The organism is Pseudoflavitalea rhizosphaerae, from assembly GCF_003991355.1.
GTDB classification, from domain to species: Bacteria; Bacteroidota; Bacteroidia; order Chitinophagales; family Chitinophagaceae; genus Pseudobacter; species Pseudobacter rhizosphaerae.
On sequence record NZ_RCSU01000007.1, the window covers coordinates 115,343 to 173,013 of the forward strand.

Annotated in this window: 48 protein-coding genes (2 of these 48 running past the window's edge); 33 read left to right on the forward strand and 15 right to left on the reverse strand. The window is 46.7% G+C overall.

Annotation, left to right across the window (positions count from 1 at the left end; genetic code table 11):
- The 4 genes from gldD to D9Y29_RS13750 form a co-directional block, all read left to right on the forward strand.
- On the forward strand, positions 1–528 hold the 3' portion of the coding sequence (gene gldD / locus D9Y29_RS13735; RefSeq protein ID WP_127129068.1) for a gliding motility lipoprotein GldD. It extends 57 nt beyond the left edge of the window; only the last 528 of its 585 coding nucleotides appear in the window; its start codon lies off the left edge, out of view; it ends in the stop codon at positions 526–528.
- A 223-nt stretch (positions 529–751) separates the two neighbouring features.
- Positions 752–1,345 (forward strand): DUF3109 family protein, encoded by a 594-nt coding sequence (locus tag D9Y29_RS13740; protein WP_127129070.1) that lies wholly within the window; start codon positions 752–754, stop codon positions 1,343–1,345.
- A gap of 12 nt (positions 1,346–1,357) precedes the next feature.
- Positions 1,358–2,743, forward strand: coding sequence for a LutB/LldF family L-lactate oxidation iron-sulfur protein (locus D9Y29_RS13745; protein WP_127129072.1), 1,386 nt, complete (start codon positions 1,358–1,360; stop codon positions 2,741–2,743).
- 216 nt (positions 2,744–2,959) lie between these two features.
- The gene (locus D9Y29_RS13750) at positions 2,960–4,282 is read left to right on the forward strand and encodes a DUF7033 domain-containing protein (RefSeq protein WP_127129074.1); all 1,323 of its coding nucleotides are present in this window, start codon (positions 2,960–2,962) and stop codon (positions 4,280–4,282) included.
- On the opposite strand, the gene D9Y29_RS13755 is transcribed toward D9Y29_RS13750, so the two are convergent.
- The 3 genes from D9Y29_RS13755 to D9Y29_RS13765 form a co-directional block, all read right to left on the reverse strand.
- On the reverse strand, positions 4,270–5,250 hold the full coding sequence (locus D9Y29_RS13755; RefSeq protein ID WP_206513778.1) for a DMT family transporter: 981 nt from the start codon (positions 5,248–5,250) through the stop codon (positions 4,270–4,272). The two genes, D9Y29_RS13750 and D9Y29_RS13755, sit on opposite strands and share 13 nt — an antisense overlap.
- A gap of 3 nt (positions 5,251–5,253) precedes the next feature.
- Positions 5,254–6,774: a bifunctional phosphoribosylaminoimidazolecarboxamide formyltransferase/IMP cyclohydrolase gene (gene purH / locus D9Y29_RS13760; protein WP_127129076.1), complete on the reverse strand. Its 1,521-nt coding sequence runs from the start codon at positions 6,772–6,774 to the stop codon at positions 5,254–5,256.
- 125 nt (positions 6,775–6,899) lie between these two features.
- Complete coding sequence (locus D9Y29_RS13765; protein WP_127129078.1) at positions 6,900–8,999, reverse strand: ComEC/Rec2 family competence protein; 2,100 nt, start codon at positions 8,997–8,999, stop codon at positions 6,900–6,902.
- A 690-nt stretch (positions 9,000–9,689) separates the two neighbouring features.
- On the opposite strand from D9Y29_RS13765, the gene D9Y29_RS13770 reads away from it, so the two are divergent.
- The 3 genes from D9Y29_RS13770 to D9Y29_RS13780 all read left to right on the forward strand — a co-directional run bounded on the left by D9Y29_RS13770 (position 9,690) and on the right by D9Y29_RS13780 (position 13,383).
- Positions 9,690–10,193 (forward strand): hypothetical protein, encoded by a 504-nt coding sequence (locus D9Y29_RS13770; protein WP_127129080.1) that lies wholly within the window; start codon positions 9,690–9,692, stop codon positions 10,191–10,193.
- 1,713 nt (positions 10,194–11,906) lie between these two features.
- Positions 11,907–12,737 carry a sensor histidine kinase gene (locus D9Y29_RS13775; protein WP_127129082.1) on the forward strand — a complete coding sequence of 277 codons (831 nt, stop codon included), beginning with the start codon at positions 11,907–11,909 and terminating at the stop codon, positions 12,735–12,737.
- Positions 12,727–13,383, forward strand: coding sequence for a response regulator transcription factor (locus tag D9Y29_RS13780; RefSeq protein ID WP_127129084.1), 657 nt, complete (start codon positions 12,727–12,729; stop codon positions 13,381–13,383). Before D9Y29_RS13775 ends, D9Y29_RS13780 begins: the two co-directional genes overlap by 11 nt.
- Before the next feature lie 78 nt (positions 13,384–13,461).
- Here D9Y29_RS13780 and carB read toward each other — a convergent pair whose 3' ends face one another.
- Complete coding sequence (gene carB, locus D9Y29_RS13785) at positions 13,462–16,284, reverse strand: carbamoyl-phosphate synthase large subunit (RefSeq protein WP_127129086.1); 2,823 nt, start codon at positions 16,282–16,284, stop codon at positions 13,462–13,464.
- A gap of 198 nt (positions 16,285–16,482) precedes the next feature.
- A complete protein-coding gene (locus tag D9Y29_RS13790) occupies positions 16,483–16,698 on the reverse strand; it encodes a hypothetical protein (RefSeq protein ID WP_127129088.1) in 216 nt (71 codons plus the stop codon).
- 457 nt (positions 16,699–17,155) lie between these two features.
- Here D9Y29_RS13790 and D9Y29_RS13795 point away from each other — a divergent pair, with 457 nt between their 5' ends.
- The 6 genes from D9Y29_RS13795 (at position 17,156) to D9Y29_RS13820 (ending at position 21,900) form a co-directional block, all read left to right on the forward strand.
- The gene (locus D9Y29_RS13795; RefSeq protein ID WP_164735404.1) at positions 17,156–18,715 is read left to right on the forward strand and encodes a M23 family metallopeptidase; all 1,560 of its coding nucleotides are present in this window, start codon (positions 17,156–17,158) and stop codon (positions 18,713–18,715) included.
- 149 nt (positions 18,716–18,864) lie between these two features.
- A complete protein-coding gene (gene bcp, locus D9Y29_RS13800; protein ID WP_127129092.1) occupies positions 18,865–19,332 on the forward strand; it encodes a thioredoxin-dependent thiol peroxidase in 468 nt (155 codons plus the stop codon).
- A gap of 220 nt (positions 19,333–19,552) precedes the next feature.
- Complete coding sequence (locus D9Y29_RS13805; protein WP_127129094.1) at positions 19,553–19,924, forward strand: c-type cytochrome; 372 nt, start codon at positions 19,553–19,555, stop codon at positions 19,922–19,924.
- Positions 19,925–19,929: 5 nt separating this feature from the next.
- Complete coding sequence (locus tag D9Y29_RS13810; protein WP_127129096.1) at positions 19,930–20,382, forward strand: OB-fold protein; 453 nt, start codon at positions 19,930–19,932, stop codon at positions 20,380–20,382.
- A gap of 24 nt (positions 20,383–20,406) precedes the next feature.
- Positions 20,407–20,958, forward strand: coding sequence for a YceI family protein (locus tag D9Y29_RS13815; protein ID WP_127129098.1), 552 nt, complete (start codon positions 20,407–20,409; stop codon positions 20,956–20,958).
- 57 nt (positions 20,959–21,015) lie between these two features.
- Entirely contained in the window at positions 21,016–21,900 is an 885-nt protein-coding gene (locus D9Y29_RS13820; RefSeq protein ID WP_127129100.1) for a DUF5777 family beta-barrel protein, read from the forward strand.
- Here D9Y29_RS13820 and D9Y29_RS13825 read toward each other — a convergent pair whose 3' ends face one another.
- Both D9Y29_RS13825 and D9Y29_RS13830 read right to left on the reverse strand, forming a co-directional pair.
- Positions 21,901–22,233 carry a hypothetical protein gene (locus D9Y29_RS13825; protein ID WP_127129102.1) on the reverse strand — a complete coding sequence of 111 codons (333 nt, stop codon included), beginning with the start codon at positions 22,231–22,233 and terminating at the stop codon, positions 21,901–21,903.
- Between the two features lie 139 nt (positions 22,234–22,372).
- Positions 22,373–23,146 (reverse strand): biotin--[acetyl-CoA-carboxylase] ligase, encoded by a 774-nt coding sequence (locus tag D9Y29_RS13830; protein WP_241237928.1) that lies wholly within the window; start codon positions 23,144–23,146, stop codon positions 22,373–22,375.
- A gap of 126 nt (positions 23,147–23,272) precedes the next feature.
- On the opposite strand from D9Y29_RS13830, the gene rsfS reads away from it, so the two are divergent.
- The 8 genes from rsfS (at position 23,273) to D9Y29_RS13870 (ending at position 30,911) form a co-directional block, all read left to right on the forward strand.
- Positions 23,273–23,662 carry a ribosome silencing factor gene (gene rsfS / locus D9Y29_RS13835; RefSeq protein ID WP_241237929.1) on the forward strand — a complete coding sequence of 130 codons (390 nt, stop codon included), beginning with the start codon at positions 23,273–23,275 and terminating at the stop codon, positions 23,660–23,662.
- 128 nt (positions 23,663–23,790) lie between these two features.
- The gene (ftsH, locus tag D9Y29_RS13840; RefSeq protein ID WP_206513779.1) at positions 23,791–25,884 is read left to right on the forward strand and encodes an ATP-dependent zinc metalloprotease FtsH; all 2,094 of its coding nucleotides are present in this window, start codon (positions 23,791–23,793) and stop codon (positions 25,882–25,884) included.
- Between the two features lie 47 nt (positions 25,885–25,931).
- The gene (locus D9Y29_RS13845; protein ID WP_241237930.1) at positions 25,932–26,516 is read left to right on the forward strand and encodes a LutC/YkgG family protein; all 585 of its coding nucleotides are present in this window, start codon (positions 25,932–25,934) and stop codon (positions 26,514–26,516) included.
- Positions 26,517–26,532: 16 nt separating this feature from the next.
- Entirely contained in the window at positions 26,533–26,955 is a 423-nt protein-coding gene (locus tag D9Y29_RS13850; RefSeq protein ID WP_127129110.1) for a gamma-glutamylcyclotransferase family protein, read from the forward strand.
- A gap of 27 nt (positions 26,956–26,982) precedes the next feature.
- Positions 26,983–27,771 carry a UDP-2,3-diacylglucosamine diphosphatase gene (locus D9Y29_RS13855; protein WP_127129112.1) on the forward strand — a complete coding sequence of 263 codons (789 nt, stop codon included), beginning with the start codon at positions 26,983–26,985 and terminating at the stop codon, positions 27,769–27,771.
- Between the two features lie 5 nt (positions 27,772–27,776).
- Positions 27,777–28,613 (forward strand): hypothetical protein, encoded by an 837-nt coding sequence (locus tag D9Y29_RS13860; RefSeq protein ID WP_127129114.1) that lies wholly within the window; start codon positions 27,777–27,779, stop codon positions 28,611–28,613.
- Between the two features lie 31 nt (positions 28,614–28,644).
- Complete coding sequence (locus D9Y29_RS13865) at positions 28,645–29,739, forward strand: mechanosensitive ion channel family protein (RefSeq protein WP_127129116.1); 1,095 nt, start codon at positions 28,645–28,647, stop codon at positions 29,737–29,739.
- A 65-nt stretch (positions 29,740–29,804) separates the two neighbouring features.
- Positions 29,805–30,911, forward strand: a complete 1,107-nt coding sequence (locus tag D9Y29_RS13870; protein ID WP_127129118.1) for a hypothetical protein — start codon at positions 29,805–29,807, stop codon at positions 30,909–30,911.
- A gap of 276 nt (positions 30,912–31,187) precedes the next feature.
- Here D9Y29_RS13870 and D9Y29_RS26765 read toward each other — a convergent pair whose 3' ends face one another.
- Positions 31,188–32,450 (reverse strand): MerR family transcriptional regulator, encoded by a 1,263-nt coding sequence (locus D9Y29_RS26765; RefSeq protein ID WP_241237931.1) that lies wholly within the window; start codon positions 32,448–32,450, stop codon positions 31,188–31,190.
- 394 nt (positions 32,451–32,844) lie between these two features.
- Here D9Y29_RS26765 and gyrB point away from each other — a divergent pair, with 394 nt between their 5' ends.
- Positions 32,845–34,824 (forward strand): DNA topoisomerase (ATP-hydrolyzing) subunit B, encoded by a 1,980-nt coding sequence (gene gyrB / locus D9Y29_RS13880; protein ID WP_127129120.1) that lies wholly within the window; start codon positions 32,845–32,847, stop codon positions 34,822–34,824.
- A 151-nt stretch (positions 34,825–34,975) separates the two neighbouring features.
- Here gyrB and D9Y29_RS13885 read toward each other — a convergent pair whose 3' ends face one another.
- A complete protein-coding gene (locus D9Y29_RS13885; RefSeq protein ID WP_127129122.1) occupies positions 34,976–37,228 on the reverse strand; it encodes a hypothetical protein in 2,253 nt (750 codons plus the stop codon).
- Positions 37,229–37,434: 206 nt separating this feature from the next.
- On the opposite strand from D9Y29_RS13885, the gene D9Y29_RS13890 reads away from it, so the two are divergent.
- Positions 37,435–37,638 carry a hypothetical protein gene (locus D9Y29_RS13890; RefSeq protein ID WP_127129124.1) on the forward strand — a complete coding sequence of 68 codons (204 nt, stop codon included), beginning with the start codon at positions 37,435–37,437 and terminating at the stop codon, positions 37,636–37,638.
- A 278-nt stretch (positions 37,639–37,916) separates the two neighbouring features.
- Here D9Y29_RS13890 and D9Y29_RS13895 read toward each other — a convergent pair whose 3' ends face one another.
- The 3 genes from D9Y29_RS13895 to serS form a co-directional block, all read right to left on the reverse strand.
- Positions 37,917–39,116 (reverse strand): DUF1501 domain-containing protein, encoded by a 1,200-nt coding sequence (locus D9Y29_RS13895; RefSeq protein WP_127129126.1) that lies wholly within the window; start codon positions 39,114–39,116, stop codon positions 37,917–37,919.
- 20 nt (positions 39,117–39,136) lie between these two features.
- Complete coding sequence (locus D9Y29_RS13900; RefSeq protein WP_127129128.1) at positions 39,137–40,606, reverse strand: DUF1800 domain-containing protein; 1,470 nt, start codon at positions 40,604–40,606, stop codon at positions 39,137–39,139.
- 181 nt (positions 40,607–40,787) lie between these two features.
- Entirely contained in the window at positions 40,788–42,056 is a 1,269-nt protein-coding gene (gene serS / locus D9Y29_RS13905) for a serine--tRNA ligase (protein ID WP_127129130.1), read from the reverse strand.
- Positions 42,057–42,145: 89 nt separating this feature from the next.
- Between serS and D9Y29_RS13910 the strand changes: the two genes are divergently transcribed.
- From D9Y29_RS13910 to D9Y29_RS13940, 7 genes are all read left to right on the forward strand, one after another.
- Positions 42,146–42,541, forward strand: coding sequence for a hypothetical protein (locus D9Y29_RS13910; RefSeq protein ID WP_241237932.1), 396 nt, complete (start codon positions 42,146–42,148; stop codon positions 42,539–42,541).
- A gap of 22 nt (positions 42,542–42,563) precedes the next feature.
- Positions 42,564–43,262 (forward strand): peptidylprolyl isomerase, encoded by a 699-nt coding sequence (locus D9Y29_RS13915; protein WP_127129133.1) that lies wholly within the window; start codon positions 42,564–42,566, stop codon positions 43,260–43,262.
- A 13-nt stretch (positions 43,263–43,275) separates the two neighbouring features.
- Complete coding sequence (locus D9Y29_RS13920; RefSeq protein WP_241237933.1) at positions 43,276–45,021, forward strand: DUF885 family protein; 1,746 nt, start codon at positions 43,276–43,278, stop codon at positions 45,019–45,021.
- Positions 45,022–45,060: 39 nt separating this feature from the next.
- Positions 45,061–45,441, forward strand: a complete 381-nt coding sequence (gene gcvH, locus D9Y29_RS13925) for a glycine cleavage system protein GcvH (RefSeq protein ID WP_127129135.1) — start codon at positions 45,061–45,063, stop codon at positions 45,439–45,441.
- Between the two features lie 135 nt (positions 45,442–45,576).
- A complete protein-coding gene (locus D9Y29_RS13930; protein ID WP_241237934.1) occupies positions 45,577–46,083 on the forward strand; it encodes an RNA polymerase sigma factor in 507 nt (168 codons plus the stop codon).
- Positions 46,080–46,886, forward strand: coding sequence for an anti-sigma factor (locus D9Y29_RS13935; protein ID WP_127129139.1), 807 nt, complete (start codon positions 46,080–46,082; stop codon positions 46,884–46,886). Before D9Y29_RS13930 ends, D9Y29_RS13935 begins: the two co-directional genes overlap by 4 nt.
- A gap of 133 nt (positions 46,887–47,019) precedes the next feature.
- Entirely contained in the window at positions 47,020–47,406 is a 387-nt protein-coding gene (locus tag D9Y29_RS13940) for a VanZ family protein (protein WP_241237945.1), read from the forward strand.
- Positions 47,407–47,891: 485 nt separating this feature from the next.
- Here the strand turns inward: D9Y29_RS13940 and prfA are convergent, their stop codons facing one another.
- On the reverse strand, positions 47,892–48,956 hold the full coding sequence (gene prfA, locus D9Y29_RS13945; RefSeq protein WP_127129143.1) for a peptide chain release factor 1: 1,065 nt from the start codon (positions 48,954–48,956) through the stop codon (positions 47,892–47,894).
- Between the two features lie 77 nt (positions 48,957–49,033).
- On the opposite strand from prfA, the gene D9Y29_RS13950 reads away from it, so the two are divergent.
- Complete coding sequence (locus D9Y29_RS13950; protein WP_164735405.1) at positions 49,034–50,203, forward strand: amidohydrolase family protein; 1,170 nt, start codon at positions 49,034–49,036, stop codon at positions 50,201–50,203.
- A 31-nt stretch (positions 50,204–50,234) separates the two neighbouring features.
- Here the strand turns inward: D9Y29_RS13950 and recO are convergent, their stop codons facing one another.
- A complete protein-coding gene (gene recO / locus D9Y29_RS13955) occupies positions 50,235–50,975 on the reverse strand; it encodes a DNA repair protein RecO (protein ID WP_127129147.1) in 741 nt (246 codons plus the stop codon).
- A 6-nt stretch (positions 50,976–50,981) separates the two neighbouring features.
- The gene (porZ, locus tag D9Y29_RS13960; protein ID WP_164735406.1) at positions 50,982–53,261 is read right to left on the reverse strand and encodes a type IX secretion system anionic LPS delivery protein PorZ; all 2,280 of its coding nucleotides are present in this window, start codon (positions 53,259–53,261) and stop codon (positions 50,982–50,984) included.
- A gap of 116 nt (positions 53,262–53,377) precedes the next feature.
- Between porZ and D9Y29_RS13965 the strand changes: the two genes are divergently transcribed.
- Positions 53,378–55,720: an efflux RND transporter permease subunit gene (locus tag D9Y29_RS13965; RefSeq protein ID WP_127129151.1), complete on the forward strand. Its 2,343-nt coding sequence runs from the start codon at positions 53,378–53,380 to the stop codon at positions 55,718–55,720.
- Positions 55,721–55,817: 97 nt separating this feature from the next.
- Positions 55,818–57,671 carry the 5' portion of a SusC/RagA family TonB-linked outer membrane protein gene (locus tag D9Y29_RS13970; RefSeq protein WP_127129153.1) on the forward strand. The gene runs 1,248 nt beyond the window's last position, so 1,854 of the gene's 3,102 nt are visible here — the first part of the coding sequence; it begins with the start codon at positions 55,818–55,820; the stop codon falls past the right edge of the window.

The window sequence follows — 57,671 nt, forward strand, 5'->3', positions numbered from 1 at the left end:
GAATTCACGCCAAAAAGAAGAGGGTATTACCGGATCGATTTTCCGAAGCATGAATACCAGGTCTTCAACCAGCCAGGCTATCCCTACTCATTCGAGTATCCCGTGTATGCCACAGTGGAAAAGGATTCCACTTTTTTTGATGCGAATCCCGACAATCCATACTGGATCAATATAGAGATCCCCCGTTTTAATGGAAAAGTGTACATCAGCTATAAGAATGTAAGCAGCAGGGAAGATTTCATGAAACTGGTGAACGACGCCTACAAAATGACCTATAAACACTCCTCCAAAGCCACGGAGATAACGGATTCGGCTATGCGAACTCCTAATGGCGTACATGGCATGTACTTCCAGGTAGGCGGGAATGCCGCAACTGCAAAACAGTTCTTCCTCTCCGATACCACCAGGCATTTCCTGCGCGGCGCCCTGTATTTTGACGTAACGCCCAATGAGGACTCCCTCTCTGTTGTGAATGATTTCCTCCAGGAAGATCTCAAACATATGATCAATACGCTGAAGTGGAAATAACAGGTTGGTCAAAGAATTAACAGCGTGTGGCCAGGGGCTGACTAAAAAGGTCAGAGAGCTGGCAGTCGCTCGCCTCCCGGCGAGTGACTTATATTTGTTCGCCTCCGGCGAACACCGCGTCGCCAGAGGCGACTAAATAAAAGTCACTCGCCAGAGGCGAGCGACTGCTCTCAGACAGCGCATCAGCAAATTCCCTTAAATTTGCTCCATAAAACTCATTCGCGTGATAGCAGTAGACAATGTATTGATCAGTGACGATATTGCCAAAGAGCAATTTGTCTGCGATCTCTCCAAATGCAAGGGAGGTTGCTGTGAAGAAGGAGATGCCGGAGCGCCACTGGAGGAAGCCGAGCTGGACCTGATGGTAGAGCTCTATCCAAAGATCGTTTCCTACCTCACGCCTGAAGCCATTAAGGAGATCGAAAAGAAAGGTAAATACGTTTACCATAAAGAATTCGGATGGGTAACCCCCACTCTTGGAAACGACAATGAGATCTGCGTTTACGGTACCCGCGATGAACAGGGCATCATCAAATGCGCATTCGAGCAAGCCTATTATGATGGCAAGATCGGATGGAAGAAACCCATCAGTTGTCATTTCTTCCCCATCATCCAGAAGAGCGGCCGGAACGGCGACTATGACCGCATGAACTACGAGCCCCGTGAAGTACTCTGCAAACCCGCCTGCAACTTCGGTAAGAAACTGAAAGTGCCGGTATACCAATTCCTGAAAGAGCCCATCATCCGTAAATACGGAGAAGCATTTTACGAAGCACTGGAAAAAGTGGCGAAAGATAATTTCCCACCCAAACCATAAAGCCTGGCAACAATGAGTGATATCCTCTCTTCCTTCATGGCTAAAAGCACCATCAAGGCTGGTGATCTCGAACACCGCCGTAAAGTGGCTTTCAACATCAGCAGATATGACGCTGTGGTGCCCGTTGGCAAGCAACAATTTCAGGACGTACATCTCGCCCGCGAGCGCGCCAAGAACGTGAAATGGAGAGCCATCGAAATGCTTGACCAGTACCTGGAAGAATTCGAGTCCAATATCACCAGGCGAGGAGCGAAAGTGATCTGGGCCGAAGATGCCAAACAGGCCCTGGAAGAAGTGGCGAAGATCTGTGCAGAGAAGAATTGCAAAACAATTGTGAAGAGCAAGAGCATGGTAACCGAAGAGATCCATCTCAACGATTACCTGGAGAAAAAAGGAATTGAAAGCGTTGAGACCGATCTCGGTGAATATATCCAGCAACTGGACGAAGAGCCGCCCTACCATATCGTAACGCCTGCCATGCACAAGAGCAAGGAAGATGTTGCGAAATTATTTTATGATAAGCTGGGAACCGCGCCCAACCTGAGTCCCAGCGAGCTCACACTTGTTGCCCGCGAAAAACTCCGGAAAAAATATGTTGAGGCAGAGATCGGTATTACCGGCGCCAACTTCATCATTGCAGATGTTGGCGGGATCGCTGTTACGGAGAACGAAGGCAATGCAAGACTGAGTTGCGCATTCCCCAAAACCCATATCGTGATCTGTGGTATCGAGAAGATCATCCCTTCCGTTACCGATCTCGGACTGTTCTGGCCGCTGCTGGCTACCTATGGAACAGGACAACGCATCACTGTTTACAATACCATCGTAACCGGTCCAAAGCAAGCGAATGAAAGCGATGGCCCGGAAGAGATGTATGTGATCCTGTTAGACAATGGCCGGACCAATATCCTGGCCAATGAAAAAACACGTGAAAGTCTTTACTGCATCCGTTGTGGCGCCTGCCTCAACGCATGCCCTGTATACAAGAACATTGGTGGCCATGCTTATGGCACAACCTATAGCGGCCCCATCGGTTCTGTGATCACACCACACCTGAAAGAGCTGGACGAGTGGAAACACCTCAGCTATGCATCCTCGCTTTGCGGCAACTGTACAGAAGTCTGTGCCGTGAAGATCAACCTCCACGAGCTTTTGCTGGAAAACAGGAATGAAGCCGTAGAAGAAGGCGCCAGCAGTTTTGCAGAAAGGATCGCGTGGAAAATGTGGAAGAAAGCCAGTCTTAGTCGTAAAATGATGAATATGGGCAACCAGAAAATGAAGAACTGGGCTGCCAATAAAATGTTCAAGGGTTGGACTGCGCATCGTGGCGATCTGCAGTTCCCGGAAAAAACTTTCAACGAACAATGGAAAGAGAAGTTTGAACCAAAGAAAAAATGATCCGGGTCGCAGCGTCTCAATGATTGGCCAAACAACAATCTACCCAATAACCCTTAGTAGATTTCAAAGCATTGCGGTTACCCCTTACTTCCTAAGCATTCGAAATAGTAAAATTCCAATTGGAATTGATGCAGATCAATCCTGGCAGGAAATCCATTTATCTTTTTTCAAATCCCCGATAGAATTATCAACCTACTTTTATATTTTGTGTAACTGATGCTGCTGCTCTACACTCATACTGTTACACCGCGGTTGGAATATATCGTTGATTTTTTCAGCAGGGAATTGTTTGATGAACCGATTGAAGTAACCTCCAGCCGGGCCGCATACAATGCCAGTATTCAACCCAGGATAAACTATTCCGGACAGGCGTTCTCCGACAATGAATTCTTCATTGAACATACCAGTCTGCTATTTGAAAAAGGAATTCGTGATCAATCCATCGAATGCTTTGAAGTGAATTTTCACAAAGCCTTTTTTCAAACGCGTGGAGATTTTCCATTCGACATTTTTGCCGCATCTTTTTACCTGCTTAGCAGATACGAAGAATATCTTCCCCATAAAAAAGATGAGTATGGCCGTTATGCCCATACCAATTCATTGGCGTTCCGCGAAGGGTTCCTTCAACAGCCCCTCGTGAATATCTGGATGGAAGAATTCAGAATAGCGCTGCAAAAGAAGTTTCCAAACCTTAGGTTCAAAGGAAGGAATTTCAAATGTATTCTCTCTTATGATATCGATATGGCCTGGTCTTATCGCCACAAAGGCTTCATGAGGAATATGGGAGGATTTGCCAGGAGTATTAAGAATGGCAACTGGAAGCAGGTCAAAGAAAGGTGGGAAGTGGTCCGTGGCAAAAGAAAAGATCCCTTCGATTGTTTCGAATGGCTGGACGCGCTGCATCTCTATTGCAGATTGAAACCTTACTATTTTTTCCTGGTAGCAAAAAAGCAAACCGGTTACGATAAGAATACGCCTACGGATGTAAAACAATTCCAGGACCTTGTGGAATATTATTCCAATAGTTACAAAGTAGGACTGCATCCCAGCTGGCAAACCGGCGATGATGAAGAACTGTTTGAATCTGAGCTTGAGTGGATGGAAGATGTAACCGGAAGGGCCATCATTCATAGTCGTCAACACTATATTCGATTTACATTACCTGAAACATTCCGCACGCTCACTAATCTTGGCATCCAGAAGGAGTTTTCCATGGGATACGGCACCATCAATGGTTTCAGGGCATCTGTCTGTTCATCTTTCTATTGGTACGACCTGGAAAAAGATGATCCTACCACATTAATGTTGTATCCTTTTTGCTTCATGGACGCCAACGCGTACTACGAACAAAAGAACACTCCACAGCAGGCATATGCAGAGCTCATGCAATATTACTCAACAGTGAAGAAACTCAACGGAATGCTGGTAACCGTCTGGCATAATTCCATTCTCGGCACAGACAGCGCATTTGCCGGATGGCGCGAGATGTTTGAACTCTTCATGAAAGAAACAGTGTACTGGGATGCTTACTGCGACTGATCTTTCACTTTTTCCTGGTTTCTGAAAGCTTTATTGATGAGGCGAACGCCAATGAGGATCACGGCGCCTCCGATAGCGATGAAGATCGTTAGCTTTTCATCGAACCAAACTGAACCAAGCAGTATGGCTACTATCGGGTTGATATATGCGTAGATCGATAGCTGTTCAGTAGGCAAATGCTGTAACGCATACAGGTAAGCGATAAAAGAAACCACCGAGCCGATGATCACCAGGTAAGCTAGTGCCGACCAGGCCTGCCAGGGAATACTGTTATATGGAATGGTCATGCCTGTTCCGTTGGCTACGCCAGACAGGATGATGCCGCCTATCAGCATCTGCAGTCCCATACTGAAATATGGATTGAAGGCCGTTGCCTGTTGTTTGGTGTAGATGGTCCCAAATGCCCAGCTCCAGGCGCCTGCGAGTGAAAGGATGATACCGAAACGGAAATCAGGGTTCAGAAAATCCAGCAGGTGATCATAGAAGATGGTGCACACTCCTGCAAAACCCAACAGCAGCCCGAGGATGGCATTACGGGGTAGTTTTACTTTAGAGACCGTGAGATGGATCACAACGATCCAGAGCGGAAAGGTAGCAGCGATAATGGCTCCCAGTCCTGCAGAAATGTATTGTACTGCCCAGGTAGTAAGTCCATTGGTAAGTGTGATGTTCAGCAGGCTCAGCACCAGGATGGGGACCCACTCCTTTCCTCTGGGCCAGCGCATGCCCCTGGCTGAAAAATAGATGATGTAGAGAATGCCGCCGGCCAGCTGACGGATGCCTGCCAACTGAAGGGCAGGCATATAGAGTACGCCTTGCCGTGAGGCGATCCAGGTAGTGCCCCAGAGAAAGCACACCAGTCCCAACGCTATGAGCGCTTTGGAACGGGTGCCTTTCTTTTTCAGAAATGGGGTTGATATATTAGTTGATGCACACATGTTGTTGATCAGGAAGTGCGCATCGCGCAATTCTTAGTGTTTGAAGTGGCGCATGCCGGTCATTACCATGGCGAGGTTATGCTCTTTGCAATATTCGATTGAATCTTTATCGCGAACGGAACCTCCTGGTTGAATGAATGCTGCGATACCTGCTGCATGGCCGATCTGCACACAATCATTGAAGGGGAAGAAAGCATCGCTGGCGAGTACAGCACCGTTCAGGTCGAAATTGAATTGCTTCGCTTTTTCGAGTGCCTGGCGGAGTGAGTCGATGCGGCTGGTTTGTCCGCAACCTTTGCCAACGAGTTGTTTGTTCTTCACCAGTGCGATGGCGTTTGACTTCAGGTGCTTGCACACGAGGTTAGCGAAGATGAGATCGGATCTTTCAGCTTCGGTGGTTTCCCTGCCGCCGGCTTCTTCCCATTTCTCGAAATTGCCTTCATCGGGCTTTTGCGCCAGAACGCCGTTCAGTACTGCTTTGAATTCTTCTTTCTTCTTCAGTTGGCTGATCTGCTGCAGCAGGATCCTGTTCTTCTTTGATTTAAGAACGGTCAATGCATCTTCATCAAATGCAGGGGCGATGAGTACTTCGAAGAAGATCTCATTGATGGCGTCAGCAGTGGCTTTGTCGATGGTCTTGTTACAAACCAGCACGCCGCCGAAAGCGCTTTCCGGATCACCTGCCAGGGCTGCGTCCCATGCTTCTTTTACAGAGGGGCGGGAAGCGATGCCGCAGACATTGGTATGTTTGATAATAGCGAAAACAGCTGTGCCTTCTCCGCTGAATTCATCTATCAGTTGAACGGCTGCATCCACATCAACAAGATTGTTGTAAGAAAGTTCTTTACCATTGAGCTGGTTGAAGATCTTTTCCAGGTTACCGAAGAAAACGCCGGTCTGATGCGGGTTTTCGCCATAACGCATGATGCGTGGGTTGGGGAATGATTCCTGGAAATAGTTGGTGTGTTGTGGATTGAAATATTGAGCGATGGCTACATCGTAGTGGGCAACGATCTCAAATGCGCGTGCAGCCAGTTGTTTGCGTTGTTCGAGGGTGGTGGCGCCTGATTGTTCACGCAGCAGTTGTTCCAGGTATGCGTAATCGCTTTTTGCGGCAACTACAACTACGTCTTTGAAATTCTTGGCAGCGCCACGGATCATGGAAGGTCCGCCGATATCGATCTTTTCGATGATGAGTTTTTCTTCAGAAGTGGTGGCCACCGTTTCTTCGAAAGGGTAAAGGTCTACGATCACCAGGTCTATCTCCGGGATATTGTATTGTTTCATTTCCTGGAGGTCCTGGTCCAGGTCCCTTCTTCCCAGGATCCCACCGAATACGGATGGGTGCAATGTTTTAACGCGACCACCGAGAATGGATGGATAGGTGGTAAGATTTTCTACAGGCACAACCGGAATGCCCAGTTTTTCAATAAAGCTTTGAGTACCTCCGGTGGAGTAGATGGTGATGCCTTGTTGGTGCAGTTGTTGAACAACGGGCTCGAGGCCATCTTTATAAAAAACGGAAATAAGCGCTGATTGAATTTTTTTGGTCATAACATTAATTGATGCGTTCGAAAAAGTATGCAGGTAAGCGATCGTGAGTTCTGATCCTACAGAAGATTGACTGGCAATGGCTTGCTGCAAGGGTCTTAAAAAGAAGGCGCAAAGGTAATTCAAATTCAATAGGCATTCAAAACAAAAGCTCCTTGTTCTGGCGTGAAATGGCAGGGAATACCAGCTTCATGGCAAACTGAGCGCCATTCCCGGGCCAATTTTGCGGAGTTGGACCCATCTATCACCACCTGAGTTGTTGGAAGCCGGGTTAAAAGGATCTGCGGGTCTACGGAAGGATTATGGGAGATAAGCAGCAGGTCGGCGGCCGGGCCGGGTGTTGATGGTGGTGGTGGCAGGCAGAAGGCCGGGTCAATGATGATCATCGTTTGAGAGCCTACCCTGATCAGGTTTTCATCTTTATACACACCTTTCAGGGATTCGGATTCTCTGACTTCAAAATAATTTCTTGCGGGGTTGAACGTGTAGAGCTTTGCCTGGAAACTTTGTTGGATATTGTTGTCGCCTGCAAATACAAACCTGTTCCCGATGATACAATCGATGGCTGTTGCTTTGGGGATTTGGTAGATGAGGAGGAATTGTTGTTTTCGTTTTTGGTATCCTTCGGTTGCACCGATGCTGAAATAAGCCAGAAGTAGAACGAGCGCGGGGAATACCAGGTTTTTCTTTTTGTGCAGCAGCCAGATTGCAGCAGCAGTTATGACTCCGTAAAGAAGTACTACCTGGAGCAGGTTGATATTGATCTGCTTGATGGAAGCGAAGGGGAGTTGGTCTATCTTTTCTACAAAGCCATTCATGATCCTGATAAGCCATGAAAGCAGCGTACCTGTAGGCTTTGCCAGATTGGGTATAAAGCTCAGCAGGCAGAGCAATATCTCGCCCAGTAATATTCCGCTGGAGAGTGGGATGGCGATCAGGTTGGTGAGCAGGAAGAAAACCGGGAACTGGTGGAAGAGAAAAAGGATTGCCGGAAGCGTGAGTATTTGAGCTGCGATGGTGGTGGCTGTGAGTTTCCAGATTTGGTTGAGCCATCGCCATGAGATATTGATCGCACCGTAAACGGTTTGCTGGAACAGCGCCAGGCTGGCTACAGCGGTGTAGGAGAGCTGAAAGCCTGCATCCCAGAGCCAGTAAGGGTTATAGCAGAGAAGCAGAAATGCTGATGCTGCGAGTGAATTGAATATCGATGCCTGTTTTGAAAGGCTGTTACCTATAGCAATGCAAGTGAACATCACGGCTGACCGGAAAATGGAGGGAGAGCCGCCGGCAAGAAATCCGAATGCCCAGAGACCTGTGATGATGAAGATGGGGCGAATGATCCTTGTCCATTTTTTGTTTCCGAGAGGTTGGCAGATCAGTGAAAGGAGCATATAGATAAGGCCGAGATGCAATCCTGAAATAGCGATCACATGAATAACGCCAGTGTTGGAGTAGGATTGGATGAGGGATTTGTCGAGATCTTCTTTGTAACCGATGAGCAGTGCTTCTGCGAGGCCTGCTTCTTTGTGCCCCGGGATGTAGCGTCGAAGAATGTTTACAATGGAATCGCGAAGAATGAACATTGATTTTTTGAGGGAGGGAACTGTTTTATCTGGCAATTTTTTCAGTTCATTTTCTGCCAGGTAAGCCTGGTAAAAAATGCCCTGGAATGTGCACCATGATTTATAGTTGAAACTTCCGGGGTTTTCCGTGGCTTTTACGGGGTGTAATTGCTTGCGGAAAACGATCTTGTCACCGTAATATAAACCCTGGTTCTTGCGTGTTTTCTGAAGGTAAATGATGATTGTTGCTTTGATGGGGATGAGGGTATGACCGGAAATGCGATGGGTAAGTTGGGCGATGGTTTTGTAAGAGTTCGGTTTTTCGGTTACAGGTTCCAGTAGGGAAGCTAAATATGTATGGGCAGAATCCTGCATATGGGCTATGGGTGAAGGTTTCAGTGAGTTCTTTTTGGTATGCATTCTCCATGCACCTGTGGTTGCCAGGAGTATCAGTAAGGTATATGCGAGGCAGTATTTGTATTTGAAGAGGGTGTTAATGGAACTGTTAGAGAGGATGATGATGATAGTGGTGGCAATTATAGCGGCAATGATCAGATAAACAGGTGGACAATAAGTATAGAATTGGATGACAATGCCTGCGCAGAAAGGTAGGAGCAGGCGGAGAAATGGCGCCTGTTTCCAGGCAATTAAAGGTGCAGCATACATAATAAACGAAACTAAAAGGAGTTAGAGAAATGATGCTGTACCTGGATTTGGTGCGATTTGGATTGGCAATTGGCGGGTGTGGAAGCTGGTGATACCCCGCTTTTTGGCGGGGCAATATGCTAAACTCTAAGAAAGGTTGAGAATCTGAAGTTCAGGACATTGATACCAGCTTAACCCGAAAAAAGAAAAGGATAAGGTCAATGGTTGGTTAATAGCTTGATCTGTTAGAATGAGTTGGACGGATTTTAAAAACCCGGTTTGGAAAAAAATTTCCTCAAGTATTTTGTTGAGCAAAGAACTTGAGGAAATCTGTCGGCGGGTTTTCACAGGAGTATTGGACTTTGAAAAACGGGATGATAGCAACTCTCCGATATCTAATATCAGACAAAAAATGGGATTGGGGCTGAAAAGCTGCTTTTATTAGGTACGGGATTTTGCCCGTATAAAAGACGGTGCAAAATGACCCGTTTTTTCACGGTATAAAATGCCGATGTTTTTACGGTAAAATGGCGCTGTTTTCAACGGATTTTATCAATTTGGTTTAACTTGGAACCTTGAAAGCCTTCGATTTATGGATAATATTAATTTGTAATCATTTGACTAACACTCATTTGTAACCGAAATGCTGTCTGGTTACGGGTATACATTTACACTCGTAATTCAATTATTCAATAATAAACCCCCCAGACTATGACAGCAATTGAAACAAAATCCTTAAAGGTTGGCAAATACGTTGACACTGCCCATGTAGACACCTTGATCAGAAATTACAAGCAAGAGAGGTGGAGGCAGAATAGTGAGACTATCGGTAAAGAAGATACTCTCAGTGTATGGTACAGCCTGGAAGAATTAGAAGGTTTTATCCAAAAAGCTAAATTTTCAGGGGCGAATGGAATTAGATTGCACTTTGGTGTTTACCCAGAAAATTTTGCACCAAATCCACTTTTCTCAAAACAACAGACTGTAGTATTTGTAGCTACTAAAAACAAGGATAATGAAGATGGCGGCTACACAGAAAAGAACGTTTACATTTCAACTGAGAAAGGCGCGGAAATCCTTGCCTACAACTATGGTGGAATGTGTCCTGTTTATTGTCCAACACCGAGAAAGCCTTCCACTGGAGATAGTGATGACTGGGGTGGACTCGGTATCACTATCGTTGACCGCGGTGACAAGGGACTAACAGTTCTGTAAAAAATTACATATTACCTTTATCGAAGGCTATAGAATCTTGGTTCTATAGCCTTTTTTATTTGGGATGCTCAATTGAAAATATAAGCTAAATTGGCTTTCAAATGAATATCCCTCCTTCCATATTGTTTGAGATAGTATGTTTGTTGGCTTCTTTATCTCTATTCTTTCAAAAGAATACTCCGATTCACTTAAAGCTTTTTCCTATTTTTCTCCTTATTACAATTGGAATTGAGGTAACTGGTATCATTTTGCGCCTTGAAGGGAAAAGTAATATTTTACTATACAACTTGTTTGGAGTTTTTAGTGTGATTTTCTACTTGTATTTTATTAAGAGTATCATTCATAATAGAATTGTAAAGCGTGTAATCTTAGCTTCAATCATTATTTATCCATTATTAGTATTTCTTAATATTCAATTTGTACAGGTTAACTCATTTCACTCTATTACTTATTCCCTGGGCTGCCTTCTAATTGTGTTTGCGTGTGTTTATTACTTTTATGAGCTCTTTCAATTGAAGCAGTATATTAATCTTCTTCGAGAACCTTCATTTTGGATTTGTTCGGCCTTATTATTTTTCTTCACTTGCACTTTGCCATTTATTGGAATGACAAATTTTCTTTTTAAAGTATCTAAAGTCATTGCATATAATCTTGGTTCAATTTTGGCGATAATCAACTTCTTATTATATTCTTTATTTACGATAGCTTTTTTATGCAGAATTAGATTCTCTAAATAAAATCCAAGAATTTATTGAAAAATAATTATTTTAGGTTGCTTATTTGAGGTCCCCGGTAGCCCAAGGCCGTTCAATACTTTAAACTATTGATCGAATGTTTTTCATCAACTTCTACATTTACATAACCATCCTATTTCTTAGCTTTACGGCTAGCTTGAATATGTATATTCAAAAAGGGCAACCTCTGTACCTTAAGCTTTTTCCTGTTTTTTTATTTCTCACTTTAGTAGTTGAAGTTGCAAGTCGTGTAATCTTTTTAAATGGGGGAGATAACTCATTTGTATATCATTTGTTCTTTCCTCTAGAATTTACCTTTTATCTGTATGTGGCATATAACATACTCTCTTCAAAACGGATTAAGAGGGCAATTGTAATTTCAACTCTCGCTTATCTTATCATCATTCTAATTTACTATAGCGTAGGTGCGGTTGAAAAGTTTCCTACGTTGGCGTATTGTGGAGGAGCTCTATTAGTAATAATCTTTTATTCATTTTACTATTTTGAAATAGTCAACTTGCCAATTCATCTCACGCCCAAAAGAGAAGAAGCCTTTTGGATCTTTGTGGGAGTATTACTTTACTATTCTTCTACTTTACCAATTTGGGTATGTAGCAGGGTTATGGAAAATTTTTCAAAAGGAACACTAGATTACCTTAGCACTCTTCTAATGATTATGAATTACATATTATATACGTCATTCATCATTGCATTTGTGTGCAAGTCCATTTTCAAAAGGAAGGATGAGTCTTTGTATGATCTTTCCGAATATGCTGAGTTTATTCCAGAGGATCAAAAGTCTTTCTTTAGAAAATATTTCTAACTTCCTCCCCCTCATTTCCAAACTTCTCCCTTAACGGTAATCCTTTACCAAAATTTATTACGTATTTTGTTGGCGTAAAGCCTTATCCTGCTCTGTTATTTCCGGGATTTTTACCCTTGCAAACATTTACCTAAATTCATATACCATTCCTGTTTTATGGAGAACCAGGGTCAGGAAATTTATTTTATCATAATTATCGGTGGCTTACTGGCCCTGCTACTGGTAGGTTTCATCGTAACTATTCTTTTCACCTATCAACGCAGGCAGCACCAGCAAGAGCAGGAACTGACCCGCTTGAAGGATCTCTTTGAACAAGAATCTCTCCGTTCCCAACTCGAAATCCAGGAAGAAACATTTAAAATGCTCAGCCAGGAACTCCATGATAATATTGGTCAGTCACTGTCTGTTGTAAAGCTCTCCCTGGCCATTCTGCCGGTAGACAAACAGCACGAAGCCTGGGAACCTATCCAGAATGCACGCGACATACTCAATAAAGCCGTACTCGATCTCGCCGGTCTGAACAAAAGCCTGCATACCGACAGGATCGCGCAAATCGGATTGGTGGAAGCTATCAGCTTTGAAGTGGAAAGCCTGCGCAAATCCAGGCTGGTGGAAGTAGAATTTACTGTCGACGGCTATGAACAACTACTCGATGAACAAAAATCCGTGATGCTCTTCCGGATCTTTCAGGAAATGCTCAATAATATCCTGAAACATTCACAGGCATCACGAGTGGATATATCGATCAACTTTACAGATGATCATCAATTTATTCTCCGTTTGGCTGATAATGGAGTAGGGTTTGACATCGAAGCAAAAAGAAATTCTGTATCTTCTACTTCCGGTGTCGGACTAAAGAGTATTTTCAACCGGGCAAAACTGGTAGGAGCCGAAATCGATATGCAAAGTATCATCGGCAAAGGCACTACCACCACCATTAAATTAGCTTTGCCTCCCGAAAGCGAAAGTGATAACCATGACAGGTGATAAAAAAATACTGGTAGGAGTGGCAGATGACCATACGCTGCTGCGCAATGCACTGGCGAGACTCATCAGCTCGTTCGAGAACTACCAGGTTGTGTTCGAAGCAGGAAACGGAAAGGAAGTAAAAGATAAGATAGCAAAGAATGTACTGCCGGATATTGTCCTGCTGGACGTAAATATGCCAGATATCGATGGTTACGAAACAGCAAAATGGATCTACAAAAACTATCCGCAGATCAAGATCCTTGCCCTGTCAATGTTCACTGATGAAAGCATCATCATCCGCATGCTTCGTCTCGGAGCAAAAGGTTATATCCTGAAAAATGCCGATCCCGATGAACTCAAGCTGGCACTCGATTCTGTGTGGCAAAAAGATTTTTACCTCTCAGAATATATCTCAGGAAAAGTGATCAGTGGGCTGCATAAAGACATCGACCTTCCCGATGAACCCGTTGTACTCAATGAAAAAGAAAAGGAATTCCTGCAATGGGCCTGCTCGGAAATGACCTATAAAGACATTGCTCAGAAAATGTACGTGAGCCCAAGAACAGTAGATGATTATAGAAACGCACTGTTCGAGAAACTCAAAGTGAAATCCAGGATCGGTCTGGTACTTTATGCTATCAGGCGCGGTCTCGTGGAAGTTTAATCGCATTCAGTGTTTCCTCCGGGACCTAAATAAAAAGGCGTATCGGTTGATACGCCTTTTGTCTATTTATGACCTGAACTATTTACTCAGGTACATGCTTCTGTCTTTGTACAGTTGACGGAAATAAGGATCGCGGAGGTCTTTGATGAAACGAATGGCTTCGCCGGTTGATTTCATCTCAGGTCCGAGCTCTTTACTTACTCCAGGGAATTTCTCGAAGCTGAACACAGGCTCCTTGATAGCATATCCTTTCAGGCGTTTCACGAATTTGAAGTCGCGGAGCTTGTTTTCACCCAGCATGATCTTGGTAGCTACATTCAGATAAGGGATCTGGTAGGCTTTCGCGATGAACGGAGTAGTGCGGGATGCCCTCGGGTTGGCTTCGATCACATACACTTTGTTGTCCTTGATGGCAAACTGTATATTGATCAATCCGCGGATATTCAGTTTAAACGCGATCTTCCTGGCATACTCTTCCATCGTTTCAACAATCAGGGGAGAAAGATTGAACTGGGGAAGAACTGCATTACTGTCTCCACTGTGGATACCTGCCGGTTCGATATGCTCCATCACACCCATGATATGAACCTCATCACCGTCGCAGATCGCATCGATCTCAGCCTCCTGGCAACGATCCAGGAAGTGGTCGATCAGGATCTTGTTTCCCGGAATATGTTTCAACAGGCTTACTACTGCTTTTTCAACTTCTTCATCGTTGATCACGATCCTCATTCTTTGTCCACCCAATACATAGCTTGGACGAACCAGAACAGGATAACCTACTTTATTGGCAACCTCAACGGCTTCGTCAACCGTATAAGCGGTACCGTAATCAGGGTAAGGGATCTTCAGCTCTTTCAGCATGTCGCTGAAACGGCCGCGGTCTTCGGCAATGTCCATATTGTCGAAGGAAGTACCGATGATCTTGATTCCTTTTTTAGAGAGGCGCTCTGCGAGCTTCAGGGCTGTCTGACCACCGAGCTGAACAATCACCCCTTCTGGTTTTTCCAGTTCGATGATCTCCCAGAGATGCTCCCAGAACACTGGCTCGAAGTAAAGTTTGTTGGCGATATCAAAGTCGGTAGACACTGTTTCAGGATTACAGTTCACCATGATGGCTTCATAGCCGCATTCTTTCAGCGCCAGCAGACCGTGTACACAACAGTAGTCGAATTCGATACCCTGACCGATACGGTTAGGTCCTGAGCCGAGAACGATCACCTTCTTCTTGTCGCTCACTTTGCTTTCATTGGCATTGCCATTCTCGAAAGAAGAGTAGAAATAAGGAGTCTTGGCCTCAAACTCCGCGCTGCAGGTGTCTACCATCTTGTACACGCGGGTGATATTGGCGGCTTTTCTCTTTTCGTATACGTCCTCATCTTTACCATCCTGCATGATCAGCGCTATTTGCTGATCACTGAAACCAAGATCCTTGGCGGTTTTCAGCAGTTCTACGGGTAAAGTGTTGAGTTTATATTTAGCGATCTCTTTCTCTGTATCAACGATCTTCTGGATCTCATTTACAAACCAGCGGTCGATGCCGGTTGCTTTGGAAATAGTCCCAACGCTGATACCGTCCATAAGGGCATCTTTGATCCTGAAGATGCGATCCCATTTTGGGGTCTTGATGTACTCGACGATCTCTTCTGCATGCATCTGGCTTTTGCCATAGTAACCGAGACCAACTGCGTTGTTCTCCAGGCTCTGACAGGCTTTCTGAATAGCTTCCGCAAAGCTTCTTCCAATGGCCATCACCTCACCTACGCTCTTCATCTGCAGGCCGAGGGTATCATTGGAGCCTTTGAATTTATCGAAGTTCCAGCGGGGCATTTTCACGATCACATAGTCCAGTGCCGGCTCAAAGTAAGCGGAAGTGGTCATGGTGATCTGGTTCTTCAGTTCATCGAGTGTATAACCGATAGCCAGTTTGGCTGCGATCTTGGCGATGGGATAACCAGTGGCTTTGGAAGCCAGGGCAGAAGAGCGGCTCACGCGGGGGTTGATCTCCACAGAGATCAGTTCCTCCGTGGCAGGGTTCATAGCGAACTGCACGTTACAACCGCCGGCGAAGTTGCCGAGGCTGCGCATCATCAGGATGGCCTGGTTGCGCATTTCCTGGAAGGCGGTATCGCTGAGAGTCATGGCAGGAGCTACTGTGATGGAATCTCCGGTGTGAACGCCCATCGGGTCTACGTTCTCAACGGTACAGATGATTGCTACGTTGTCGTTTTTGTCGCGGAGAAGCTCCAGCTCATATTCTTTCCAGCCGAGCAGGGCCTTTTCTACGAGTACTTCGTGAATGGGAGAGGCTTTGAGACCTTTGTCCAGCGCGGCTTCCAGTTCAGATTTGTCGTGAACGAAACCACCGCCTGAACCACCGAGGGTGAATGAGGGACGAATAACGAGGGGGAAACCGATCTCCTGCGCATATTCCTTTCCTTCGAGGAGGGAGTTGGCTACTTTGGAGTTGGCTACCGGAACGCCGATCCTGATCATCAGCTGGCGGAACTTCTCACGGTCTTCCGCAGTATCGATGGCTTCCACGTCTACCCCGATCAATTTTACATTGTACTTTTCCCAAACGCCGAGTTCAGCGGCCTCTTTAGTGAGGTTGAGGGCTGTTTGACCGCCCATAGTGGGGAGAACCGCATCGATCTGGTTTTCTTCCAGGATCTGTTCGATACTTTCTACTGTCAGTGGCAGTAGGTAAACCTTGTCGGCCATCATGGGGTCAGTCATGATAGTAGCCGGGTTACTATTGATCAAAATGACCTTAATTCCTTCTTCGCGCAGGCTGCGGGCAGCCTGGGAGCCGGAATAATCAAATTCACAAGCTTGTCCGATAACGATGGGACCTGATCCGATAATGAGCACTGACTTAATAGAAGTGTCTTTTGGCATTTTTTGAAGAGCTGTTTTTTTTTCTAAACAAATTGCGCAAAAGTAAGGCAGCAGCAGGAATTTTGAGGATTAATTTTTAGAAAGGCCGGAACAGACAGAAAAACAGGCATTCCCGGGCGGTCCGGGCAATAAAAAAACCTTTACCTAACCGGTAAAGGCTTATATGCAGATTTGTAAGTTTCGTTAAGCGAGTTGACTTCAGCTATTGTGGAAAGAAGCTATCTCGATATCGTCCAGCGCTACTCCACCCTGGCGAATAACCCTGCGTTGCTCCGCCAGATGCTTCTTCTCATCAAAACTGCTTCTGATTTTGAAGATCCACTTTTGTTTCGCTTCATTTCCCTTGAAGAATCCAACAACCGACCCTACTGTCAATGCAAGTAGTAAAACCATCCTGTTAATAATCGCTTTCATAACCTCGAGTTTGTAGAAATTAAACCATCATGTTTCCATATATTTCAATAGACAATTTATATACGCCAAATGCTGTTCCATAGTTTAGAAAAAAGCATACCACTAAGTGGGTATTTTTGATAATTTAACACGGCGGAATCCAATGTCCATCTACCTTTCATATTAATACCCATTCCTGTGCCGGGTAACCTCCTTTTCCTATTTTTAATATTAGTTTAATACAAACAAACCGATACGGTCAGCCCCCCAACCTCTTTTCAGTAGTTTTGTAACTTCTTTGTTAAATAAAAGCTGAGCAATGCGAATATTGGTGATCGTTTTTTTACTCTGTAGTGAAATGCTGACAGCGCAGGTTTTTACTCCGGCGATTTATCCGAAAGGTTATTTCAGAAACCCTTTGGCAATACCTATTGATCTTAGTGGAAACTTCGGGGAACTCAGGCCCAATCACTATCACATGGGATTGGACCTTAAAACCCGGCAAAGAGTGAACCAGCCGGTACATGCCGCAGCGGACGGCTATGTTGCCCGGATCAAGATCGAGCCAGGCGGTTTCGGTCGCGCTCTTTACATTAATCACCCCAATGGTTACACGACCTTGTACGCCCACCTCAACGACTTCAACCCTCAATTGGAAGCATGGGTCAAAGAACAGCAATACAAACAGCAATCATGGCATATTTTCCTGGAACCACCTCCCAACCTGTTTCATGTGAAGAAAGGCGACTTTATCGCGTACAGCGGCAATACCGGCGGGTCCCTGGCGCCGCACCTGCATTTCGAGGTCCGCAGAACGGCTGATGATGTCAATCTCAATCCCCTGCTGTTCGGACTTCCGCTTACAGACAATGTAGCTCCCCGCATACTTCGTATGGGGATCTACGACAGAACCAAAAGCATTTACGAGCAGTCTACCCGCATCTTCCCGGTCAAACTCACAGGTGGCTCCAGATATGTAGCCAGCCCGGAACTGATCACTGTTACCAGTCCAAGGATCGGCTTTGCCATCGGCGCGTTTGATACTCATACAGGGTCAAGCAACCTGAATGGAATCTTTGAATCCATTTTGTATGTAGATGGGCAGCCGGTGGTTGGCTTTCAAATGGATAATATCAGCTACAACGATACCCGTTACCTCAATGCACATATCGATTACCGGACCAGGGCCGGTGGCGGCCCCTGGCTACAACAACTCTTCGACCTTCCCGGCTATATCAACTCCATTTACAAGAACGTTCAATCGCAGGGAGGTGTGATAGACCTGAGCGATGGTGAGATCCATAAGATCCGGATCGAAGTAAAAGATGCCTATCTCAATACCTCAACGCTGGAATGCCGCGTACGATACAAACCCGGTACAACTTCGGCTGCAACCGCCAACTCCGCAAACAATCCGATGTTCTATCCGCTGATGCTGGATGGCTTCGAGCGGGACGACTGTGAGTTCTATATCGGTGAGCGCTGTCTTTATGATTCCGTTCATATCCGGTACAACAGGTTGGCTGCCTCAAACCCGCAAGCGGTTTCCGCACAACACTCGATCGGCGCCAGTTATATTCCGCTCCAGGAAGCCTTCCTGGTCAGGATTCAACCAACTAAGTCCCTGACACCGGGAGAACAGCAAAGAACAGTGATGCTCCGGACCTCCGGAAACAAGAAGGATGTTCAGAAAGTGGAATGGCAGAGCAACTGGGCTTCCGCCCGTTTCCGGGATTTTGGAACTTACCAGTTGGTGGTTGACGAAGAGCCTCCCACCATTGTTCCTGCCGGATTCACAGATGGCGCAGATCTCAGCAAAGCCTCCCGGATATCATTCTCTATAAAAGACAATAATAATAAGTTCAGGAACGTAAGACCCACACTGGACGGTAAATGGCTCCGCTTCACCAATGATAAGGGCCGCAATTTTATTTACCACTTCGATGAAAATTGTCCTCCCGGGAAACATGAACTAACCATCTATGCCGAAGACGAAGCAGGCAACGCCACTTCAAAAACTTTTACCTTCACACGGTAAATGAATCAGCGCCCAGCTGGCGGTTCTTAAGGAACCGGCCAGCCAGGCAACTGAAACCCGGGATCAATTGCATGCTTTACTAATCGTTGTATAGGCTGTTTCCCGGAGAACAGCACAAACAGCTCTATAAATTCTGAAAAAGAACGAACATGATCTTACAGGAAGGCGATAAAGCGCCGGCTTTCAAAGGAACTGACCAGAATGGAAATTCCGTATCTCTCAACGACTATAAAGGGAAAAAACTGGTCCTCTATTTCTACCCCCAGGACGATACTCCTACCTGCACCGTACAGGCCTGCAACCTCCGCGATAATTTCGCATTACTGAAGAACGAAGGCTTCACGATTTTAGGCGTAAGCCCGGATGAAATTGAGACACACAAAAAGTTTGAAGCCAAATACCAACTCCCTTTCACACTCCTGGCTGATCCCCAACATACCATTATCGATAAATATGGAGTATGGGGAGAGAAACAACTCTATGGAAGAAAATATATGGGCCTGCACCGGACTACTTTTTTGATCGATGAAAGAGGAATCATTCGCAAAATATTCCTTCGCCCCAAAAACAAACAACACGCAGAAGAGATCGCGAAAGCCTGGAAAGAACTGGTTTAAGAAACCTTTTGTTCAAAGGTTGGGTAAAAAGGATCCCTGTTCTGGACAGAGCAGGGATTTTTTCTGACATGATTATACCAATGCCAATTCAGAAAAACCAAACCAGGAATACATCGAAAAAAAACTGGAACCAAAACTTAATTTTTTATTGATCAGTGGCCATCAAGGCAACCTCATGATTTTGTTCTTCGTAAGAAACAGGAACCAACATTCGAAAAAAATGAACAAGCCTGTTTCAATCTTCGCAGGATTGATCCTGCTGATCTATTGTAGTTGCTCCAGCAAAAAAGAAGATCCGGTAGACCCCGGTGGCGGTGGCGGAGGAGGCGGCGTCAATTGTGAGGGCGTTGCTAAAACCTTCTCCGCAAATGTTCAACCTATCATCCAGGCCAGTTGCCAGCTCAGTGGTTGTCATGACGGTGCGAGCACCAATGGCCCCGGGCCGCTGACCACTTACAACCAGATCAAGAATGCATCCGTCCGCATTAGGGCGGCTGTGATCTCCCGCCAAATGCCCAAGGGAGGCAGCCTTACAGACGCTCAGATAAAAAGCATTGTGTGCTGGATCGATTCCGGCAGTCCCAATAATTAACAGGAATGACTACCCGAAAACGATTTTGGTTATTTCCCGGAATACTGCTTCTCCTGTTCGGTCTGTTCTTCTACGGATATTTTCAATACCAGCGCACCAACCAGGACCTTCAGCTGGCAACTCCTGATCAAACCTTAACCGCATTTACCCTGATCCATGAGTTTGCCGGCGATGATACCCTTGCTGATAAAAAATACAGGAAAAGGATCCTGGCGGTGCGTGGTATTGTTAAGTCTGTAGACACTACCAATAATGGTGTGTCGGTCATTTTAGGCGATTCCCTTCAAACTGCTTCGATCCGGTTCTCCATGGATGGAACATGGAACGAAATTTCGGATATACAAGAAGGTATGGTTGTATCCATTAAAGGCATTCTTAACGGGTACAGTAAAGACCAAACGGGTCTTTTGGGCGATGAGATCGTTTTCAACAGGGGCGTATTGATCAGAAAACCCTGACTGTTCCGTGAAAAAAGCTACACTATGAAACAACGAATCTGTTTATTGTTACTCTATCTGGTGTTGATGGGCAGCGCTTTCCCACAGGGCAAGTTCTTTACCCGCACGGGCCAGATATCTTTTTCCTCCAAAGGCATACTTGAAACAATAAAAGCACAAAACAAAACAGTTACCTGCGTACTGGATGCTCAAACTGGGCAGATCCAGTTTTCTGTTTTGATGAGGGGCTTCGAGTTCAAAAAAGCCCTGATGCAGGAACACTTCAATGAGAACTACGTGGAGAGTGACAAGTACCCGACTGCCGAATTCAAAGGACAGATCAGCAGTCCGCTCCCTGACCTGTCCAAAGACGGCAGCTATCCGGTGAATGTGAAAGGGAAAATGACCATTCACGGCATCACACAGGAACTGACTACAGATGGAACTCTCACAGTGCAGCAGGGAAACATAAAGGCGGATGCTGCTTTCAATATCCTGCTCTCCGATTACAAGATCAGGATACCGTCCATCGTAAAGAATAATCTCTCTAACACCGTGACTATTGCAGTGAACTGTTCTTTACAGCCACTGCAATAAGATCACGATGATTGCTAACTGATCTTTACCTCACACTTATAACCAAAACGAGCCATAATGTCCGGAGCATACAGAACATTATTATTAACCATACTGGTCTCCTGCGGAGTTGCACAGGCACAGGAGCCAGACCTGCTCAAAGAACTTAAGAAAGAGGAACCGCCAGCCAGGTCTCATGTGACCAACGCTTTTAAATCATCGAGGGTGATCAACAACCACTCGATCGAGTTTATTGGGAAAGGCGTGCTGGACTTACGTTTCCTCCACCGTTTCGGAACGGTTAACAGCGGAATCAAAAATCTTTTCGGTCTGGACCAGGCCAATACGCGCATAGGGTTCGATTACGGCCTGAGCAACCGCTTGATGGCGGGCTTCGGCAGAAGTAATGTTGGCAAGGAGCTGGACGCCTTCATCAAATACAGGCCCATATGGCAATCCAATGATCCGGGTGGTTCACCTGTTTCTGTTGTATGGGTGTCCGGCATCACCGTGAATACCGCTCCATGGGCATTCCCTGAACTGAATTATGATTTCGAAGACAGGCTTGCGTATTTCCATGAGATCATCATCGGAAGAAAATTCACAGAAAGTTTCTCGCTGCAACTGAACCCGATACTGGTGCATCGTAACCTGGCGCCGGCCAATGGACATAATAATACTTTCGCGCTCGGGATCGGATCCCGGCTAAAGCTTACCAGGAGAACCGCCCTCATGCTGGATTACCAACCAGTACTATCCGGCAGGCAGACAGGCTTCAAAGACATGCTGGCGGTCGGCTTCGATATCGAAACCGGCGGTCACGTATTTCAATTACATTTCACTAATGCTACAGGGATGAATGAAAAGGCATTTATTACAGGAACTACAGACGATTTCTGGAAAGGGGATATACGGTTTGGCTTCAATATCTCGCGCGTATTCACCGTAGGAAAAAGGAAGTGATTATTTTTTCAGTAAAATCAGCAGGATGGCCACAATACCACCCATCAAAAAGGCAAAATAAGTGAACATCCATTGCATGATGTCCGTACTATTCACCCCGGGAAACTTTTTTTCCCGCTCTGACATATAACCAATCCGCTGGTCCAGCACCTCCTCAAATTCCTTCCTGTCCTTACGCTCTATTTCGGAATAGTGTTTCAATAAGAGCTCGCGCTCCTCAGCAAACATTATCTGAACACATTTACTCAAGATGGCGGCATCGCTGTCCCCGAGCTTCAGTTTGTTCTTACAGAGGTCATGGATCCTGAGATCGATCATTGGGTTACTTTCCATATTACATAGGTTTTCATTTAGTGTTCGTGAATCGTTGACATTGTAAAGATGATGTGCACCCGGGAAATAACAAGGGGAAAAAAAACGCGATTTTGCGTTTTTTTTCCCCTTGTTATTTGAAATAAATTTTGTATTGGGTTTAGTCGGGTATCCATTCCACCTCACCAACTCCGAAGAACCTGTCCATTACATCTTTTGTATGCAACTGACCTTGTTCGGTTACACCACAGACGTTAGTTTCAAAAACACTGTTTTCTTTTTTCAATTTTACTTTCTCTCCAATCCTGTACATCGCTTCATGATAAGCGCGAAGAATATCACGGCCTTCCCCAGCCGATAATTTCTTCCACCATTTTTCCTGGTACTCGCACAGTGTAATGGCCAGTGCCTGCACATCAAAGTTCCTTCCGGTGATCTGCTTCAGGCTGACCGGGTTTTTAAAAGCGCCATCAAAGCGGGCCTGGTTGATATTTACGCCCATTCCTACGATGGCCCATTCCCAGCTGGCCTGCCCACCGGCGGTTTCCAGCCTGTTTTCAATGAGGATGCCGGCTGCCTTTCTGTCACGCCAATAAATATCATTAGGCCATTTGATCCTGGTTTCGTCACCCGCATAATTTTTAAAGAATTCATAACAACTCAGGGCCATGGCTGCCGAGAGTAAAAACTGCTGATAGAAAGGGAGTTCACCGGGTTTGATAATGGTGCTGAGAATGATATTGTCGCCGGGCGCCGTCAGCCATTGCCGGCCTCTCTGCCCTTTTCCGGCGGTTTGCTCCAGGGCAAAAAAGGCTGCTCCGTGCTTCGCTTTGCCCTCAATGGCCAGGGCCATGGCATAGTTGTTGGTGCTGTCAACTGAAGGCAATACGGTCAAAGGCCGGCCAATAGTGTGTAAGATAGCGGGATGTGACAAAAGATTACTATTTTTGACAACAACGAAAATAGGCATTCCAAGTGAACGTTTCGGTGCCTGCGCTGTTGTAGATATTAGCGGTAAAAATTGATCATCAAAAAGTACGAATTATTGGAACAACTTTCAATGTTAGCTACCCGTCGCAAAAGTAGCAGTGTAGCAAGGTTAACAAAGAGCTCAAAGATCATCAAAGCTATCATCCACGCCATTCAGGAGAAAAAAGGGGAAAACATCATTTCTCTCGATCTCCGAAAAATTCCCGAAGCAGTTGCTGATTTTTTCATTATTTGCGAAGCCGGCAGCACCACGCAGGTGAAAGCCATTGCAGACTATGTTGAGGTGCATGTGAAAGAGAAAACAGGTGAAACACCCTATCACCATGAAGGCCGCCAGGCATCTCAATGGGTGATCACAGATTATGTGAATGTGGTGGTACACGTTATGCATTCAGAAACACGTAAGTTTTACAAACTGGAAGAAATGTGGAGTGACGCCGCAGCAGATGAACATTCCTGATGACTGCGTCTGGTAAGGATCCGGAACTGGTCGCTGGAACAAAAAAGGATATTTCCAGTGATCAGGTTGTTTTTTGAACTATTTTGTCTTATTATTATTAATCAGAAAAACAAGAGACACAACATATTATGTCAGACGAGTCAAGACAGAACGAAAGAAATTTCCCTCCGCGCATGCGCCCCAGGGATGATGGCAACGGACAACGTAAAGGCCCGAGGTTCAATATCTATTGGGTCTGGGCTATCATCTTTGCCGTGCTTGTTGGCTTCCAGCTCTTCGGATCCCTTACCCCGGACACAAAAGGAATTAATGATCTTGAGTTTTACGCAATGCTCAAAAAAGGAGATGTAGACAAGATCACCACAGTCACAAATAAAAATCTTATCAGGGTTTACCTCAAAAAAGAAAGCATTAAGGACTACGAAAAGCAACTATCAAAGAACAGTCAGGCCAGCGTTGAAAAAGGACCGCAGTTCGAATTTAAAGTAGTTGACGCCAAAGACTTTGATAAGAAACTGAGCGACTGGTACGAAAAGAATCCCGATGTAGCCCCGGTTGTGAACAATCCCATCCAGGAAGGCGAATGGTTCGGATCACTGATCCAGTTATTGCTCCCTCTCGTAGTGATCATCCTTATCTGGGTTATGCTCATGCGTAAAATGGGCGGTGGCGCAGGTGGTGGCAGTGGTCCCGGCGGTATCTTCAATATTGGAAAATCAAAAGCAACCCTCTTCGATAAAGGAACAAAAGTAAATATCACATTCGCAGATGTGGCAGGTCTCGATGAAGCCAAGGTGGAAGTGATGGAAATCGTTGATTTCCTGAAGAATCCTAAAAAGTATACTGCCCTGGGTGGAAAGATCCCCAAAGGTGCGCTCCTGGTAGGTCCTCCCGGTACCGGTAAAACCCTGCTCGCAAAAGCAATGGCAGGTGAAGCACAGGTCCCCTTCTTCTCCATGAGTGGTTCTGACTTTGTGGAACTCTTTGTGGGTGTGGGCGCCAGCCGCGTTCGCGACCTCTTCAAACAAGCACGTGAAAAAGCTCCCTGTATCATATTCATCGATGAGATCGATGCTATTGGTCGTGCCCGTGGTAAGAACGCTATGATGAGCAACGACGAACGAGAAAGCACTCTTAACCAGTTATTGGTTGAAATGGATGGTTTCAGCGGTGAAAGCGGAATCATCGTTCTGGCAGCTACCAACCGCCCTGACGTACTGGATACAGCACTGCTGAGGCCAGGTCGTTTTGACCGTCAGATCTCCATCGACAAACCAGATCTCAAAGGCCGTGAGCATATCTTCAAAGTGCACCTGAAGCCTATCAAAATCTCTGAAAAAGTTGATATCCATAAATTAGCCGAACAAACACCTGGCTTTGCCGGTGCAGATATCGCCAATATCTGTAATGAAGCAGCCCTCATCGCTGCCCGTAAGGGAAAACAGGCTGTTGAGATGGAAGACTTCCAGGATGCAGTGGACCGTGTGATCGGTGGCCTCGAAAAAAAGAACAAGATCATCTCCCCCGAAGAGAAAAAGATCATCGCTTACCACGAAGCCGGTCACGCTATCTGCGGCTGGTTCCTGGAACACGCCTATCCATTACTGAAAGTAACCATTGTTCCTCGCGGTGTGGCGGCACTCGGTTACGCCCAGTACACTCCGAAAGAACAATACCTGTACAATACAGATCAACTGATGGACCAGATCTGCATGACCCTCGGCGGACGTGCCAGCGAAGAGATCTTCTTCGGCAAGATCTCTACAGGTGCGCAGAACGACCTCCAACAGGTTACACGCATCGCTTACTCCATGATCACCGTATATGGTATGAACAATAAAGTAGGTAACGTAAGCTTTTACGATCCCGCTGCAGAAAACTCTTTCACCAAGCCATACTCTGAAGAGACTTCCAAACTGATTGATGAAGAGGTAAGAAAGCTCATCGATGACGGTTACCTTAAAACAAAGGAACTGTTGATTCAGAAAAAAGCAGAAGTGGCCAAGCTGGCCGAAGCCCTGCTCGAAAAAGAAGTACTGTTCCAGAGTGATGTGGAAGCGTTGATCGGTAAACGGCCGTTCGGGGAAAAGAAAGTACTTGATGTGGATGGAAACCCTGAGCACCATTCAGAAAATGGAAGTATCAGCGAAGGTGTTCCGCCTTACGATCCCAATGTGACCAATCATCCCGTACAGACCAACGAACAGGAAAAGCAATCATGAGCGTTTCACCATCTAAAGAGAATATTTTAAAGAAAATAAGGAAGGCGTTGACCCAATCAACGCCTCTTCCTTTTCCGCAAAGCGAAGGCAACAGCTCCGTGTACCAACCTTCCAGGCAGGAACTGGAAGTGGAGTTTGCAGAACAGCTCACCAAGCTAACGGGCAAGTTCATTTTCTGTCTCACCTGGCAGGAACTGGCCGCACAACTCAATGCAGTAGTGGCCCACAATAACTGGCAACATATTTACAATAAGGAAACAGAGCTTTCTAAAACTCTTGCCAGCAACGGCTTTGCTCCAGCCGCTTATGATTCCGTGGCTACCTGCGATGCTGCCGTTACTTCCTGTGAAAGCCTCATTGCGCGTACAGGTAGCATCGTGATGAGCGCAGCAGGTCCCAGCGGCCGCTCTGTGAGTGTATATGCGCCCGTTCATATCTGCATCGCACGCACCAGCCAACTGGTGTATGATGTGAAAGATGGGATCCAGCTGGTGAAAGAAAAGTATGGCGCCAATTTCCCTTCGCTCGTCACTTTTGCAACCGGGCCCAGCCGCACGGCTGATATCGAGAAAACACTCGTTGTAGGCGTGCACGGCCCGAAAGAAGTATATGTTTTCCTGGTGGACCAGTAGCATAAACCATTAATCTATGAATCAGCACATCCATCACCTTTTCGTATATGGATCACTGTTAAGCGGGTTCCAGCATCCTGCCTATACATACGTGAGCCGGTATTTTACACTCGTTTCCCGGGCCGTAACCAATGGTAATATCTATGACCTGGGTGAATACCCGGGCGCAGTGCCAGCATCTCCGCCAGCACTCATTCATGGCGAACTGTATAAAGTGAACCATGAAGATGAATTTTCATTCGCCATCAAACAGCTGGACGATTACGAGGGATTCCTCGTAGAAGCAGGAGAAGTGCCGCTGTATCGACGTGAACCGGTTGATGTGAAGAATGGCAATGTAATCACCACGGCCTGGATCTACTGGTACAACCGTGAAACAGAAGGGTATCCGTTGATCCCCAATGGCGATGCCCTCAGTTACTGGATTCAGAAAGGCTAAGCCCTAAAACACAGATGATATTTTTACATGCAGTTACCTCCCGATAAGAAAGTTTATTTCCTCTCCGACTTCCATCTCGGAGCGCCCAACCCTGCCGCAAGCCTGGAGCGCGAAAAAAAGATCGTGGCGTTCCTGGATGAGATCCGCCACAGCGCAGGCGCCATCTTCATCGTAGGAGATATGTTCGATTTTTGGTACGAATACCGCACTGTTGTGCCGAAAGGGTACGTTCGACTGCTCGGTAAACTGGCCGAACTTACGGATGCAGGTATTCCCATCTATTTTTTCGTGGGCAATCACGATATGTGGATGACAGACTATTTCCAGAAAGAGCTCAATATCCCTGTTTATTTCGAACCACGGGAATTCGAGTTCAATGGCAAACAATTCCTCATCGGTCATGGGGATGGATTGGGCCCGGGGGACCATGGTTATAAAATGCTGAAGAAGATCTTCCGCAATCCTGTCTGCCGCTGGCTTTTCGGTATCCTGCCTCCCTATATCGGCATGGGAATTGCCAATTACAGCAGCAGGAGAAGCAGGGCTGTAACCGGACAAAACGATGCTGCCTTCTATGGCGAAGAAGGAGAATGGCTGATCACTTATTGCAAGGAAGAACTGAAGAAGAAATTCTACGACTACCTGGTATTCGGCCATCGGCACCTGCCTATCGATTACCCACTGAACGATGGGAAAAGTCGTTATATCAACCTGGGCGACTGGATCCGTTATTACACTTATGCCGTATTCGACGGAAAGGATCTGCACCTGCTGACCCGTGAAACAGACCAGGAAAAAAATATCGTACGAAAATAATTTTCATGCTGAAACTGGCCACCATCGCTGTTTTCTTCCTGCTCTGCACTTTGCCTTCCGCAAAAGCGCAGATGGTGGGCATTCAACAACTCAGCGATACTGCTTTCAAAACTGAGCGGGTGATCAGCGGCGAATTCACTGATTTCAATGTAGACAACCTCGGCAATCTCTACGTGGTGAACCAAACAGGGCAGTTAAAAAAGATGAGCCCCAAAGGGGATTCACTGGCCGTGTTCAACAATGTGCGCCAGTACGGCAAGATCCATTTCATAGATGTGAGCAACCCACTGAAAGTATTGCTGCACTTCAAAGATTTTGGCACCATCGTTATCCTGGACCGTTTCCTCAACACCCGCAGCACCATCGACCTGCGCAGGCAACAACTCTTCCAGGTAAAATCCATCGGACAATCTTACGATAACAATATCTGGGTCTTCGATGAGCTCGAAAGCAAACTGAAACGCATAGGCGAAGATGGACGAACCATCGATCAGTCCAACGATTTCAGACAACTCTTCGATTCCACTCCTTCACCCGGCTTCATCGTTGATCAGAACAAACTTGTCTATCTCTACGATCCCGCCAAAGGCGCTTATATCTTCGATTACTACGGAACATTCAAGAACCGGATCCGGTTTCTCGGCTGGACGGACTTCACGGTGATCGGCAATACCATTCTCGGCCGCGATGCCAATGTGCTCTACAAGTATGAACCCGGAACCCTCAACCTGCAACAGTACAGGATCCCTGCAACAATGCAGGATGCCAGGAAGATAAAGATCACACCCACCAATATTTACCTGCTTCGGGAAAAGCAACTCGAGATCTTCTCCTACCGCTGATCCCTTTCGCTAAAAATGTAACTTTGTAAGCATGGATAAATTTCTGGACACTGTTATTCTGGACAATACGATCAGGAGTTATTTAATGGTGGCGGGCACCATCCTGCTGGTGCTGTTCCTTAAAAGATTTTTATCAAGATATATAGCTGGACTGCTGTTCCGTGTGGTGCGAAAGATCGCCAAAGGCATCGACAAGCCGAGCTTCGTGAACCTGGTTATGTCTCCGCTGGAAACATTCCTGTTGCTGGTAGTGAGCATCATCTCGCTCGATAAACTTACTTTTCCGCAAGCCCTCAATGTACAGGTATATAAGATCTCGCTGCATAGCCTCATCGATGGCCTCGCCATCATTGTAGTGATCATCACCTTCATCTGGTTATTGTTGCGTATCATCGATTTTATCGCCATGATCCTGCACCAGAAAGCTGAACAGGCTAATGATCAACAGGATAATCAACTGGTGGTCTTCTTCAAGGATTTTTTCAAAGTGATGTTTGTGATCATAGGTTTCCTGATGGTGCTGAAATTTGCTTTCAGTTATCCCATCACCAATCTGATCACTGCCCTGAGTATCGGTGGTGCGGCTATCGCACTGTCAACACGCGAAAGCCTGGAGAACCTGATTGCGAGTTTCATCATCTTCATCGACAAACCATTCATGGTAGGAGACGTTGTGAAAGTGCAGGCCGTTACCGGCACAGTGGAAAAGATCGGATTGCGCAGCACACGCATACGCACAGACCAGAAAACTTATGTGACCATGCCCAACAAGCAAATGGTGGATAGTGTAATGGACAATCTTTCACTTCGCACACAGCGCAGAGCTTTCATGCAGCTGGAATTGAGTGCAGAAACGTCAAAGGAAACCGTGCAACAACTGGTGTTGGGCATTCAACATTTGCTGCAATTGAGGAAAGATCAGGTTGAAAGCTCTTCCGTTTTTCTCGCAGATATCGTAAAAAATTCATTTATTGTTCAACTCGAATTCTTCACAGCCCCCATTCCCATTGCAGATTTCAATGCTTTGCGCCAGGACTTTTTTCTTTCTGTTATCGATCTGATGGAAGAAATGAATATCAGGCTGGCAGCCAAAGAGAATGAGATTGTGGTAACGAAGGAAAACTAATAATTTCATAATAAATAGGGGTAGAACCATTCCATGTTGTCATAATTTCTACAAATACACACAACATGATGGTTAGTAATTACACAACCGGCATTCCGGGAAGGAAGGTCGCATGCATCGTATTATCGTTACTGATGACCGGCAGTGTACAGGCTCAATCGCAAAGCAGCAAAGGAGGCGTGCATATCGGACTCATCTATCCCATCAGCACGCATGGCACCAATGCGGCTGCTTCAACCAATAATTTTTCTTTCCAATTACTGGCTGGTGTTTCAAAGAATGAAACCGGTGCCGCATTTTCCGGGTTCTCTAATGTGATCTTCGGAAATGCAAGCGGGGCGCAGTTTGCAGGCTTTTCCAATCATATCGGCGGGCAATCGTCCGGAGCACAGCTGGCAGGTTTCATGAACTTCACAGGGGATGCCCGGGGCACACAACTTGCGGGATTCATGAATGCCTCAAAAAATTCTACCGGCATACAGTTGGCAGGCTTTGCCAACTATTCAAAAGGCAGTGGTGGTAAATTCCAGGCTGCAGGTTATCTGAATATAGCGAAAGACGTGAAGCTGCAATTGTCGGGATTCATGAATATCGGGCAGGATGTGCATACGCAGTTGGGTAGCTTTCTCAATATTGCCCGGAAAGTGAAAGGTGTGCAGGTAGGCTTCATCAATATTGCTGAAAGTGGTACTCCTGTTGGATTGGTGAACATCGTAAAGGATGGCGAGATGGCGGTGCGGGTAACTGTTGATGAACTGGGAACAGTGATCGGAGGGTTCAGGTCTGGCGGTAAACGAATGTACGGTGTACTGGGCATTGGCTACAATGGAAAGACCTCAAAAACGATGTATGCCCTGGAAGCCGCTATCGGCGCGCATTTTCCGGTATCTGAATATTTCAGGATGAATACCGAGCTGGCATCTGCCAACCTGGATGATTTCAAGAAAGGGGAGTTCTTCCGCGGATCGCTGAGAGTGTTCCCCTCCTTCAAAATAGGCAACCAGCTGGAGATCTTTGCAGGCCCCACTTTCAATTATGTATATTTTGATATTGCCTCGGGCAAGGGAGTGGACCTGGTGAACCATTTCATGTGGAGCGGGAAAGCTGGTGATGAACATCAGCAGGGAATGTATATCGGGGCCATTGCTGGCATATCCTGGAAATTGATGTAAGTAGCCGATACCCGGGGAGCAGTCGCTCGCGTCCCCGCGAGTGACGATTATTCCGTCGCCTCCGGCGACACAGTGTTCGCCGGAGGCGAACAAATATAAGTCACTCGCCGGGAGGCGAGCGACTGCCGCCCGTCTATTTTCCCTTTACTATTTCGCTGAGCTCTTTGTCCCATTGTGCTTGTGCAAATGATGATAAGGAGATCATCACAAACAGAACGGACAAAAGGTACTTCATAAAAAATGATTAGTCTACAAAATTAGTAGAATTAATCCTTTTTACAAAGAGGCTTTGATCTCGAGGAGGAAACCTTTGATTTGCTGGAGGGACTGTATCATTTCAAACCTTTCGCGGGCCTGTTTATTCTTTTTGAGGAATTCTTTGGCTCCTTCGATGGTGAGTTTACGTCTTCTGAGGAGATCGTAGATCAGTTCCAGGTTCTTGATGTCTACCGGGCGGAAATGGCGGTCGCCCTTCCTGTTCTTCCTGGGTTGGATGATATCGAATTCATTTTCCCAGAACCTGAGCAGGCTCTGGTTCACGCCGAACATGCCCGCTACTTCGCCGATACTGTAGTACTGGCGCTTGAACAGCGTGGAGTCTTCGGGGATATTCATGGCGCTGGCTTCTGCATCGAGTGTTTTCAATGATTTGCGGCCGCGGGTGGATTTTTTGGGAAGTTCCGGTTCGGGCTCGGGTGTGTTGAAGCTCACACCATAACCCGGCTCATCGGAGATATAATCTTCATCTTCCTTTGTATTGTTATTTTCAACAGCAACTGGCTGTTCTTCTACATTGCCAGTGCTTACGGGCAATTGTTCTGCTTCACTGCCAACCTGCATTTCATTTACAGGTGATTCGGTCTTCACCTCCGCAACAACAACTGGTTTCTCCACCTGCTGACTTGCAGGTGTGAATCCAATATTCCTGTTTTCTTTTTTTTCTTCAGGCGCTGCTTCTGTTTCTTCCACTGCATAGACCTGTGTTGGTCTTGTGAGCCTGGAAGGTATATTGCTGGCAGGAGCCGGTTGCACGGCGGCTTTAGGCTGTTCGGGCTTTGGCCCTTCTTCGGTCTTTTCTTCTTCCTTAACTTCTTGTTCTGCTGTTGCTGCAAGAGGTTCTTCAACCGGTTCTGCAAAGCCGGGATCAGTAGTTTCTTCTGCAACACTTTGTTCCTGGTTGATTTCACTGGATTGCTCATGCGTATGCGCAAGTGCTTCGGCTTCTGAAACCACCGGAGTATTTTGGATTACTTCGCTGTCGTTATTCGGATTGTTTTCGTTTTCCTGTTTTGCGGTACCAGGTTCAATGCTCAGTCCGGGTTGACTTGCATTCACTGCTGGTTGAGAAGGTTCTTCTCCGTTCACTCCGCTTTGTGCTGTAAAGTTCTCCTGGTTATCTGTTTCCTGTTCTGTTTCACCAGCGTCCGCCTGGGAAGCGGGCTTGAGGCTTTTGATCCTGAAACCTGCGGCAGGGGATTCCTGTGCAGGATCAGCATCTCCGAAATCAAAGCCCATCTGGTTGTATTTTTTCTTGTCCATAATTTGAAAGCAGCGTTTCTCTATAGTTCATCAAAATTCGTGCAGTAAAAGTACGAACAAAAGGAGTGCCGCCTCCCGCTTCACGGGCCTTTGGCACAACTGTGGAAAAATTGCCTTGAAATGACCGGGTAAAAACATTTTGAAGAGAAACATTCAGGTACAAAATCTTCCTTTTCTGCGGTTGAATTTTCCCTTGAAACAAGCATTCACACAGCGTAATCTGCCCACACTGATATCGGCTTTTTTACGCTTGTGCGGAAGGGTGTGAAAGCGCTGTTATAAACTGGATAAAACGGGGATAAATTAAGCCTTAAAAATCGCCTCAAACCCTTAATTTTCGTACATTTGCAGGAATCAACATTTTTAAACTGCAGAAGTATTTTTCGACGAATTTATGGATACAGAAACTACAGAAATCCTGAGTCCCTCCAATAGCGGATATGGTGCAGATAGTATACAGGTTTTAGAAGGTCTGGAAGCAGTGCGGAAACGCCCGGCGATGTACATTGGTGATGTCGGCGAAAAAGGCTTACACCACCTGGTGTATGAAGTGGTGGACAACTCCATCGATGAGGCCCTGGCCGGATATTGTAAGAATATCACCGTTTCAATTCATGAAGACAATTCAATTTCTGTTCTGGATGATGGACGCGGTATCCCCACCGGTATCAATACCAAAGAGAAAAAAAGCGCGCTCGAACTGGTTATGACCGTTCTGCACGCCGGTGGTAAATTCGATAAAAATACCTACAAGGTTTCTGGTGGTCTGCACGGTGTGGGTGTGAGTTGCGTGAACGCACTCAGTACAAAGCTCCATGTAACCGTTCATCGCGAAGGAAAGATCTTCGAGCAGGAATATCATATCGGTGCTCCCCAGTATCCTGTCCGTGAGATCGGTACCAGCGATTTGACAGGCACGCATACTCATTTCTGGCCCGATAGCACCATCTTCACTACCACCCTGTATAAGAAAGATATTCTTGAAGGCCGCCTCCGCGAGCTGGCTTATCTCAATAAAGGCATCAGCATCACCCTTAATGATCTTCGTGAGAAGGATGATAACGGCGAACACTACACTAAAACCTTCTATAGCGAAGGTGGTATCGTGGAGTTTGTTGAAATGCTGGATAAGAGTGCTGGCCGCTCCACGCTTATCCCCAACGTGATTTACGTGGAAGGAAGGGATGAGCCTTCCAATGTAGCCGTTGAAGTGGCAATGACTTACAACGACAGCTACCATGAGCATATCTATTCGTACGTAAATAATATCAATACCATCGAAGGTGGTACGCATGTGTCTGGCTTTCGCCGTGCGCTTACACGCGTGTTCAAAAGCTATGGCGATAAGAACAACCTCTTCGAGAAAGCAAAAGTGGAAATCGAAGGTGACGACTTCCGGGAAGGCTTAAGCGCTATCATCTCCGTGAAAGTGCCCGAGCCGCAGTTCGAAGGTCAGACCAAAACAAAGCTCGGAAACAGTGATGTGATGGGCGTTGTAGACTCCACCGTTTCAAAAGTGCTCGACCGTTTCCTGGAAGAAAATCCTAAGGAAGCAAAAAATATCATCTCCAAAGTGATCCTGGCTGCACAGGCGAGAGCCGCTGCACGCAAGGCCCGCGAAATGGTACAACGTAAAAGCGTTCTAAGTGGTGGCGGCCTGCCAGGTAAACTGGCCGACTGCTCAGACAGAGATGCTGATCGTTGCGAGCTCTTCCTTGTCGAAGGTGACTCGGCGGGTGGTACCGCCAAACAAGGCCGTAACCGTAACTTCCAGGCCATCCTGCCACTCCGTGGTAAGATCCTGAACGTGGAGAAAGCTATGGAGCACAAGATCTACGAGAATGAAGAGATCCGCAACATGTACACTGCCCTCGGTGTTACTGTGGGAACTCCCGAAGATCCGAAAGCACTCAACCTAACCAAGCTCCGTTATCACAAGCTGATCATTATGACGGATGCCGACGTTGACGGTAGCCATATCGCAACACTGATCCTTACTTTCATCTATCGTTATATGAAAGAAATGGTGGAACAAGGGTACGTGTATATCGCGCAACCGCCGCTCTACCTGGTGAAGAAAGGAAAAGAATCCGGCTACGCCTGGAACGAAGAACAACGTAAAGCCCTCACAGAAAAACTGGGTGGTGGAAAGGAAGACAGCGTGAACATCCAGCGGTACAAAGGTCTTGGTGAGATGAACGCAGACCAACTCTGGGAAACAACCATGAACCCGGATACACGCACACTCAAACAGGTAACCATCGAGAGCGCTGCAGAAGCAGACCGCATCTTCAGTATGCTGATGGGGGATGAAGTAGCGCCCCGCCGCGATTTCATCGAAAGCCACGCCAAATACGCTAAGATCGACGTATAAGATATTCATTTTACTGAATAAATCGGCTGTCTGCCATAAAACAGACAGCCGATTTTATTTTTGCTGTGCCCAGTCGCTTGCCTCCCGGCAAGTGACTTCTATTTGCTCGCCTCCGGCGAGCACCGTGTCGCCGGAGGCGACGAAACAATCGTCACTCGCGGGGACGCGAGCGACTGCTCCCCGTGGTTTCCGTCACAAAAAAGAATTGATGCAGCGTAGTAGCGATGGTTTGAATGCGGCCATTCTTTACTGTTACCTTAGAATAAGTTGGCTGTAGTTTTTTAAAGCTTCCCACCATCTTTTGCGCATGGTCCACCATGCCAACAGGCAGGTTCACAGGAATGCCTTTACCCGTACTGCTGCTGTCTTTCCAAACAGCATAAACTACTTTGGCGGGATCCTGGCTATGCCTGAATTTGATCACGAATAATCCGCCGCCTGCAGAATCTATGATCTGACCACTGCCATACCAGAACAATTCACGACTAATCCCCTGATCATAGTAATAGTTCTCCCAGTATTTGGTGGAGTCCAGCTGCCAGTTCTTATTGTAATAGTACCAGAGATAACCGCTGCCACTGTAACTGGTGTAGCGTGAAGAAGGGTTAGGTGCTTCATCGTCCTTGAATGCATATTGTACGCGCTCAGCTTCGGAAGTGGCGGCGCCCATCAGTTTGGAGCTGACGAGAAAAATGCCGAGGCTTTGCGCTTCATTGTATTTATCGTACCGCACTATTCCGAACAGCGTGGTATCGTACATGCCGTTTTCGGTTTTGGTGCGAAGGAATGATTTGTCGGCCCCATATTCATTGATGGTAACGGGAACGTATCCACGCCATTCCCGATAGATGGCTGCGAGCGCTTTGTGCTGGTCCTGGTAATATCCTTTATCCGAAGGGAAAGTGATATAACTGCCGCGTAATTCACTGGAGAATGGTCCTACATCTTTTTTCAGACTGCCGGGATATGCATGGAAGCCTACATAATCGATGGGAGGATGTGCTGTATTGTAAGCGTATTGCAGGAATTTGATCACGGCCCGTTGGTATTGAACGTCCAGGCCGGTGGTTGCGGGGAGGTAAACTTTGAAATCCGGGTCCGCGTTCTTTGCGCCGAAACCCTTGCCCCACCTGTTATTCCAGCCATCAGTGGCCATCAGCATCATGCAGCCTGCCGCGATGGGGTCCTGCCATTGATTGGGAAAATATACTCCGTTCATTTCATTGCCCGGCTCTATACCCCAGTGTGTTCCGGTAGCTTTTACATGACCATTCTTTTGCCTGGTGTACCGGTCATCTGCATTTGGGTTTGAACCATAGGCATAGGCGATGCTGTACATGTTCTTACCGAGCGTTCGATAACTGAGCGGATCGCGGCGATCGCAAGCGGTATCATCCACGGGCCTCCAGGAGTAGGAATTCGTTTGTTTGAGCACGTGAGAGTTGGGGCCCATCATCTGGTAGTACATCCTGCGGCCTGTCATCACAGACATGAGTAGAGAGTCATAGAATTCAGAGGATGAAATATCGCGCTGGGGTTGAAGCACCAGGGTATCGTAAGAAAAACGGTTGGTTTGCTGAAGTCCTTTCCGCATGATAGTGAAGCTGTCGCAGTCCTTTACCGGAAATACATTGTAGTAATTGGAGCCATTGAGGTTGCGGATGATCTCGCGGCGGGCGGCTGCGCGGGCCACTACTTCATTTGATGCATAATTGAAAGTGGTATCTCCAGTGCCCGTTGGTTCTCCATAAAAGATGATCCCTGTAAGATTGGTTTCGGGCGCCATCCAGTAGCCACCTTCCTGGTAGAACATTTTTCTCCAGCGGATGCTGGTGAGAAAATATTGAACGATGGTATCGCCTTCCCAAACTTTTTTCCATTCATACTTACCGCCTTTGGTAATGATGCGAATGGAGGGGATTGTGTTATTCGTGTACTGATAAAGGTAAGTAGCGGAACGGGCACTGTCGCCAATGGTGATGTCTACTGTGTCTTCAACCGGGTTGGCGGGAGAGGTGCAGACCCAGATTTCGCGGAGGCGGTATCGTTGTTGAAAATTCCCACCGATAAGCCGGTGACGACGGTAGCCATAATAATCTTCAGCACCGATGGAAGTGTTGCCGCTGGTACTGTCTGCCAGTAAGTCACCATTCCGGGGATCGGCCTTACTGTCAAAATAGTGGAAAGTTGAATAAGCTGCACGGCCCCAGGCGCCACTGAAATCAACGATCATATTGCTGTCGAGCAATATCTTTCGTACCGGCTGGCCCGCTCTGGTGGCGGATTTGAAGGAATAACTGACCTTTCCGGTGATGGCGGCGGTTCCGGTTGCCCGGCTTGAAATTTGTGCCGTAGAAAAGACACAGGATAAGAGGAAAAAAAGGCACAATTGTACATATTTCATACCGGTATGGTTTGATCTGGGGTTATTAAACGTGCATATCCTGCTTTTTTTTGTGCGTAAGTTTTTTTCCAAAACACGTTCAAAATCAATGCAGACCTGCCTTATATCGAAAAAAAACGTATATTTAAGTGTGCTTTGATCTTTATTTGGAGAACTTTTTGCAAAGTAAAATTATTCAATTTACTAACCTCTTAAATAGTTAGACTATGGCAGACATTCAGCTCACTGCATACAATGTAAAAACAAAGGAAAAGAATGTTCCTATCAAAGACGCAGTGATCACCAAAACCGCCAAGGGAGCTTATATGGCTCAGGGAAACGACGGTAAAGGCAATAAACTCACTACTCTTTTGGGCGAAGAAAAAGCGCTCGCTGCTATCAAAGCCGGTGTTGCCAAACAAGGCTGGTAAAACATTTCCACAAAAGAAAAGCAACTGAGCGGTCATAACAGGCCTGTGCATTTGGCATGTTCCTGATATGACTGTCTCGGTTGCTTTTTTTATTGGCAGACATTCTGCCAGCAAAAAAGCCTTCTTGTATTTCGTTTGATCCATACAAGGAAGGCTTTTGGTAAGCACAATCTCTTAAACTACAGATAAGGTAATTTTTTTCGAAGCCGGGAGATTAAGGAAAGGAAAAATGGACGGTGATAAAAAAGTTGTCTACTAAATATACATCTTTTTTTATATCAGACAAAATCAAGATAACTTAACTCTCTTCCCAGAATTTGCCGGTCGTCTGCTCCCAGCCATTTGTTCAGCAAAGTGGCATATACATTTTTAAAATCCACATTGTACTGCAGGTCTCCGTTCTTCAGGTTACTGAGATCGGGCATTTCATTCAGCATTCCTTTTTGTTTGAGCGCTCCGCTCACGAAGAACATATTATTGGCAGTTCCGTGGTCGGTGCCGCCGCTGGCGTTCTGCGCCACGCGTCTGCCGAATTCGGAAAAGGTCATCAGCATCACATCCTGGAAGCGGTTGTTCTGCTGCATATCTTTCACAAAAGCGCTGATGGCTGCATTCATTTCAGTGAAGAGTCTGCGCTGCTGGCCATCCTGCCCAACATGCGTATCGAAACTTCCGAGAGAGAGGTAATACACTTTTGTATTGATATCAGAGAAGATGAGAGAAGCGATGGTCTTCAGGCTATTCCCGATTTCAGTGGAAGGATAAACAGTATTGGTTGGATGAATGCGGCTTTGTTTGAAGATATAATCCGCACTGCTCATCGTCTCAGCCATGGTTTTGTAGAGATAGTCCACTGTTTGTTCTCCATGTTCATCCTGGTGGTTCTTCACAACTTCCTTGAAGAATTTTTCGTTGGATGTGTTGAAGAGCCTGCGGGGGTCCTTCATGGCGAGCCCTTTGATATGTTCTCCTTTCATGGCCATGCTGAGCACATCGTCCAGCTCCAGAGCCTGCGTGGGTTTGTCGCAGCCCTTACATTGCGCATCCAGGTAGCGGCCTAACCATCCCGTGTATACGTATTTGTCGCTGTCGCTGGCACTATGCCAGATATCCATGCTGCGGAAATGCGAGCGGTCGGGGTTTGGGTAGCCAACATTGTTGAGGATACCGAGATGTCCATTGTCGTACAGCTCTTTCATCCCGGTAAGTGCGGGGTGCAGTGCTGCATCATCGGTGAGGCGCAGTGCGGCTTCCCGGGCAATGCCCAGTTTGGGCCTTACTTTATAATAGATATCGTTCCTTACGGGAATTACAGTGTTCAGTCCATCGTTGCCTCCGCTGAGCTGGAGGATCACCAGCACTTTGTTGCCGGGTGGCACCAGGTGCGGGGTTTCAAACGCTTTCATGAATTTGGGCAGCATCATGGATGCTGTGGCGAGACTACCGATCTGCAGGAATTCTTTTCTTTTTAAAAGCATATGATTGGCGTTTGAGCGGATTAACAAAGTTGGTATTCAGGTGTACTCATCAACTGGATAGTGGCTGAGCGGATATAATTCTCCCTGCTGCTGTTATCAATGTATTTATCCAGGGTGCTTACCGCAACACTATTGTTGGTTTGCAATACGGAACTGCTGATGGCGGGAAGTAACTTTTCCCTGGAAACCTTTTCGAACAGTTTCGTGTAGGCGTCCCAGTTAACCGTAGCGGCAATTACCTGACCACCGCCTCTTTTTTGAGCGAAGGCCTTCATTTTTTGTTTTCTGTTGTCCTGGTCCTTCATGCCCATCATCTGGTCGTCATCGTCTTTGGGTTTGAGGGTAAGCGTATCTTCAGCATAGATCATTTGCGGGATACGGAGGCGCAGCATGAGGGAAGAGCTATCGATCCAGTTCTTTCCTCCGGGCCAGCCGGCCACATTGGGTGGATAGAAGAGTTGCTGACCGAGCAATCTTTGCAAAGTGATCTGCACTTCTTCATTGGAGATCTCCATGGGAATGGCCCTTCTGATACCGGCTATCAGCAGTACAGGGGATTTGATGATGGAGCCTACATTGCGCTGATCATAGAACCAGTCGCTGTTGAAGATATCCCGGAAGAGTTCGCTGATATCGTAGCCGCCATTGTAGAAGCGGTCTGCAAGCCATTTGATTTGCTCTTCATTTTCCGTTTCGTTTACGAAATAACGATATACTTTACGCGTGATGTATTGTGCTGTTTGTGGATGTTGGATAAGAATATCGAGAACATCGTCTCCATCAAAATTGCCGGACTTGCCCAATACTTTCTTCCTGCCGTTATCGTGTTGGTTTTTTCGGAAAATGAAATTGCCGGAGGCGTTGGAGCCCCATCCGGTGAAGGCGCGGGCGGCTTCTTTGATATCATCTTCCGTATAGTTGCCACGGCCCAGGGTGAAGAGTTCCATTACTTCGCGGGCGAAATTTTCATTGGGATGATCTTTCCTGTTCTGGTTATTGTTGAGGAAGTTCAGCATGGCGCCGGACTTGCTCACTTCGCGCAGCAGGTCAGGGAACTTGCCAAGTGCATTGCGGCGGATCGCATCCAGGAGTTGCTGCTGGTGTACGATGTTCACGGTGCGGCATGCGAAATGCCCGTGCCAGAAGAGTGATACTTTTTCGCGGAGTTGTTGTTCACTGTGCACCATCTGGTTGAGCCAGGTGAGATTGAGGGCGCGGATGCCTTCGCGGGATTTATTCCGGATAAGCTTACGCTGCTCCTCATTCAGTTGTCTCTTTTGCCGGTACATTTCTTCCATGCCCATGTAAATTTCTTTGATGGCAGGATCAGCCACATCGATGTAGGCAGGAGTTTTTTCTGATGCTTTGAATAATGCTTTGACTAATTTCTTGTTGGAATCGGAGGAAAGCTCTTCCACCGGTACGGAGTCTGGTCCGAAGCCTGCCCGCCAGAGCAGGTGCTGGTTTTTGAGCTGATTGGAAATGCCCATGCGGAAAATGGTTTTGCTTTTGACTGGTTGCCAAAAGGAAAGTTTAACAGAGTATTTAATTTTCGGATAGAACCAGAAAATGGAATAATGGAATAATTGCAACCTCAGTGCCAATAAACAGAAAGGGTGCCTCAATTACTTTTGAGACACCCTCGCTTTTGAAAAATATTAACTGAAATAGTTAAATCGATTTAAAACCGAGATACTGATGCAGCACTTCCGGTAAATCGATTCCATTCTCTGTTTGGTTGTTCTCCAGCAAACAGGCGAGGATCCTCGGTAAAGCAAGAGAGCTTCCATTGAGTGAATGCGCCAGGTGGTTCTTTCCATTGCTGTCTTTGAACCTTGCTTTCAAGCGGTTGGTCTGATACGCTTCAAAGTTAGACACAGAGCTTACTTCCAACCATTTCTCCTGTGCGGCTGAATACACTTCAAAGTCGTAGGTCTGTGCTGATGCGAAACCCATATCACCGCCGCAGAGATTGAGAATGCGGTAAGGCAATTTGAGGGATTGCAATAGTAATTCTACATGCAGCACCATTTCTTCCAGCACTGCATAGCTGGTATCGGGATGTACGATCTGTACGATCTCCACTTTCTCGAACTGATGCAGGCGGTTCAGTCCGCGTACATCTTTGCCATAGCTCCCTGCTTCCCGGCGGAAGCAGGGAGAGTAGCCGGTCATTTTAATGGGGAGTTCGCTTTCCTTCACCAGTTCATCGCGATAGATATTGGTGATGGGAACTTCGGATGTGGGTATCAGGTAGAACTGGTCTTCGTTCACATAATACATTTGTCCTTCCTTGTCCGGCAACTGACCGGTACCGAAAGCAGATGCTTCATTCACTACAAAAGGGGGGATGATCTCGGTATAACCCGCGGCGGTATTGTAGTCCAGGAAATACTGGATCAATGCGCGCTGGAGGCGGGCACCCTTGCCGGTGTACACGGGAAATCCGCTACCGGTGATCTTATTACCCAGTTCGAAATCGATCAGTTTGTATTTTTTAGCCAGGTCCCAGTGGGGTACGGCATTGTTGACCAGAGTGGGTTTGGAGCCGCCTTCGCGCACTACCACATTGTCTTCGGGAGTTCTTCCCTTTGGAACATAGGCGGATGGGAGGTTAGGGAGCTTCACTATAGTTGCTTCCAGCTGCTTCTCCACGGCCGTGAGTTGCTCCGAGATCGGCTGCAGGCTTTGTTTCAGCGAAGGAACGGATAGTTTGAGGGCTTCCGCTTCTTCTTTCTGACCTTTCGCCATTAATTGTCCGATCTCCTTGGATGCGCTGTTCACCTTTGCCTGGGTTGTATCGAATTCCAGCTGAAGTTTCCTGCGTTCATCATCCAATGCTATGATCTCGTCAACCAGCGACAGCTCCTGGAAATTTTTAACGGCCAAGCGCTCTTTTACCTGTTCTGTGTGCTGTCTGATAAATGGAATCTGTAGCATTATTCAAATGATTTGCAACAAAGATAATTCCTGTACCGTAGATTTCTGGCCCCGCCTGCCTGTCTTTGTCAGATTCATATCAAAAATTATTGAATGCAATCCGTGTAAAGCTCCCTTCGGAATTCCTGCCTATCTTTGCAGCTATGAATGCACAGGACGATCTGATGACGCGCTGGTGGACGCTGGAAGCGAAGCTGGTGGAAAGATTTGGGAAGAAGCCCGATATGGAAACCATCCTTTTCCTTATCGGCATCCAGGAATTGGGCGTAAAGCCGAAGTTCACGAAAGAACAGAAGCAGGACCTGATGCATATTGCCGTATGTGCTCTCATGGCCCAAAGTGGTTATTACGAACTGGAAGGAACTGACAGGGACGGTTGGCCGCACTACAAACAACTCAAGAGCCTGCCCGTGATGAATATGATCGAACAGGAGAATTTCCTCAAAGACCATATCCTGTTGTATTTCGACCGGGTTGGATTTTAAAAATACTGATCCCATTAATACCATGAACCGACTGCTTGCACTTGCAGCCCTGCTGCTTACTTTCGCCGCCTGTAATCCCCGCCTCTCCAATGGCCTCCGTGTACACGATCTTCAAAAAGATGTGGAACTTGTAACCAGCAAGGGCACTATCATCATCAGGCTTTCCGATTCAACACCCCTGCACAGGGACAATTTCATCAGGCTTGTTCAGAAAAAATATTTCGATAGCATCCTCTTCCACCGGGTGATCAATCAGTTTATGGTACAGGCCGGAGACCCGGACAGCAAACAGGCAAAAGCCGGAGCAGAGCTCGGTAATGGCGGTCCCGGTTACACGGTCCCGGCAGAATTCAGGGCTTCCCTCTTCCATAAAAAAGGAGTAATTGCGGCTGCACGTACCGGTGATGACGTGAATCCATTGAAAGCAAGCAGCGGCTCCCAGTTCTACCTCGTTCAAGGGAAAGTGTTCACAGAAGCCGGACTGGACTCCGTGGAGAATATGCGCCTCAGACGCAAACTCCCAGCTGCACACCGTGAAGTGTACAAGACACTGGGGGGTACGCCACACCTGGACCTGAACTACACCGTGTTCGGAGAAGCGGTAAGCGGACTTAGTGTGATTGACAGCATCGCCGCAGTGCCCACCAGTGGCAGAATGGGTGGCGACAGGCCCCTGACGGATGTGCGCATCATCAGGGCCCGGCTGGTAAAGAGAAAATAAATTTCCGCACGATATGCGACAATACCGGAACCGAATGATGCCCTGTTTGATCACAGGCGCTATCGCCTTATTTCTATGCCATAACGGTATGGCCCAATCGAAAAAAGAAGAAAACCTGCTGCAGCAGACCAGCGAGGTAAATAACCTTATGGTGCAATACCAGGCAGACAGGGGTAGTCTCACCCGCTTCTATACCGTTCCATTCTCACCGGAGAGAAGGGAACGCCTCATTAAATTCCAGCAGGATTATTTGCTGCAACTGGAATCAGTTCCATTCGATCAGCTTTCCACCGGTTCCAAAGTAGACTATATCCTTTTCAAAAGGAATATCGATAATCAGCTCAGGTTGCTGGATGCGGAGGCAAAGGGGTATGAACAGGTAAAGAAGTTCTTTCCTTTCGCTCCTCCGGTATATGAGCTGGAAAAACAGCGCCGGCGCGGACTTTCGCCGGATAGTAAAAAACTGGCGGCCGATATGCATACCTGGCAGCAAGAGATCCGGAAAAAAATGCTTGCATTGAAGCAGGAACCTGAATTAGATATGCCGCAGGCGGAAATGGCTTCGGCAGTGGTCCGCGGATTGCAGCAGGCGCTTAAATCAGTTTTCGATTTCTACTATGGCTATGATCCCAAATTCAGCTGGTGGGTGGAAAAGCCGTACAGGACCACAGACAGCCTGTTAAATATATATGCCGGACAATTGAAATCGAAAGGAAAGGTCACCACCACCCAAAAAGATGATGGCAGCGGTATCATCGGAAAGCCCATTGGCCGCGAAGAACTGATACGCCAGTTACAGTTCGAAATGATCCCTTATACGCCGGAAGAACTCATCGAAATGGCCAATAAGGAATTCGCCTGGTGCGATAAAGAGATGCTGAAAGCCAGCAGGGAGATGGGTTTTGGGGATAATTGGAAAAAGGCGATGGAGAAAGTGAAGAATTCGTATGTGCCTGAGGGTAAGCAGCCGGAACTGATCCTCCGATTGTACAATGAATCGATCGATTTCCTGAAAAAGAATAACCTGGTAACGATACCTCCCATTGCGGAGGAAACCTGGCGCATGACCATGATGAGCCCGCAGCAGCAACTGATCAGCCCATTTTTCCTGGGCGGCGAAACGATCCTGATCGCTTATCCCACCAATACGATGGAGGAAGATGACAAGCTCATGAGCATGCGCGGCAATAATCCACATTTCTCCCGTGCTGTAGTACACCATGAACTGATTGCCGGTCATCACCTGCAACGCTTCATGGGCAACCGTTTTAAGGCTTACCGTGAATTTGACACACCTTTCTGGACGGAAGGCTGGGCGCTTTACCAGGAATTCATACTCTGGGACCTGAAATTCCCCCGAAGTGCCGAAGACCGTGTGGGGATGCTGTTCTGGCGAATGCATCGCTGTGCGCGGATCATCTTTTCCCTCAATTATCATCTCGGCAACTGGACGCCGCAGCAATGCATCGATTTCCTGGTAGAACGTGTGAACCACGAACGCGCCAATGCTGCAGGTGAAGTGAGAAGAAGCTTTACCGGCGGCTATGGACCATTGTACCAACTGGCCTATATGGTGGGCGGACAGCAGTTTTATGCCCTCAAAAAGGAATTGGTGGATACAGGAAAGATGAGCTTCCGGGAATTTCATGATGCTGTTTTGCGTGAGAACGGAATGCCGGTAGAAATGGTAAGAGCGATACTCACAAAGCAGCAGCTTAAAAAAGATTTTGTTACCGGCTGGAAATTTTATGGGAAATAGATTGCTTTTCTTAATCTTTGCAGCACTAAAACTTACGTCATGAATTTTCCTGATAACCTCCGCTATACCAAAGATCACGAATGGATTCTTCTGGAAGGAAATGTAGCTACCATTGGTATAACTGAATTCGCTCAGCGTGAACTGGGTGACATTGTGTATGTGGACGTTCCCACTGTGGGCAAAGCTCTCAGTGCTGAAGAAGTGTTTGGAACGGTAGAAGCTGTGAAAACAGTATCTGATCTTTTTCTGCCTGTGGCAGGAACCATCAATGAGCTGAATGCTGAGCTGGATGGCAGCCCAGACCTGGTGAACACCGATCCTTATGGTGATGGCTGGATGATCAAAATGACCGTAAGCAATACAGCCGATGTAGATGCCCTGATGGATGCAGCCGCATACGCAAAGCTGGTTGGCGAATAAATCCGGAATTCCATACTTAACGTATATGAAAGAGTGGTTTGCATATCCACTCTTTTTTTATTATATTGGGCCACGCTTGGGTTAAACTAACATTTGGCCACCACACAAACATACACTGAACCACAACTGGTATCCTTGCTAAAACTCAGGGATAATAAGGCTTTTGGTTACCTCTATGATAATTACTCCGGTGCATTGTACAGCATCATAGTTCAGATCCTGAGCGGAGATGTGGAATTGGCCAATGACGTTCTTCAGGAAGTTTTCATCAATATCTGGCGAAAGATTGACAGTTATGATCAGACGAAGGGCAGACTATTCACCTGGATGCTGAATATCGCCAGAAATGCTTCAATAGATACATTACGTTCCAGGACCTATCAAAACGACAGGAAAAACCAACCGATGCCGGGCTCCGTTGATGAGCAGCTCAACGGGCAGACTGCGCAACTCAATGTAGATAATATTGGATTCAGGAAAGTGCTGGGTCAGTTGAAGGAAGATCAGCGGGTACTGATCGACCTGGCTTATTATAAAGGGTATACACACGAAGAAATAGCAGCAATACAAAATATGCCGTTAGGAACGGTAAAAACACGCATCAGGAATGCGTTGATTCAATTACGGGGAATACTAAAGTGAACATACAGGAATACATATCAAGCGGTATCGTCGAAATGGTGGTACTCGGGCTGGCAGGCCAAAAGGAAAGGGAAGAGTTCGAAGAACTCTGCACCCGCTATCCTGAGCTGGCGGCTGCCCGTGACGCATTTGAGGCAAAGCTGGAGGACATCTATATGCAACACTCCTCCACTATTGTTCTTCCTGTTGGGTTAAGGCAAAGTTTGATGGAAGCAACTCTAACCACTTCTCATAATCAAACCAAACCAACAAATGTAATCACTATGGAAAATGCCAACAGACCCGTACGGCGAACCAACTGGCTGGCTGTAGCATCGGTAATTCTACTGATTGTTGCCGCCTATTTTGCTTATCAGTTTCATTCTCAAAATGAATCCCTGAAACAAGCCAATGTTGAATTGCAGAAGAAAGCAGATTCAACTGATGCTATCCTCCAACAGATCATCGCAGAACAAAAGGTTTTCAAAGATTCCAATGTAACCGTTGTAAGCATGGAAGGAACAAAGATCGCTCCGCGTTCTTCCGCCAACGTTTACTGGGACTCCATCAACAGCAGCGTGTACCTGGTGGTGAAGAACATGCCTAAACTGCCAACAGATCAGCAGTACCAGCTCTGGGCACTGATCGATGGTAAACCCAAAGATCTCGGTGTGTTCGATGCCGAACAGGAAAAGCTCATCCTGAAAATGAACAACACCCAAAAAGCTGAGGCTTTTGCCATCACAATCGAGAAGCGGGGAGGCAATCCTTCGCCAACGCTTGAGAAGATGCAGTCGCTGGGTAAAACAAAAGCCCCGTTATAGCGGGCTCGCTGAAATCACCACAACGATATTCAGAAAAGATTCCTCCGGGAATCTTTTTTTATGTTCAGGCATTCAGTAACATTGTTATCCAAGCAGCGTTCTACTGAAGCTCAAATTTTTGCAAGTGAAAAGAATGTTTGAATCTGTTCTGACCCCCATCGCCTGGACGTTTACGATCCTGGTTCTGCTTTGCATTCCCGGCTCCTCCATTCCAGACCTGGACGGGCCTGTGATCCCACATTTCGACAAGCTGGTCCATTTCCTGCTTTTTGCCGTTTTCTCCGGCTTGTGGAATATTTACCTGTCCTGTAAAAAATATTCCACAGAAAGACTCAAGAAAGGATTTTGGCTTGTTTTCCTCAGCGCCGTTTTCTACGGAGCCTTGCTGGAAGTGATCCAGTATTATCTGGTGCCCGACAGGAGCTTTGATCCGGGAGATATTGCAGCCGATGCGGCGGGAGGAGCTGCCGCTTATGCGTATTCCTATTTTAAATTATTGAGAATCAACTCAGGCAATTAGTACACAAAAAAAATTGGCCCCTGTAGATACAGGGGCCGTAACCAAAACTAACTGCTTATGAGAAAATTGACTGCTTTATTTTGTGAGTCTTACAAAAGAACTACAACCAGTATAACGCAAATCCAGTGCCATTAGTATAACCCAACCCGTTAAAGAAGGGTTAACCCTGTTTTCTGACTTTCACTTTTCCGGATTTGCAAAGAGCGTTTTCTTTTGACATCACAAAGGAACCAAGAGTAAGCCGTATTTCCACATTTTGAATCCATTTTTTCAAAATGTTAACAATCCATTCATACTAAAATGGACCTGCAATACAGGTTTTATATGAACTAAATATAGCGCTACGATTAAAAATATATTAAACCTGATAACGGTGCCGCATAGCCTGCCAGCTTGTCTTCCGGAAAAGGAAGAAATGCCATGACAGGCTGCTGTTTCAGTACCAACTATTACCAGTAACCGAAGTTTAACTTTTCCTGATCTGCTTAGTTCTGTTTGGTGAGTTTTTCAGCATTCTCTGCAAACTGAAGAGCATCAATGAATTCCTGGATATTTCCCGTTAAAACATCATCGAGGTTATAAACGGTCATGCCTATACGATGATCGGTAACACGTCCCTGCGGATAATTGTAAGTGCGGATTTTTGCACTGCGGTCACCCGTACTTACAAGGCTCTTACGATGACGTGCAATTTCATCTTCCTGCTTGCGTACCTGTTCTTCATAAAGCCTGGTACGAAGCATTTGCATGGCTTTTTCGCGGTTGCCGAGCTGTGTACGCTCGGTCTGGCACATTACTACAGTGCCGGTGGGAAGGTGCGTGAGGATTACCTTGGTTTCTACTTTGTTTACGTTCTGTCCGCCAGCGCCGCCGCTTCTTGCAGTTTCCATTTTCACATCGCTTTCCTTTACTTCCACATCTACTTCTTCTGCCTCAGGCATTACTGCCACTGTAGCGGCTGAAGTATGTACGCGCCCGGAGGCTTCAGTATCGGGAACGCGTTGTACGCGGTGAACGCCTGATTCAAATTTGAGGGTGCCATAAACATCATCACCTGTTACTTCAACCTGGACTTCCTTGTAGCCACCAACGGTGCCTTCCGTTTCGCTGAGTACAGCAGTTTTGTAACCACGCTTTTCACAATAGCGGAGATACATGCGGAGGAGGTCGCCGGCAAAAAGACTGGCTTCGTCGCCTCCCGTTCCTGCGCGGATCTCGAGGATCACATTCTTTTCGTCCTGTGGATCTTTCGGGATCAGCAGCTGACGGATATGTGCTTCCATTTTTTCCTTTTGTTCTTCCAGGGCTGGGAGTTCTTCCTTGGCGAGTTCGCGGAGTTCCGCATCGTCGCCATTCAGGGCGCCGCGATAGCTGTTCACGTCATTCAGCAGGCTTACATAGTCCTTATGGGCCTGAACGATCTTTTCCAGGCTCCGGTATTCCTTGCTGAGTTCCATGAATTTCCGGTTGTTTCCAACGATCTCAGGATTGGTCAATGCCACTCCCAGGTCTTCAAACCGCGCTGTGATCGCTTCTAATTTGTCTAGCATGTTTACAGTATTTTTACGCCCGGAATTACTTTCCTCCGGTTGAAAGGATGGCAAAGTTAATCGATTTCACCGTTTCTATGGCTTACAGAAAGTTCAAAGCAGACCAATTATTTACAGGGACCAGCCTGCTTTCAGGCGGCGAGGTACTGATCACCACCGGGCGGGGTGTTACAGAAGCCATTGTTCCGGCCAGCGAAGCGGGCGAAGGCGTGCAGGAACTGAGCGGCATTCTCTGCCCGGGATTCGTGAATGCCCATTGCCACCTGGAGCTCAGCCATATGAAAGGCCGCATTCAGCCGGGAAGCGGCATGGTGGATTTTCTGCTGGGCGTGATGAAGCAAAGGCATTTTCCGCAGGAAGAAGTGCAGGCGGCGATCGCCCAGGCTGAAACGGCAATGTGGGAAAATGGCATTGTAGCGGTGGGCGATATCTGCAATACTCCGGATACCATCGCAGCCAAAACCAGGGGAAGACTGGTGTACAGGAATTTTATCGAAACCATGGGCTTTATTCCCGCCACCGCTCCGCAACGATTTGCTTTTGCGAAATCAGTTTTCGATCAGTTCGAAGCAGCAATGCCCGGCAGGAATTCCATCGTTCCCCATGCCCCCTATTCTGTTTCTCCGGCGCTGCTGCAACTCATAGCGGATTTTCAGGGAAACCGATACCTGTCGATCCACAACCAGGAAAGCATCGCCGAAACGCAGTTCCTGAAAAACGGATCGGGCGAGATGCGCAGGCTCTATGATTTTCTCGGCATCGATCTTTCATTTTATCAGCCCACAGGATTGAGTAGCCCGAAACTGATACTGCCTCCATTTGGTCAGCAACACCAAATGATCCTGGTGCACGATGTATATACCGAAGCGTCGGATCTGCAATGGATGAAGGAGGAGGCCTTACCTGCACTGTTCTTTTGTCTATGCCCCAATGCCAATCTGTATATCGGTAATGGTCTGCCTGATATTGAATTGCTGCGCAGGCAGGAGCTTAATATTGTTTTGGGAACGGATAGTCTTTCCTCAAATCAACAGTTAAGTATACTCGAAGAAATGAAAACTGTTGCTGCTGAGTTTCCGGGTATTCCCATTGCAGAGTTGCTGCAATGGGCCACGCTCAATGGCGCGAAGGCGCTGGGTTTTGAAGCGCAGATCGGTAGTTTTGAAAAAGGGAAACAGCCGGGTTTGGTGTTGATTGAAAATACAGAGGATGGAATTGGAAAAGCTACGGCAAAAAGAATCATGTAATTACTCTTGCTGTGCACTCTGAGTAAGTATATCACGATAACACTTCCTGCAATACCGGCAACGTTTTCAGTGTCCCAAAATCAGGCACATGCAATGCGTAAAAAGTCTGATATCCCTGCAATAATATTCTTCTTGTTTCCTGGTTGAGCGGGATTTCATTAAGTTCCTGTGGTTGCATCACTTTCAGCAATTGTGAAGTGATATAACTGTAAGGCATACCCAAAAAATGCGGATGTACGGGATGTTCTGCTGTGAATTCGCCTTCCTGCAGATCCAGGTAGGGTGTATGTTCCGTGTAATCGTCATTCAGCCTGAAGCCGTAGATGGTGGCGAGGTGTAAGGCAAAGAATAAAGGGAAATTGGCGATGGCCTGTCCTTTGGCTTCATCGAGGTGCAGGAAAGCATCTTCGATAAAATGATAAAGGTCCGGGTTGGATTCTGGTTGCTTCAATGTTTTCTGCAATAGTTCCACCATGAAGAGCGCTGCTGCATTCTTCACCACATCGAAAAAAATATGCTGGTAAATGAAGGCCCACCTGAATTCCCTGATGCGTTGCAGGTTCTTCAGTTCATTGTGATACACCTGCATGTCCAGGATGGCGGCGGGCTGGAACATATTCGCTTTACCGCCTCCTTTCTTAGAGGAACTGCGCACCCCATTCACGATATAGGATTGAATACCGAAAAGCTCCGTGTAGATCGTTACTATCACACTGGTTTCTCCGTACTTGACCGTACGCAGCACAATTCCTTTTGTATGGTGAATGGTCATGTTGGGTTATTTGATGAATACAATTTTTGCGGCTGTTTGTTCCTTTTTGTTTTCATCGGTAACCAGAACGAGATATATTCCTGAAGAAACTTTACTACCGTTATAATGCCTGCCATTCCAGACGGCTTGTCCACCTAAGGCCCGGGTCTGGTACACGAGCCTGCCATCGGTTTCCGTGATTTTCACGATGGCATTGTTCGCCAGGCCCCTGATAGCGATGGTTCCATTATAACCCGGAGGCACTGGATTTGGAAATACCAGCAGGTTTTGACTGGTGGGGCCTCCTTCTGTTGCTGTGCTGCGGAAAGAGCAGATTCCTTTGGGGGTGGAGAAGAAGATCTCTCCGGTTAAGCCGTTGGCGGCAATCTGTTGCACATCGTTATCAACTAAAGGACTGTTGCCCGTGTGGAATCGATACAGGGTTTTCCCGCCATCTGCACTGATCAGCCAGACGCCATTTTTAGTACCGATCCATTTGCGGTCGGCTCCATCCACGGCAATGCATTGTACCTGCTCATCGCGGAAAAGATAGCCCGCGAAATTGTCCGATTGCACCACTGGAAGAATAGCTTCACAGCCAGTGTTGCTGTTGGCGTCCTGCGGGCATTGTACGATACCGATGCCACGATTTGTGCCAATCCAGATAAAGCCACTCTGATCTTTGGCAATACAGTTAACATTGTTGTCGGGCAGATTGCCGTTACCTGCTCCGCTGCGATACCATTTCCACTGATCATCGGAAGGATTGTCGATGGAATTGCCGTAGGAGAAAACATAAAGGCCATTGCCTTTGGGCGAGACCATCCACACCTGGTTGTAATCATCTGCTATGAGTTGCGCCACTGCATTTTCCGAAACAGGAAAAGGAATGGTGAAGGATTTGAAATTTCCATCGGGTTTTCTTACTACCAGTTCTCCCGGTGAACCGTAGTTGCTGATCCAAAGATTGCCGCCTGCATCAAATTGGAGGCCGCTCACGCGATAACTGTTTGTTGAAAAATAGGCAGGCTGGATGGCTGAGTTCTGTTTGAATACTGTGAGCGGTTTGCCTTCCTGGATATGCAGGAGGCCATCGTCGAAAGATCCTGCCCAGATGGATTGATCAGTAGGATCGATGGCAACGCTGACAATATCGTTTATGCTATCGGGTAAGCTGGCTGTGGCGGTATTCATGTTTGTCCAGTTGTTATCCCGGAAGCGATAGAGGCCATTGCGGTTATTGGCTGGTTCCCAGTTGGGTGTTACGCTTCCTGCGGCAACCCAGAGTGTATTGTCGAGTACCTGCATTTGTCCGTTTGCAACAGCAGCAGGGGAGCCCGGAACGAAGGATTCAAAGTTACCGGCGCCATCGGTGGCGCTTAATCCGCTGCCGGCATCGGCGATCCAGTATTGTTGTTGAAACCAGATAGCCTGCCTTGGGGCAGCAGTGAATACAGGATGTTGAATGATACTCTCAACAACCCCTGCATTGGTGATGCTTATCACTCTTGACTGCGGACCATTTTGTTGAGTGAGCAGTAGTCTGTTGCCGGAAGTTCTTAATTCCCTGATCTCCCAGCCATCGTTATAAAAAGAAATCCAACTGGTATTCTGTCGGGTAAATATCTGGTTATTCCATTGGACGAATATTTGATCGCCTGATAACACTACTGATCTTGCACTGCCGGCGGGTAATCCATCCATTCCTGAAAGCATTTCCCAGTTGCGATAGTCGGCCAGGTTATTTGCGTTTACTGGTGCACGTTTCAATCCGTCTTCAGTTGCTGCGTAATAGAATTGCGCATCTGCAACAGTGTTATATACTGCGGTCTTGTTGCCATTGCTGCCAATGATCCAGGTATCGCTGACTTCATATTTGTCCAGGTTGAGCAGGATGATGCCCAGGCCGGTACTAAGCAGGGCGCGTTGCTGTTGCACGTAGATATGGTTGATGGTCTTGTTGCCGCTGATGGTGGAATTTTTAATGGCGTCGATATTGTGCACAGTGTTCTGCAATAGCACATCTACGTTACTGTTGGAATAGGCGATCACCAGTTTGTTACCATCCGGATCTGCACCGATGGCGCCGATGCCCGTTTCCGAAAGTCCGCTGATACGGCTGAAACGCTCGATGGAATTGTCTGAAGGATCAACAGAAAAAATGCTGAATGGCGTGGCGCACCAGATGATCGACTGCTGCTGTGATACAGCAATGGCCTGATGATAAGGAAGGTGGTCCCTCCACTGCCCAACCGGCTGGAGCTGGGCGGAACTAATGGCATGCAGCAAAACAAAAAGGGGAAGCAAAAAGGATTTCCGGTTCGGCATCACCAAAAATACAACAGAATACAAATCTTTGTCAACTTGCGCAAATTGGCTTTCTTTGCCTCGCCTACAGTTATTTGCTCATTAAAATCTTTTCTATGTGGGGAACCATTGCCAGGATTGTGCTGAAATTCCGGTGGATTTTACTCGTTCTTTTAGTATTGGCTACAGCTCTGATGGCATATCATGCTTCCAAAGTTCAATTGAGCTATGAATTCACCAGGGCTATCCCTACAGATAATCCCAAGTACCAGGAATACCAGGAATTCCGGAAACTGTTTGGAGAAGATGGTAACCTGATGGTGATCGGGATCCAGACAAAGGATCTTTTCCAGGAGAAATTCTATAACGATTATGCTGCCCTCGTTAAAAATATCCGCCAGGTAAAAGCGGTGGAAGATGTGCTCAGTATTCCCGGCGCCGCCAATTTGAAGAGGGATTCCGCATCAGAAAAACTCAATGCCAGTGTGGTGTTCCCGGACCGTGCATTAAGCCAGCATGAACTGGATAGTTGTTCTGCAATTTTTCTCAGCCTGCCTTTTTACCAGGGACTGCTGTACAATCCCGTTACCAGTACCTGTATGATGGGTATCCGTATCAATAAGGATATACTGAATTCAAAAGCCCGCAATGAAGTGGTAGCGGATATCGTAGCTGCCGGCGAAGCTTTCGGAAAAAAGTACGGCGTTGAAATGCATTACAGCGGCCTGCCGCTGATACGCACCAATATGGCCACCAAAGTGGCCAGTGAAATGCAATGGTTCCTGCTGGGATCAATCGTGCTCTCTGCTATCATTCTTCTCCTTTTCTTCAGAAGCATCTCTGCCATGACGCTCTCACTGGCTGTAGTGATCATCGGCGTTGTCTGGAGCCTCGGTACACTCGAATGGTTTGGTTATAAGATATCACTGCTTACTGCATTGATATCGCCATTGATAGTAGTGATCGGCATTCCCAATTGTATTTACTTCCTCAATAAATACCACACGGCTTATAATGATGCAGATCCTTCATTGGGGACCAAAGAAAGAAAGTTCGCTGCATTACACATGATGATCGAGCGGATGGGTGTGGTTACTCTCTTCTGTAATATCGCTGCAGCCATTGGATTTGCAGTATTCGGATTGACCAGGAGCGAGATCCTGAAAGAATTCGGCATTGTGGCTGGTATCAATATCATGGCGCTGTTCTTCATCTCCATCATCCTGATCCCTGCTGTGCTGAGCTTCCTGCCTTCTCCCAAACCCAGGCATACGAAATACCTCGATAACAAATGGCTGCACACCATCCTGCAGAAACTGGAAGTATGGAGCCTGCACCATCAGAAGCAGATCTATATCGTTACCGGTATCGTACTGATCGTTGCAGTAGCTGGTATCTTCAAGCTGCGCACAGAAGGCTTTATTGTAGATGACCTGCCGAAGACCGATAAGATCTACACTGACCTTAAATTCTTCGAACATCATTTCAAAGGCGTAATGCCGCTGGAGATTGTGGTGGATACGAAAAGAAAGAATGGCCTTCGGATAAATCCCCTCGCGCATTTCGAGAAGATCGACAGCCTCAGCCAGTTCATCACATCACAGTCCGAAATGGCAAGGCCATTATCGATCGTGGAAGGATTGAAGTTTGCGCGGCAGGCATATTATAATGGAGACAGCGCCAGCTATGGTCTTCCCAATTCTTTCGATATAGCATTCCTGGCCCAGTATCTCGGCAGCAAAGGTGATGACTCTACTGCAAAGCAGAACAATTTCACCCGCATCGTTCGTTCGTTTATGGACAGCACCAGGCAGCGTGCACGCATCAGCGTGAATATGGCCGACGTTGGAACGAAGAGACTGCCTGAGATCATCGATTCTCTCAACCGGCGCAGCAAACAGATCTTCGACACTGCCAAATACAATATTCAGTTCACCGGAACCTCTGTTACCTTCCTCGAAGGAAGCGCCTTTATCATCAACGGACTGAAAGAAAGTATTCTCTGGGCCTTCGGATTGATTGCCCTTTGTATGCTTTACCTCTTCCGCTCATTCCGCATCCTGTTCTGTTCCCTGGTGCCGAATGTGATCCCACTGATCATAACAGCCGGTGTAATGGGCTGGGCTGGTGTTGCCATCAAACCTTCTACAGTACTTGTTTTCAGCGTGGCACTCGGTATTGCGATAGATATCACTATACGATTCTTGGTAAATTATAAACAGGAATTGCAACTCAGCAAAAAGACCTCTCATGAAATTGTGATCGATACGATCCATAAAACAGGGATTAGTATCATATATACATCCATGGTTCTCATCGCCGGATTCATAATTTTTTGCATAAGTGATTTTGGCGGCACCAAAGCATTGGGGTGGTTAACTTCTCTTACCCTTGTGTTGGCAACACTGACTAACCTGATATTTTTGCCAGCTTTATTGATATCTATCACAAAAAAATAGGTCGTAAAGTTGTCATGTGCAGCACGTTTAGATTTACATTTGTCCATATTTAGGGCAATAATGCCTTGCTACTTTAATTAACCAAAACTGGTTGCACATGAGAAAAATGTTAGCTATGCTGACAGTATGCCTGCTATTGGCTATAGGCGTACTTGCGCAAAAAAAAGTCACTGGAAAAGTGACAGACAACAATGGTGACCCCATCCCCAATGCAAGCGTACAGATAAAGGGATTGAACACCGGAACCACCACCAACTCTGAAGGGAATTTCTCTCTATCTCTTCCAGAGAAAGCCAAAACACTAATAATCTCCAGTATTGGCTACAAACCAAAAGAAGTGAACATCGGATCCCAATCCATTTTTTCAATCTCCCTGGAAAGCGAGATCAGGGAGGCTGAATTGGTGATTGTGACCGGTTACACCAGGGAGAAAAAATCAAATTTCGCAGGTGCCGCTACGGTATTAAGTAACAAAGTAGTGGAAAATGTACCTGTAGGAGCATTTGATCAGGCATTGCAGGGTAAGGCGGCCGGCGTGCAGGTACAATCCGCTTCGGGTCAGCCTGGTTCCAGTGCAAACGTTACTATCCGGGGGGTCTCCTCCATACAGGCAGCTTTTGCACAACCTCTTTATGTTATAGATGGAGTGCCTGTACCGTCTTTTGATATGCAGTCAATCAACCCCAACGACTTTGAATCCATAACTGTATTGAAAGATGCAAATGCTGCGGCATTGTATGGTGCAAGAGGTGGAATTGGAGTAATTGTTATCACCACAAAGAGAGGTAAATCCGGTAAAACAAATTTTTCTTTCCGCACTTCAATTGGAACTACTCAGCCACCTAACGCAACTAACTTCGATTTGATGAATACGAAGGAAATGTTTGAATATGAAGAGCGGCTTGGCATGATGGGGCTGGGGATTTCCGGACCGGGATGGGTATATTCAAAGAATAACCCAAATTATGCTTCATTGACACCGGAAAATAAGGCCCGTTATGATTTCCTGAGAGACAGCCTGGGAGCTATCAATAGCGATTATACAGACATTTTGTTCAGAAACGGTTTTTCACAGAATCATGAAATAAATGTTTCCGGCGGAAGTGACAGAACAAGGTTCTTCCTCTCCCTCGGCTATTTTGATCAAAAAGGTACTGATTTGAGATCCAGGCTCAGAAGGTATTCCGGCAGATTCAATTTGGATCATACTATCGGAAAGCTGAACATTTCCTGGAATAACCTCATTGGTTATGCGAAAACTGATTTGAATGAGGGGGAATTCCTGGGTAATAGCGCCCGCAACCCATTCCAGATGGCATGGCGGTCTAAGACCTACGAAAATCCTTACAGATCAGATGGCTCGCTCATCTTTGGAGTAAGTACCAGTTTGGCCCTGAAACAGATCGGTAACGTTTTGGAAGGGATTGAAAATTCAAAATGGACTGATGACAGGTTGAAAGTTAATTCTGGTCTGACGTTTTCTTTTGATGTAACTCCCTTCCTCCGCGCCAGGAACGTAACAGGCATTGATGCGTCATTTGACTTTGAAATGAGAGGTGTTAAGGCCAATTCATATGTAGGTTCATTGCAAACACTGAATGCAGGTTATCAGGCAGAAGCAGCGCGCACAAGAACCCAGTTGATCAATACCAGTTCCCTGGTTTTTCATAAAACTTTCAACGTTATACATGATGTTGAAGTTGGTGGTTATTTCGAAGCAGTTCGGGCCTGGAATAAAGGTTTGGGCTTCCGTCTCTACAACCTTGACCCCCGGCTTGAATATACCGGACAAGGTGCAGGCGCACTACCAAGCGCTGGACCTCAAAACTCAACCAGCGCCAGTTCAGGTTTTGGAATCAGGTCATATTTTGCCACCGCAAGATACACCTTTGATGAGCGGATCTCAATCAATGCTAATATAAGAAGGGACGGCACTTCAAGGATACTGAAT

Excerpts from the sequence above, each read along its gene's own strand:
- D9Y29_RS13745 (WP_127129072.1), top strand. The coding sequence starts at position 1,358 with ATGAGTGATATCCTCTCTTCCTTCATGGCTAAAAGCACCATCAAGGCT.
- D9Y29_RS13750 (WP_127129074.1), top strand. The coding sequence starts at position 2,960 with ATGCTGCTGCTCTACACTCATACTGTTACACCGCGGTTGGAATATATC.
- purH (WP_127129076.1), bottom strand. The coding sequence starts at position 6,774 with ATGACCAAAAAAATTCAATCAGCGCTTATTTCCGTTTTTTATAAAGAT.
- D9Y29_RS13765 (WP_127129078.1), bottom strand. The coding sequence starts at position 8,999 with ATGTATGCTGCACCTTTAATTGCCTGGAAACAGGCGCCATTTCTCCGC.
- D9Y29_RS13770 (WP_127129080.1), top strand. The coding sequence starts at position 9,690 with ATGACAGCAATTGAAACAAAATCCTTAAAGGTTGGCAAATACGTTGAC.
- D9Y29_RS13775 (WP_127129082.1), top strand. The coding sequence starts at position 11,907 with ATGGAGAACCAGGGTCAGGAAATTTATTTTATCATAATTATCGGTGGC.
- D9Y29_RS13780 (WP_127129084.1), top strand. The coding sequence starts at position 12,727 with ATGACAGGTGATAAAAAAATACTGGTAGGAGTGGCAGATGACCATACG.
- carB (WP_127129086.1), bottom strand. The coding sequence starts at position 16,284 with ATGCCAAAAGACACTTCTATTAAGTCAGTGCTCATTATCGGATCAGGT.
- D9Y29_RS13790 (WP_127129088.1), bottom strand. The coding sequence starts at position 16,698 with ATGAAAGCGATTATTAACAGGATGGTTTTACTACTTGCATTGACAGTA.
- D9Y29_RS13795 (WP_164735404.1), top strand. The coding sequence starts at position 17,156 with ATGGGATTGGACCTTAAAACCCGGCAAAGAGTGAACCAGCCGGTACAT.
- bcp (WP_127129092.1), top strand. The coding sequence starts at position 18,865 with ATGATCTTACAGGAAGGCGATAAAGCGCCGGCTTTCAAAGGAACTGAC.
- D9Y29_RS13805 (WP_127129094.1), top strand. The coding sequence starts at position 19,553 with ATGAACAAGCCTGTTTCAATCTTCGCAGGATTGATCCTGCTGATCTAT.
- D9Y29_RS13810 (WP_127129096.1), top strand. The coding sequence starts at position 19,930 with ATGACTACCCGAAAACGATTTTGGTTATTTCCCGGAATACTGCTTCTC.
- D9Y29_RS13815 (WP_127129098.1), top strand. The coding sequence starts at position 20,407 with ATGAAACAACGAATCTGTTTATTGTTACTCTATCTGGTGTTGATGGGC.
- D9Y29_RS13820 (WP_127129100.1), top strand. The coding sequence starts at position 21,016 with ATGTCCGGAGCATACAGAACATTATTATTAACCATACTGGTCTCCTGC.
- D9Y29_RS13825 (WP_127129102.1), bottom strand. The coding sequence starts at position 22,233 with ATGGAAAGTAACCCAATGATCGATCTCAGGATCCATGACCTCTGTAAG.
- rsfS (WP_241237929.1), top strand. The coding sequence starts at position 23,273 with ATGTTAGCTACCCGTCGCAAAAGTAGCAGTGTAGCAAGGTTAACAAAG.
- ftsH (WP_206513779.1), top strand. The coding sequence starts at position 23,791 with ATGTCAGACGAGTCAAGACAGAACGAAAGAAATTTCCCTCCGCGCATG.
- D9Y29_RS13850 (WP_127129110.1), top strand. The coding sequence starts at position 26,533 with ATGAATCAGCACATCCATCACCTTTTCGTATATGGATCACTGTTAAGC.
- D9Y29_RS13855 (WP_127129112.1), top strand. The coding sequence starts at position 26,983 with ATGCAGTTACCTCCCGATAAGAAAGTTTATTTCCTCTCCGACTTCCAT.
- D9Y29_RS13860 (WP_127129114.1), top strand. The coding sequence starts at position 27,777 with ATGCTGAAACTGGCCACCATCGCTGTTTTCTTCCTGCTCTGCACTTTG.
- D9Y29_RS13865 (WP_127129116.1), top strand. The coding sequence starts at position 28,645 with ATGGATAAATTTCTGGACACTGTTATTCTGGACAATACGATCAGGAGT.
- D9Y29_RS13870 (WP_127129118.1), top strand. The coding sequence starts at position 29,805 with ATGATGGTTAGTAATTACACAACCGGCATTCCGGGAAGGAAGGTCGCA.
- D9Y29_RS26765 (WP_241237931.1), bottom strand. The coding sequence starts at position 32,450 with ATGGACAAGAAAAAATACAACCAGATGGGCTTTGATTTCGGAGATGCT.
- gyrB (WP_127129120.1), top strand. The coding sequence starts at position 32,845 with ATGGATACAGAAACTACAGAAATCCTGAGTCCCTCCAATAGCGGATAT.
- D9Y29_RS13885 (WP_127129122.1), bottom strand. The coding sequence starts at position 37,228 with ATGAAATATGTACAATTGTGCCTTTTTTTCCTCTTATCCTGTGTCTTT.
- D9Y29_RS13890 (WP_127129124.1), top strand. The coding sequence starts at position 37,435 with ATGGCAGACATTCAGCTCACTGCATACAATGTAAAAACAAAGGAAAAG.
- D9Y29_RS13895 (WP_127129126.1), bottom strand. The coding sequence starts at position 39,116 with ATGCTTTTAAAAAGAAAAGAATTCCTGCAGATCGGTAGTCTCGCCACA.
- D9Y29_RS13900 (WP_127129128.1), bottom strand. The coding sequence starts at position 40,606 with ATGGGCATTTCCAATCAGCTCAAAAACCAGCACCTGCTCTGGCGGGCA.
- serS (WP_127129130.1), bottom strand. The coding sequence starts at position 42,056 with ATGCTACAGATTCCATTTATCAGACAGCACACAGAACAGGTAAAAGAG.
- D9Y29_RS13915 (WP_127129133.1), top strand. The coding sequence starts at position 42,564 with ATGAACCGACTGCTTGCACTTGCAGCCCTGCTGCTTACTTTCGCCGCC.
- D9Y29_RS13920 (WP_241237933.1), top strand. The coding sequence starts at position 43,276 with ATGCGACAATACCGGAACCGAATGATGCCCTGTTTGATCACAGGCGCT.
- gcvH (WP_127129135.1), top strand. The coding sequence starts at position 45,061 with ATGAATTTTCCTGATAACCTCCGCTATACCAAAGATCACGAATGGATT.
- D9Y29_RS13940 (WP_241237945.1), top strand. The coding sequence starts at position 47,020 with ATGTTTGAATCTGTTCTGACCCCCATCGCCTGGACGTTTACGATCCTG.
- prfA (WP_127129143.1), bottom strand. The coding sequence starts at position 48,956 with ATGCTAGACAAATTAGAAGCGATCACAGCGCGGTTTGAAGACCTGGGA.
- D9Y29_RS13950 (WP_164735405.1), top strand. The coding sequence starts at position 49,034 with ATGGCTTACAGAAAGTTCAAAGCAGACCAATTATTTACAGGGACCAGC.
- recO (WP_127129147.1), bottom strand. The coding sequence starts at position 50,975 with ATGACCATTCACCATACAAAAGGAATTGTGCTGCGTACGGTCAAGTAC.
- D9Y29_RS13965 (WP_127129151.1), top strand. The coding sequence starts at position 53,378 with ATGTGGGGAACCATTGCCAGGATTGTGCTGAAATTCCGGTGGATTTTA.